The sequence below is a fragment of the Acinetobacter sp. UBA5984 genome (assembly GCF_002429925.1).
In the GTDB taxonomy this organism is placed as follows: Bacteria; Pseudomonadota; Gammaproteobacteria; order Pseudomonadales; family Moraxellaceae; genus Acinetobacter; species Acinetobacter variabilis.
The window spans coordinates 57,361-115,031 of record NZ_DJBE01000083.1 but is presented as its reverse complement, the minus strand read 5'-3'; the positions used below and the strand labels follow the sequence as shown (position 1 = coordinate 115,031).

Genomic DNA, 57,671 nt, shown 5'->3' with positions numbered 1-57,671 from the left:
TTTAATTAATTCAGCGCGTGGGCCAGTTGTTGAAGAAGCAGCATTAATTGCTGATATTCAGACAACTCAACGTCAGGTTGTACTGGATGTCTTTGAGCATGAACCGGAAATTTCTGAACAGCTGCTGAATCTGATTACCTTGGTGACGCCACATATTGCAGGTTATAGTCTGGAAGGTAAGGCACGCGGTACTCAAATGATTTACGAGGCATTTTGCCAGACTTTTGGCTTTGAGATTAATAAGCAGTTTGAAAGCCAATTGCCTGTCTGTGAGCAGCTTTTCCAGAATCAGGATTTAAAACTGGCGCTACAACAGCATTTAACCCAGATCTATGATATCGCCCGTGATGATGCCAATCTGCGTGCTTGTTTAAAAGATGGCAAAGTCGATCAGAAAGCATTTGATCATTTACGCAAGACTTATCCTTTACGCCGTGAATGGGCCGCTCATGGAGGGCCAAAGGCATGAGTCAAACAGTATCTTATCAACCGACCTGCGACTTAAAAGCCATTAAAGCACGTGCCCACATGTATGCCCAGCTCCGTCAATTTTTTGCTGAACGTGACGTGCTGGAAGTGGAAACCCCGATTTTATCTCAGGCTGGTGTGACCGATGTGCATCTGGCTTCGATTCAGGCCCAGCGTCATGTCATGGGTAAGCTCAGCACACATTATCTACAGACCTCACCTGAATTTGCCATGAAACGTTTATTGGCCAGTGGCAGTGGGCCGATTTACCAGATATGTAAAGTATTTCGGGATGATGAACACGGCCGCAAGCACAATAGTGAATTCAGCATGCTGGAATGGTATCGACCAGGCCTTAGTCTGAAAGATCTGATGTTTGAAGTGACGAATCTGTTAAATGTGACACTTAAGGCCCGTTTTGGGGAAATCCGTCCCACTGTGCTCAGCTATAAACATGCCTTTATGGATCGCTTGGATCTCAATCCTTTACAGGCCACTTTGCAGCAACTCAAAGATTGTTGTCGCCGGGTAGGTCTCAATCTGGACTTGGGTGATGACCGTTTAGGATATATCGACCTTTTATTCTCGCATATGGTCGAGCCAAGCCTAGGGTTCGATACGGCTGTATTTCTGACAGATTTTCCACCGGAACTGGCATCATTGGCTAAAACCAGAATCGATGAAGATGGGGAGCTGGTTGCAGCCCGTTTTGAGCTGTATATCGAAGGGCTGGAACTGGCCAATGCTTATGATGAGCTGATTGATGCTGAAGTTTTACGTTCCCGCTTTGAAGCAGATAATGCAGAACGGGCAGCGCTTGGCTTGCATGTCATGCCGATTGATGAGTATTTGCTGGCGGCATTGCCACAAATGCCGGAATGTTCAGGTATTGCCCTAGGTCTTGATCGCTTGCTGATGATTGCAACCAATCAGATGAAATTGGAAAAAGTGATTACTTTCCCTGCTGAAATTTCATAAATTAAATCCACGATTGATCAGCTGGTTACGACTGGCTGATCACTCCAGATGCTTACGAAATCCAATACTGTAATTGTCAAATCTCAGTCCTTGATAAAAGGCATGCGCAGGATGACGTTCTTCGCGTTTTCCGCTGTTGAGCTGAATCATCTTGAAGCCTTGCTCTTTTGCAATCTGTTCAATAGCAGCCATCAGTTGCTTGCCAATACCTTTTCCACGATGGGCCTGATCAATTACAAAAGCCTGAATCCTTAAATATCCACCGTCAAATTCCCAAGTGTATTCCTGAATAAAACCGGCATAGCCGATCACATGTGAATCCTGTTTTATAACCAGTGTCTGATAATGACTGTCTTGATGGAGATACTCCCAACGCTGTTTGATTTTTTCCAGCGTAGAGGGATAGCCAAGCTGAATCGTGAGTTGATGAACATCATGCAGGTCTCTTTCAAGATCCAGTTGACGGATGAGATAAGTCATTAGACATGTTCTTAGCTAAAAATAATATCAATCATAATCAATATTTACTTTCCTTAAGTGTTGAAATTACACGATAGCTTCAAAGAATTATTGCTATTTATATAGAAAATCGAGATGAGTAAGATTTAAGATATTAAAAGGCTCCCGAAGGAGCCTGATGTTTAAAGTATGGCACTATGCTGTTCTTTCAGTTCTGCCAGAGCGGCAATCCGTCGTTCAATTAGCATCTCACCAATATCCGGACCTTGAATTTCTGGTGGCAAATCTTGAGCTTTAATACTGCGAACCACCTGCATGGCATCCAGCACATATTGAGCCTGAGGATAAGCACGATTTTCCAACCCCAAGCGGCCGCGAGAGTCACATTCACAGGCCTGTACAAACGCTTCAACACGTTCAGGACGACGCAATACATCCAGACGCTGTAATAAACGCCATAAAGTGCCAGGTTTTAAGTTAAAAGCCTGATGGCATTTTAAGTGTTCTTTACAGACCGCCAATGCCAGCTGTTTGGTATGAGTCGGAACTCTTAAACGTTCACACAGCTCATTTACCGGTTTGATCCCACGTTCTTCATGCATGATATGGCGTGGCAATTCTTCCACAGGGGTTAATGCCTTACCCAGGTCATGAACCAGAACCGCAAAACGCACATCCAGACTATAATTTTGGCGGCAGGCTTGCTGTAAAGACATCATGGTATGAATACCACAGTCAATTTCCGGATGATATTCAGGACGTTGCGGAATGCCATATAAGGCATCCAGTTCCGGGAACAGTACTTTTAAAGCACCACAACTACGTAATACTTCAAAATACACATCTGCATCCTGTTCCATCAGTGCGCGTGTGGTTTCTTTCCAGACCCGCTCAGGTGTCAATGCATTAAGCTCGCCCGATTCCGCCAGCTGCTTCATCAGTACCAACGTTTCTTCTGCGATGCTAAAACCCTGATGTTGATAACGCGCAGCAAAGCGGGCAATCCTTAAAACACGTAAAGGATCTTCGACAAAAGCTTCTGATACATGACGCAGTACACGATCAGCCAGATCTTTTTGACCGCCATAAGGATCATAAATCTTGCCTGAATCATCCATGGCCATGGCATTGATGGTCAAGTCACGGCGGATCAGATCCTCTTCCAAGGTAACATTAATATCGGTATAAAATTCGAAACCATGATAACCATAGCCAGACTTGCGTTCGGTGCGTGCCAGAGCATATTCGTCTTTGGTTTCAGGGTGAAGAAAAACAGGGAAGTCCTTGCCAACAGGTTGAAAACCTTCAGCAAGCAATTGTTCCGGCGTCGCGCCGACAACCACATAATCTTTTTCGTGATAGGGGTGTCCAAGTAAATGATCCCGAACTGCACCGCCTACTAAATAAACTTGCATGAAAAAACCTCTATTCTTACAAGCATCATGCTACAGAATAGAGGTTTTCTCAAGTCAAGAAGTTACGCTAATGCGTACATTCCTTAGAGCGCGTTTTTTTCTGCTTCCTGAATTTCAGCGACAGTTAACGCAGTCATATTCACTACGCGACGAGTCGTTGCAGTTGGTGTCAAGATATGAACAGGTTTCGCAGCACCAAGCAGGATAGGACCAATGGTCACGTTGTTACCTGAAGTTGCTTTTAACAGGTTAAACGAAATATTGGCTGCATCCAGATTTGGCATGATCAGCAAGTTTGCAGAACCTTTGAAACGAGAGTTCGGGAATGCAAACTGACGGATATTTTCGTCCAGTGCTGCATCACCATGCATTTCACCTTCAACTTCAAGCTCAGGTGCAGTTTCAGAAAGGATTTCATATACACGGCGCATTTTTTGTGCGCTGGCATCGTGCTGGTCTGAACCGAAGCTAGAGTGAGAAAGTAGGGCAACACGCGGTGTAATACCGAAACGACGTACTTCTTCAGCAGCCAGAATCGTCATCTCAGCAAGCTGTTCAGCCGTTGGATTACGGTTGATGTAGGTATCTGCGATGAACAGGTTACGCTCTTCCAGCATTAATGCGTTTAAGGTGAAGAAGGTATTATGGCCATCCTGTTTGCCGATGACATTGCTGACAAAGTCCAGATGGATGTCGTAGCTTGAGTACGTACCACATAACATACCGTCCGCTATGCCATGACGTACCAGCATCGCAGCGATCAGGGTAGAGCGGCGACGCGCTTCACGATGTGCATATTCAGGCGTTACACCTTTACGTTGCATCAGGTTGTAATAGTCGTCTGCAAATTTTTCGTAATCCGGGTTCTTTTCCTGATCCACGATGGTGATGTTGACACCATCTTCAAGACGTAAGCCCAATTTCTTGATATTGGCTTCGATGACTGCTGGACGACCCACCAGAATCGGTTTTGCCAAGCCTTCATCCACTGCAATTTGTGCAGCACGAAGTACGCGCAGGTCTTCACCTTCTGCATAAGCGATACGTTTAGGATCTGTTTTAGCTTGTGCAAAGATTGGTTTCATCATGAAGGCTGAGTTATACACAAACTCAGACAAACGTTGACGATATGCCGAGAAATCCTGAATCGGACGAGTCGCCACGCCAGAATCCATTGCAGCTTGTGCAACTGCAGGCGCAATTTCCAGAATCAGGCGTTGATCCAGTGGACCAGGAATCAGGTAATCACGGCCGAAAGAAGCTGATTTTTCACCATAAGATGCAGCATCTGCTTCTACGTGTGCCATACGTGCAATCGCGTGTACGCAGGCAATTTTCATCTCTTCATTAATGGTGGTTGCACCAACGTCTAATGCACCACGGAAGATATAAGGGAAGCACAGTGCATTGTTTACCTGGTTTGGATAGTCAGAACGGCCAGTTGCCATGATCACGTCATCACGAACTTCGTGTGCATGTTCAGGCAGAATTTCTGGATCTGGGTTCGCCAAGGCAAAGATAATTGGATCTTTGGCCATCAGTTTCACCATTTCTTTGGTGAGAATACCGGCTGCAGAAAGACCCAGGAACATATCTGCACCTGCAATCACGTCACCGATCTGAGAGGCATCAATGTCTTGTACATATGCTTTTTTAGATTCGTCCAGACCTTCACGTTTAGTTGTCAATAAACCACGTGAGTCAGCAACGATGATATTTTCTTTTTTCACGCCAAGGGCACAAAGCAAGTTCAAGCAAGACAGGGCAGCAGCACCGGCACCTGAAGCAATGATCTTGATTTCATTAATTTTTTTGCCGTTTAATTGCAAAGCATTAAGAAGAGCAGAACCTACAATGATTGAAGTACCATGTTGGTCATCGTGGAACACAGGAATTTTCATGCGTTCACGAAGTTTCTGCTCAATGTAGAAACATTCTGGAGCCTTGATATCTTCCAGGTTGATCCCGCCAAAAGTGGGTTCTAGAGAAGCGACAATATCAACAATCTTGTCGGGATCATTTTCAGCAATTTCGATATCGAATACATCAACACCCGCAAATTTTTTGAACAGTACGCCTTTACCTTCCATGACCGGTTTAGACGCCAATGGGCCAATATTACCCAAACCAAGAACTGCTGTACCGTTACTGACCACTGCAACCAGGTTACCGCGTGCGGTATACAGTGCAGCTGTTGAAGGATCGCGTTCAATCTCAAGACATGGTGCGGCAACGCCAGGCGAGTAAGCAAGGGCTAAGTCACGTTGGTTGACCAATTGTTTGCTTGGTGTAACGCTGATTTTTCCTGGAGTAGGGAATTCGTGATAGTAAAGAGCCTGCTGCTTTAAAGATTGTTCGTCCATCTGTATCTCTATCGTTGTAAAGATTACCCAGAAAGCGGGTAAAAAATTGCATTTATAGCTCTGAATATAACATTTGTTAAGCACTTAGCCCAGTCAAAGTCGACCATTTTTGCGACAATATTATTCGAGGTAGATATAGACTTAGACTTGATATATATAAGTTTCAGCGACGCGATTCTGTTCTAAATATGCAGTTGCTTCCAGTTCAGACAATGGCTTGGAGAAGAAGTAACCTTGGGCAATATCACAATCTAAATCACGTAGATATTGCAGCTGTTCTTCAGTTTCAATACCTTCAGCGACGACAGTCATGCCCATGGCTTTACCCATCGCGACCATGGCACTGACAATCGCTTCCTGTTTATGTTCGCCAATTTTAGAGACAAAACGGCGGTCAATTTTGAGAATGTCAATAGGAAAATCGGCAAGATAGGATAAAGAAGAATAACCAGTTCCAAAGTCATCTAGCGAGATATTAATCTGGCGCTGCTTGATCTGGTTCAGCAGATTTTTGACAGATTCAGAGTTTTCAATCAGTGAAGATTCAGTAATTTCCAATTCCAGACTGGTGCCAGAAATCTGGTTTTCGGTAATGGCCTGATCCAGATCATCGAGTAACTGACCACGACGCAGTTGCTGCGCCACGATATTCACAGAGACACAGATATTATGAAAGCCAAGATCATTCCATTCACGAATCTGTTTAGCAGTTTGCTGAATCACCAAACGACCGATCTCGGAAATCAGGCTGGTCTGTTCCGCTAAAGGAATAAACAGGTCAGGTGGGATAATACCTTTCTCTGGATGTTTCCAGCGCACTAAAGCTTCAAAGCCATAAATGTGCTGGTCATTGAAATTAATTTTTGGTTGATAGTAGACTACCAGTTCACCATTCTGGATGGCTTTACGCAGATCGCGTTCAATGAAAATTCCTTGCTCTAGCAAAGCTGTATTTTCATTGGAGTAGAAATGGATAGTATTCCCGCCGAGATTTTTGGCTTCACTCAGCGCCTGTTCAGCACAGTTATTCAAATAATCTAGCTGACGGCCATGATCCGGATAGAAAGCCACGCCCATCGATAGGGTAATCACATAATCTTGTCCAAAAATATGGAAAGGAGCTTGGAAGGCTTCAGCAATTCGTTGACAGTGTTCCTGTACAGACGGGCGAATATGCGAGATTTCATACAGAATCGCAAAATCGTCACCATTTAGATGGGCCACAAACAGGGCTTCAGCATTGGTCAGACGTAAGCGTTGTGCCACCTGACGCAACAGCTCATCACCACCATTATTAGACAGGTATTCATTCAATGGACGGAAACGGTCGATATTGAGTCGGATCACCGCCATTTTCTTGATGGAATCTTTTTGTGTCATCAGATACTGATGCAACTGGTAGTTATAGTAAAAACGGTTTGGCAAATCAGTTAGCGTGTCATAATTTTCCAGATAAGACAGGCGCTGTTCCTGTAATTTACGCTCAGTCAGATCGGAAACAATGCCGATGTAGTGGGTGATACGACCTTCCTCATCAGTAATCGCATTGATATGTAACCAGAGTGGCATCTCTTTGCCAGACAGGAATTTTTCACTCAGTTCGCCATCAAAGGAACCGATTTTCACGACTTGCTTGATGATGTTGGAATGAATAGTGTGCTGCTGTGACTTATGACTCGCGGTGATATCAAATAGATATTTACCCAAGATGTCATTACGTTCAAAACCGGACAAATTTTCGAAATAAGGATTTACTTCGATATAACGTAATTCATCATTTAGGATGAAGATTCCTTCAGCCGCCTGCTCGATCACACTGGCTGCCAGTTTCAGGCGTTCTTGAGAGCTACGTTCCTGCTGAATATCACGCAAAATTCCGACCATGCGTAAAGGGCGGTGAGTTTCAGGATCGCGACTGATCACCCGGCCTACATCATGTACCCAGCTCCAGACTCCCGGTGCTTGCTGAATCCGGTAAGTTACTTCATAGCGCTCAGTTTTCCCACGCAAATGCTGTTTCATATTGCTTTTGAACGCAGCCAGATCATCAGGATGAATCATACGCTGTAACTGTAAATGATGTTCGCTGGATTTCCGTTGTACTTTCTCATCTTTATGATTGGTCAGCAAAATACTGCGGTCTTTGATATTCCAGTCCCATGGACGGATACCGGCGATTTCATGAGTCAGTTCAAGGTTTTGCTGCTGGTTTTTCAGATCAATATTAATCTGTTCAATATCATAGGTACGTTCACGAACTTTCTGTTCCAGTAGCTGGTTGCTGAGTTGTAGCTCCAGTTTAATATCTTTGGATTTATTGACTTCAGTTTGTAGCTGTTTGCATAGCTCATCAGTCCAGGCGACCTGCTGTTCGGCATTACTCACCAGCAATTCATTTTCTGCATAAAGGCGGGAAGTACGGGTATGAATACGATAGGTACTATTGGCACAGAGCAGGATCACAATGACTGCAAAATTTAGTGCCAGGCCAAAGACCGGATTGGCACCCGAGATATGAAAAAACTGAAAGAGTAAAAAGGGTACCAATGAAGGTAAAAATACCAGTGAAAAGTAACTGAGCTTCTGGGTTAAATAAGTCAGACCAAAAGCCTGAGTCACGATTAATAGCAAAGCCGAAAGAGTGAGTGCTTCTATTTCATCAAAATTGATATTGGCCTGCGGTAGGTAATAATAAATCAGAGAAATACCAGAAGCGATACAGCAACCTACCGCAAGGCTCTGGATCTGTAACCAGTAATGTGCATTTTTCAGTTGATATTGTTCAGGCTTAAAATACAGGGTATTGATGAGCCAGCACATACTAACGGTAATTTCAGTCAGGATAAACCAGAGATTAAAGTAACTATTCGATGAGCTATATTGAATGTGATAAACACAGAAAATATAGAGGCAAATAATCATGATACTTAACAGAAAATATCGGCTATGTCGAAGCGTGTTCGCAATCTGAGCACGATGCAAGTGCTCTTTGATATAAGCCTCTTGATTATCAATCATATAATTAAGTGCCTTGTATTCGTCCTGAACGGTTTTTATCCTAGATTTTAATTTTTATTCAAGCCTGAATGATTCTTAAATCAATCAATATGTGTTTCATTATTATTGACTCAAGAGTAGAGTGCTTATAAATAAAAATCAATAAAATTAATAACTAAATTTTACAATTTTGACCGCTTAAATAGTGTAATTCAAAATTGAGAGAGCAACGACAGGAGCAGTTTCGGTACGCAGGACACGTTCACCAATACACCAATTGACAAAGCCTTGAGCATTCGCCGCTAGGATTTCTGCTTCACTCAAGCCGCCTTCAGGGCCAATCAGCAAAGCAATATCCGGCGTGGCATTCGCCAGTACATCAATTTCTTCTTTATTTGGCGCTAGCACTAGTTTGGTAGTAGGAAGATCGGTTTCCAGCCATTTTTCAAGTGACATTGGCGCTAAAATTTTAGGAACAATATTCAGACCACACTGTTCACAGGCGGCAATGGCTACACCTTGCCAGTGATCCAGTTTCTTTTGGTCGCGATCATATTTCAGGCGCATTTCACAGCGTTCAGAGGTTAAAAGCTGAATTTCAGATACACCCAGTTCGACCGCCTTCTGGATCGCATAATCCATGCGGTCACCTTTACTCATGACCTGGCCAAGCAAAGCTTTAAATTTTGGTGTGCGATCAGTAGGGTTATAACTATTGACCTGTACAGCAGCCGACTTTTTGGAAACTTCAACCAATTCAACTTCATATTCACCACCTTGTCCATTAAACAGGGTGGCTTTTTCGCTGACTTGAGCACGTAAAACTTTAACCCAATGATGAAACACTGTTTCAGTCAGTTCTACAGTGGTATCTACTGCTAAATCAGCTTCAATAAAAAAACGCGGCATTAAAGTTTTACTCTCAAATCAGGTATTTTACTTATGCAAGACCGAGGTCTTTAACAAGTTGACGGGTTGGATCAGTGGTATTCATGGTATAGAAGTGCAAGCTTGGTGCACCGCCAGCAATCAGGCGTTCGCAGAATTTCACCACGACTTCATGACCAAAGGCTTTAATGCTTGCAGTGTCATCACCATAAGTTGCCAGTTGCTTGCGAATCCAGCGTGGGATTTCTGCGCCTGTACCATCTGCGAAGCGAATCAGGTTGCTGGCATTGGTAATCGGCATAATACCCGGCGCAACCGGACTATCGATTCCAGCTTTCTGGATACGGTCTACAAAGTAGAAGTATGCATCTGGATTAAAGAAGAACTGGGTCAATGCAGCATTAGCGCCAGCATTTACTTTATCCACAAAGTGCTGAATGTCTTTATCAAAGCTGTCTGCTTGTGGATGCATTTCAGGATAAGCCGCAACTTCAATATGAAAATGGTCACCAGAATGTTCACGGATAAAGCGAACCAGATCCTGTGCATAAGGCAATTCACCTAGGCCCACCTGACCAGATGGCAAGTCACCACGCAGCGCGACAATACGATCAATCCCTTGAGATTTATACAAATCAAGCAATTCAGCAATACGCGCTTTATCATCGCCGATACAAGACAGGTGAGGGGCAACAGGTGTGCCTTTACCGTTAAAATCATTGATCGTAGATAAAGTGCGTTCGCGTGTTGAACCACCCGCGCCATACGTCACAGAAAAGAATTCTGGATTCAACAGTTGTAGTTCTTGATGTACGGTTTTAAGTTTTTCTGCACCCGCATCAGTTTTGGTCGGGAAAAACTCAAAAGAAATTGGAATCTGTTTAGACATGTTCAAATCCTTTTTATAAATACCTTTTACTTATCACCCTCTCCCTGACCTCTCCCAAAGGGAGAGGAGAATTCATTACTGAATTATGCAGGGTTTAAGCCCATATTTTTTCACTTGAAGTCATTAAAACTTCATTGAAAATAATTTGGATGGTTACCCTCTCCCTAAGGGAGAGGGATGGGTGAGGGGTATTAATATTTATAAGCATCAGACTTGAATGGACCTTCAACAGGTACGCCTAGGTAGTCTGCTTGTTCTGGAGTCAATTGAGTCAGAACACCACCAAAACCGGCAACCATTGCAGCAGCAACTTCTTCGTCTAATTTCTTAGGAAGTAGTTCTACACGAATCGCTGCTTGTTTTTGGTCTTCTGGAAGATCCGCAAATTTTTCAGCGAACAGGTGCATTTGACCTAGAACCTGGTTTGCAAAAGAACCGTCCATCACACGTGATGGGTGACCAGTTGCGTTACCCAGGTTCACCAGACGACCTTCAGAAAGCAGGATCAGGTAATCGTTTTCATTTTCTGAACGATATACTTGGTGTACTTGAGGTTTCACTTCAACCCATTTGTAACCACGTAAGTAGTTAGTATCGATTTCAGTGTCGAAGTGACCGATGTTACAAACTACTGCACCAGCTTTTAGTGTATCTAGCATCGCAGCGTCACATACGTGGTAGTTACCAGTTGTAGTCACGATCAGGTCGGTATTTTGAAGAAGATCAACGTTCACATCTTCTTTTTTGCCAGTTTGAACGCCGTTTTTGTACGGAGAAACCACTTCATAACCGTCCATGCATGCTTGCATCGCACAGATTGGATCGATTTCAGAAACACGTACGATCATGCCTTCTTGACGAAGAGACTGAGCAGAACCTTTACCTACGTCACCATAGCCGATCACTAATGCACGACGACCAGAAAGCAGCATGTCAGTTGCACGTTTGATCGCATCATTTAGAGAGTGACGGCAACCGTATTTATTGTCGTTTTTAGACTTGGTTACTGAATCGTTGACGTTGATCGCAGGAACTTTCAGAGAGCCGTCTTTCCACATTTCCAGAAGACGTGCTACACCTGTAGTTGTTTCTTCAGTAATACCGTGGATTTTTGCAATCAGTTCAGGATATTTTTCATGAACAACAGCAGTTAAGTCACCACCATCATCCAGAATCATGTTGGCATCCCAAGGTTTGCCGTTCACATTGATCTGTTGCTCAAGACACCACATGTATTCTTCTTCTGTTTCGCCTTTCCATGCAAATACAGGAATACCGCGAGCAGCGATTGCAGCAGCAGCATGGTCTTGAGTAGAGAAGATGTTACAAGAAGTCCAGCGAACTTCAGCGCCTAATTCAACCAGAGTTTCAATTAAAACCGCAGTTTGAATAGTCATGTGGATACAGCCAAGGATTTTGGCACCAGCAAGCGGTTTAGCAGCTGAGTAGCGCTTACGCAGACCCATTAGGGCTGGCATCTCAGCTTCTGCAAGTTTAATTTCTTTACGGCCGTAGTCAGCTAGGGAAATATCAGCAACTTTATAATCTGTAAATGAAGCATTAACCGCGTTCATCACGATCTCCTTATAAAAAACAATAATTGATCATTCAGTTCGCGGATGCCGTTGTTGGTCTGCTTAGAAAAAGACAGACCGATCGTCGAGCCTGGCGCTTTTACATTTCGTACCTGTAAAACGTCGCAGCATCCCTCGACTAGCGAAGTATTGTACTTGGAAATTAATTTGGTTCCAATCCGAAATTGTTTAATATCTGACTAATAAGAAAATTTTGAAAATATTTTGAGAAATAACCTGGTATTTGAAAACTGAAATAAAGTTTTATTCTCGTAAAAAAGCCCATCATCTAATGGGCTTGTTATTTATTCTATGTCCTGCTCAATTTCATCTGCTTTCTTAGTCCAGTAATCTGCCTGTAGGTCATCAACGACCACGCCAAGACCATTGGCATAAATAAAGGCAAGATCACGCATGGCTTGAACTTCGCCCCATTCAGCTGCTTGCTTTACAAGAGCAATGGATTTTTCAACATCTTTTTCGACCACATCACCACGACGGTAAAAGCCAGCCAGTTCTAAAGTCGCTGCAGGGTGTTTCTCGAAATTGGCTTTGCTCAACCAGTAATAGGCTAACTCAAAGTGAGCTTTGGAATCGTCAGGGTCTTCCTCAGCAATCTCTTTGGCATAAACCGTATAACCCTCACCGAGCCAGTACATGGCTTCAACCCAGCCACCATTGGCTGCTTTCAATGCCCACTCTTCGGCCAGCATGATGTCTTCGTCATGCTCGCTCTGCATATATAGTTCGGCAAGCTCAAATTGGGCTTCAGCATTGCCTGCCAGTGCGCGGTTTGCCAGCGTGGCAGGGGGAGAAACATTCTCAGTCATGTCAGTATCTCAAATATCTTTGTATCTAGATTAAAAGGTTCAAAATAAAAAAGCCAATCTGAAAACTGGCTTTTGTATAAAAGTCGACTGATAGCGCTTAAAACACGCAAGCTAAGCTATTTGTTTAAGAGAATAACAATAGACTTCTTGCGTTAGTCAAAATTTAAACAGCCCAAAGCTACATTTTATAAGGTTTTAGCCAATTCAAAAATTAGGTAAAACGATACTTTCGCAACAGGTCTAATAAAACGAATAGAAAGAGAACAAGAATAAATTTAAATAATTTTCAATGATTCAGAAAGCAAAACAGCGGCCCGAAAGCCGCTGTTGATATACGATTAATGAGATAAAAACTTAGTCTTGCTGGATTCCTGCAACCACCCAATCTTGCTGAGAGCCGGCAGGTTTGACAAAGTGCCAGATTTCAGCAAACGGTTGAGGTTGGCTATTCAGGTCTTCACTTACAGTACCAGTGAAGCGTACGCTTACTACATATTGACCATTTTCAGTCGATGAATCCACAACCATTGCATTCAGGTTAGAGAACTCAGCTACGTCCTGATCCTGATTTGCCATAATGTCGTTATACATCGACTGGTAAAGATCAGGGGTCAGGTAACGTTTAATTTCTGAAATGTTGCTCGCCGTATTCATTGACTGAATGTGGTTGAAACGTTGACGTGCCACACGTAAGAAAGTCGCAGGTTCTGTACCATCTGGAAGCTGGTTGCCGCTATTGGTATAGGCTGCACCAAATGGCGCGTTATTTACCGGAGCTGAACCAAACGGAGCATTTGTGCTTGGCGTGCTACCACCTACGTTCTGACCAAAAATATTGGTGTTGTCACCACCGCGAGGAGGTGTCTGACCAAATGGTGCTGAATGACCAGCACCACTATTTGGAGCGTATGGATTAGAAGCTACTTTTTTTTTTGCGCCCATCTTACGGAAAATGAAGAAGGCAACAGCGGCAGCAAGTAAAATCCAGATCCAGCCAGGAATACCACCTTTTTCCTCTTGTTGCTGTTGAGCTGCTTGAGCTTCAGAAGCCGCTTGTACTTCTTTGTCATCAGCCAGCGCATTGGCAGCAACTGCACCCACGGCAGCACCGGCTACACCGGCAGCAACCATACTACCTACGCCTGGGCCAGATCTTTGCTGAGTTGCAGCACCAGCGGCTGGAGCCTGTTGTGCTGGCGCAGCTTGACGAGGTTGTTGATAAGATTGAGTAGGCACAGCAGAACGTTGCATACCATGGCTTTTACCGCCACCGGCACGTTTTGCTTCAGCAGTTAAAGGAGCAACCAGTAATGCTGCTGTTAAAAGACCTGCAATCAAACCACGCTGTCGAACTTCCATTCAATTTTCCTATGTGAAAAAAACTTATTTGAATACTCTATTTATATAGGCTTTATAGGGGATTTCAATCAAAAATGTGTATTTTTTTAGGCTTTTCGCAAGATTTATCGATTAAAACTAATTGAGTTCGTCACTTAGGCTCATAGCTTCACTCAGGGCTTCATGCAATCGGGCTACAGCAATGACCTGCACGCCGGGAATCGGTTTTTGCGGTGCATTGGCACGCGGCAAAATAATATATTTAAAACCGTGTTTGACGGCTTCTTTCAGACGTTCCTGACCATTCGGTACCGGACGAATTTCGCCAGATAGGCCAACTTCACCAAAAACAGCCAGTTGCTGAGGCAAGGCTTTGGTCCGGATACTGGATGCACAGGCTAAAAGTACAGCCAAGTCAGAACCGGTTTCAGTAATCTTTAAACCACCGACGATATTGACATAGACATCCTGACCAGAAGTTTGTACGCCACCATGACGGTGCATTACGGCAAGCAGCATATTCAGACGGTTTTGTTCTAGACCCAAGGCTACACGGCGTGGCTGGCCATGGGCATCATCGACCAAAGCCTGAACTTCAACCAGGAGTGGACGAGTCCCTTCGCGGCTAATCATGACGATGGAACCTGGAATCGCTTCATCATAACGACTGAGGAATATGGCAGATGGATTGGCCACTTCACGCAGACCTTTATCGGTCATGCCAAAGACGCCAAGTTCATTGACTGCACCGAAACGGTTTTTGACTGCGCGGATCATGCGATAACGAGAATCCGACTGGCCTTCAAAATACAGCACACAGTCCACCATATGTTCCAGTACACGTGGACCTGCTAAGGCACCTTCTTTAGTTACATGACCGACAATAAACAGGGCAGTGCCGCTATTTTTGGCGAAACGGGTCAATAGGGCGGCAGACTCACGGATCTGTGAGACTCCACCTGGCGCAGACTGCAAGGTTTCGGTATATAAAGTCTGAATCGAGTCCAGAATCGCAACAGCAGGACGTTCCTGTGCAAGCACCTCGCAAATGCGTTCCACACAGGTTTCTGCCATGACTTTTAACTGGTCGGTTGGTAAATCTAGACGCTGGGCGCGTAATGCCACCTGAGACAGGGATTCTTCACCTGTGACATACAGGGCTGAGCTATTACCCGCTGCCATGTGAGTTGCGGTTTGCAATAAGATAGTTGACTTACCAATCCCCGGGTCACCACCAATCAGCACCACAGAACCTGTGACCAGACCACCGCCTAAGACTCGGTCAAACTCACCAATCCCTGTTTGCAATCGGGTTTCATGTGAAACGGAGACTTTATTTAAAGTGGTAATCGCAGCTGCCTGACCGGCATATCCGCCAATTTTTGGCTGAGCACGATGTGTCGTTGCTGGCACAATACTGACTTCTACCAGACTGTTCCATTCTCCACATTCAGAACACTGACCCGCCCATTTGGGATGGTCTGCTCCACATTGTTCACAACGGTACACACTTTTTGCTTTAGCCATAATTTCCGAAAATAAATATTGGGAATGGGGGCTACAGCATAGCGGTGAATGAGACTGAAAACCAAGACCTTTAGCTGAAAAAGTTAGTGATTTACGTCAGCATATGACGCATATGAATTTACCTTTCTACATGAAAGTGAAATACCTTCTATAATGAGAAAATTCATCGCGGGTACAGGAAACCTGACATGCCACAACTTTTAAAACATATCGATGCGATCGCACGTGAAAAAGACCGTGATGTATTATTTGTACATTTTGAAAATTACGAACATGAAAATGCAGATGCCGAGTCCTATCATTTACGTCAGAACCTGATGGAATGGCTGAAGCAACGCCAAATTAACTTTGCACCCTGTATGGGCATAGAACAGCCTGGTGTGATTGAAAGTTATTCAGGTGATCTTTATATCGATGTGCCATTTGATGAAGCTCATCCGATTTACCAAATGGTCAGTGAGCATCTGGAAGATGCCGAAGGGGAAATGAAAATTCCGGGTGTTCTGTTCTTTGTATTATCTCTAGAAACTGCGCTGGAAATTGAAGCCGATCGTGAAGAGTTCTTAAATCTAAATCAAGCTCATGATGATGACGATGGATTTTCTGGCCGTGTGAACTGATATTTTTAGCAAACTTAACTAATAAAAAAGCCACGATGAACGTGGCTTTTTTATTAAGGGTTTTAAATTTTATTAATACAATTCACCTGATTTACGGCGAGCAATAAAATCTTTGGATTCTTTCACGATCACTCCAGACAGTAGCAACAGGCCGATCAAGTTTGGAATCGCCATCAAACCGTTGAAGGTATCTGCAAACAGCCAGACCAGATCTAGTGTCGCGACACAGCCAATAAATACTGACAGGATATAGATGATGCGATAAGGGAATACAAATTTCTCACCGAGCAGATAGGTTGCACATTTTTCCCCGTAGTAGCTCCAGCCTAAAATGGTGGAATAGGCGAAGAAGATAATGCCGAAGGTCACAATCCAGCCACCAACACCTGGCAGCAGTTTGTTAAATGTAGAAACGGTCAGAACAGCACCGGTTTGTCCACCAAAATCACTGCCGGCCATGATGAAGCCCATCACCAGGACAATACCGGTAATCGAACAGACAATAATCGTGTCAATAAAGGTTCCGGTCATGGAAACCAAGCCTTGACGTGCAGGATGATCGGTTTTTGCAGCAGCAGCGGCAATCGGTGCCGAACCCATACCAGCTTCATTCGAGAAGACACCACGCGCGACACCATAACGAATTGCCGCACCAATTGCACCACCTACAGCAGCTTCACCAGTAAAGGCATAGGTGAAAATCATTTTCAGTGCAGGACCCACTAAATCCAGATGGGTGAAAATAATGATCAGACCGCCCGCTACATAGCCAATCGCCATGATCGGTACGATGAAAGAGGCAGCCCTAGAAATCCACTTAATCCCGCCCAGAATTACTAGTGCAGAAAACGCAGTAATCACGATACCTGTAACCCAGGTTTCTAGACCAAAACCATTTTCTACCGCGAGTGCAACGGTGTTGGACTGAACTGAACTACCAATTCCGAAAGACGCCACAGCACCAAAGAACGCAAAGATTAGTGCCAGCCATTTCCATTTCAGGCCACGCTCAATGTAATACATTGGACCGCCAGACATTTCACCGCGTTCATTTTTAACCCGGTATTTGACGGCCAGTACACCTTCGCCATATTTGGTTGCCATTCCGAACAGGGCAGTCATCCACATCCAGAACACGGCCCCTGGGCCGCCCAGTACACAAGCGGTTGCCACACCGGCAATATTACCGGTACCGATGGTAGCTGACAGTGCGGTCATGAGTGAGCCAAATTGGGAAATATCGCCTTCATGCGAAGGGTGTTTGCCAAAAACCTGTTTAAAGGCCAGTGGTAACATGCGGAACTGCCAGAACAGCAGGCGGAAGGTCAGGAATATACCGGTCCCGACAATGAGGACCAGCATATAAGGGCCCCAGACCCAGCCACTGACGGTTTCCATGATACTTTGTAAATTTTGCATAAATTTCTTCTTATTTATCCGTGTCAGCTTTATTTGAGATGTTGATTGAAAAGCAATTGCTATGCCATGCGCGCTCATCCTAAACGCGAATATTGGCGGATTTGTATTCTATTTTTTACATAGTTTCAGCGCTTTGACAAGAAAAATCCTGTATTCATTGCGCCTTAAAACCAAGACTAAAGATAAATGAATATTGATATAAGAAAAATAAATTAACTTGCAAGATTAGTTGGAAAATACAAATGATGCGAATTTTCTTTTTGTATTCCAGGTTTTTTACGTTAATTTGTCGCGATTAAAACTCAAAGTTGAAATGAAATAATGTCAGAAAAATATAGTCACTCATCATCGGAAGATGGTGAGCTACAGCGTAGTTTGTCCAACCGGCACCTGCAGTTAATTGCCATTGGGGGTGCGATTGGCACCGGCCTGTTTATGGGTTCAGGGAAAACCATTAGCCTGGCAGGACCATCTATTCTGGTGATTTATATGATCATCGGTTTTATGGTGTTTCTGGTCATGCGCGCGTTGGGTGAATTATTATTATCCAATCTGCAATATAAATCTTTTATCGATTTTGCCACCGATCTGATCGGGCCATGGGCAGGTTATTTTGTCGGCTGGACGTACTGGTTATGCTGGATCACGATTGGTATCGCGGATTTGTCTGCCATTATCTATTACTTGCAATTCTTCAATAACGGCCTGCCATTTACTCCGGGCGAAGGCGTACTGATCAGTATTGCCTCTATTGTCTTCATTATGGGCTTGAACCTGGCAACCGTGAAACTGTTTGGTGAAATGGAATTCTGGTTTGCTTTGATCAAGATTATCGCCATTATTGTACTGATCGCTGTAGGTTTATGGATGATCTTTACTGGTTTTACTAGTGATGCAGGTACGGTCGCTTCATTTGCCCATATCTGGGATCATGGCGGTTTGTTCCCGACTGGGACTATGGGCTTCCTGGCCGGTTTCCAGATTGCGATTTTTGCCTTTGTGGGTGTAGAGCTGGTCGGTACTACGGCTGCTGAGACCAAAGATCCAGAGCGTAACTTGCCGAAAGCAGTGAACTCGATTCCGATCCGTATCATTATTTTCTATGTGCTGGCTCTGATCATTGTGATGTCAGTGACACCATGGGATCAGATCAATCCAAATGTTTCTCCGTTCGTGAATCTGTTTAGTCAGGCAGGTATTGCGGCGGCTGCAATCATCATGAACCTGGTAGTACTGTCATCAGTAATGTCATCAATGAACAGTGGGGTGTTCTCGACCAGTCGTATGCTGTTCGGTTTATCTCGTGAAGAACAGGCACCTAAAGCCTTTGGTCGTTTGAATTCGCGCGCCGTTCCAGCGAATGCTTTGTATTTCTCTGCAATTTGTTTATTGCTCGGTGCAGCATTACAGTACTTCGTGCCGAATACGGTTGAAGCATTTACCTTAGCAACGACTCTATCGACCATTCTGTTTATCTGTGTATGGCTGATCATTATCTGGAGCTACATGATCTATTACCGTACTCGTCCAGAATTGCATGCTAAATCCATATTCAAGCTGCCTGGTGGATTAGTGACTTGCTGGATCGTGATTATTTTCTTTGTCGGCATGATTGGTGTGTTATCGTTGGAAGATGATACCCGTCGTGCCTTGATGGTCAGCCCGGTCTGGTTCATTTTACTGATTATTGGATATTTAGGCTTCTATAAACAGAAACATAAATAATCCATATCAATAAAAACGTCAGCGATCTGCTGGCGTTTTTTTATGTCTGAATATACTCTCTAGCGTTTAGCGCTTTGGTCATGCGGATGATCGCGTTATACTTCATCGAAAATACTCATATAGGTGGTCAGATGCGTCAGGTCATTTGCTACATCAGTTTAATTACAGTCGGTTTTGCCTTGGTCGGTTGTGGGCAGTCGGGAGCTTTACATCTTCCAAATGATCCAAACTACGATAAACGTGCCAAGTATTTACTCTATAAAAATACTGAATCTGCACCGCAAGTATCAGATGAACAACAGGATGCGCCGGTCAAACAGCAGTTTGAAGTGCCCGCTGAATCCGATTCAACACCATCTCCTTAAGACTTTCAGAGAAAGGATACATTCATGAGTTTCACCCGCATTAATGGGGTATTGCATGCTGAGCAATGTTCACTGCAACAGCTCGCAGAGCAATTTGGCACACCACTTTATGTTTATTCAAAAGCAACTTTTGAAAAGCATTATCTGGATATGGACCGTGCTTTTAGCTTTATCGATCATCAAATCTGTTTTGCGGTAAAGTCAAACTCTAATCTTGCGGTATTGAATGTATTGGCCAAGCAGGGTGCTGGTTTCGATATCGTGACTGGCGGTGAACTGGCTCGTGTATTGAAAGCCGGTGGTGAACCTTCAAAAATCGTATTCTCAGGTCTGGGTAAATCAGAAGCAGATATTAAAAAGGCATTGGAAGTAGGCATCGCCTGTTTTAATGTCGAGTCATATGCCGAACTGGACCGTATTCAGAAAGTAGCGGCTGAACTTAATGTTAAAGCGCCAATTTCACTACGTGTGAATCCGGATGTCGATGCCAAAACCCATCCATATATTTCAACAGGCTTAAAAGAAAACAAATTTGGTATTCCATCAGATAGCGTATTTGAAACTTATCAATATGCAGCGTCATTGCCAAATCTTGAAGTTGTAGGTATTGACTGCCATATTGGTTCACAGTTGACTGAAACCCAGCCTTTTGTTGATGCGCTGGAGCGTGTCATTGTCATGATCGATAAGCTGAAAGACATGGGAATCAACTTGAAACACATCGATATCGGTGGTGGTCTGGGTGTGACATATAAAGATGAAACACCGCCATCGGTTGAAGAATATGCCAATGCCATGCGTCCTGCTTTAGAAAAACTGGGTCTGAAAGTTTATATGGAGCCGGGTCGTAGTATCTCTGCCAATGCAGGCGTGTTACTGACCAAAGTGGATTTACTGAAACCAACCAATCACCGTAACTTTGCCATCATTGATGCCGCGATGAATGACCTGATTCGTCCAGCTTTATATGAAGCATGGATGGATATTCAGTCTGTGACAACGCGTACAGATGTGGAAATAAAAGAATGGGATGTGGTGGGTGCGATCTGTGAAACTGGCGATTTTCTGGGTAAGGAACGTGAGCTTGCCATTAAAGAAAATGATGTGCTGGCAGTACTGGGTGCTGGTGCATATGGTTTCGTAATGAGTTCGAACTATAACAGTCGTGGCCGTTCTGCTGAAGTGATGGTCAATGGTGATCAGGCGCATCTGATCCGTGAACGAGAAACGATTGAATCACTTTGGGAACGTGAGCGTTTATTGCCTTAAGGAGACTGAGTAATGTTGCTTGAATTTACCAAGATGCATGGCCTGGGCAATGATTTTATGGTGGTAGACCTGATTAGCCAGCGTGCTTATCTGGATACTCTCACTATTCAGCGCTTGGCAAATCGTAACTTTGGTGTGGGTTTTGACCAGCTCTTGATTGTTGAACCGCCTGATATTCCAAGTGCAGATTTTAAATATCGTATTTTTAATGCGGATGGTTCTGAAGTTGAACAGTGCGGCAATGGTGTACGCTGTTTTGCCCGTTTCGTGCATGAACGTCAATTGACCACTAAAACCAAAATCAAGGTACAGACCAAAGCCGGAATCGTGGAACCTGAACTCGGTACCAATGGCTGGGTGCGAGTGAATATGGGTTATCCAAAATTCCTGCCTCAGGAAATTCCATTTGTGGCAGAAGAACCGGAAAATCTGTATGACATCGATCTGGCGGGTGGAGAGAAGCTGACGATTGATGTGGTCAATATGGGGAATCCACATGCAGTGACGATTGTTCCGGATGTATTGACTGCCGATGTGGCTAAGATTGGTCCACAGGTGGAATCTCATGTGCGTTTCCCGGCACGCGTTAATGCTGGATTTATGCAGATCATTGATGAAAAGCATGCTCGTTTACGTGTTTATGAGCGTGGTGTAGGCGAAACACTGGCTTGTGGTACAGGTGCCTGTGCTGCAGCAGTGTCTGGTATGCGCCGTGGTTTGTTATCTAGCAAGGTCGAAATTGAACTTGCGGGTGGTAAATTGCAGATTGAATGGAAAGAAGGTGATGTGGTCTGGATGACAGGTCCAACCGCCAATGTTTATGAAGGTCGACTGGACTTGCGCTACTTCCAGGGTTAATCCCAACATTTATTTCTCTAAAAAGCACCGCACATAGTACGGTGCTTTTTTATGATAGGATGAATTCCATATTTAATTGATATCACAACACTGCTATGAATCAGCTTGTGTTTTTACCGGGTGCATCGGGCAGCCGAGACTTTTGGCAGCCCTTGTTGGCTCATTTAAAAACAGATCAATCTACAAAAATATTGGCATATCCGGGCTTCGATGGGGTAGAACCAGATTCGACTATTCAAAATCTTCATGATCTGCAGGAATTCATCACAGAGCAGATAGAAGATGATTCAATTCTGGTTGCTCAATCTATGGGTGGAGTATTGGCAGTTGCAATTGCACTGCATCATCCACAGAAAGTCAAAGGACTGGTTTTATTGGCAACTTCAGGTGGTCTGGATCTATCCCAGTTCGGTTGTGCTGACTGGCGGATAGATTATCGCGAGCAGTTTAAAGATGTTCCTGACTGGTTTTTACAAGATCAAACCATATTTAGCCTGAAACAGTTAAGCAATCTTGAGATTCCTGTTCTACTGATCTGGGGTGACCAAGACGCTTTAAGTACCGTTCAGGTGGGGCAATGCTTAAAGCAAAATTTGAAACATGCAAATTTGCATATAATTCAAGGCGGGGATCATTTCTTTGCGGCGACTCATCCAGTACAGACCGCAGAACTGATTGAAGCCTGGCTGGAGCCAATTGAATGGAGCAAGTAATAAACCTTTCTGCAAAAGACTTGCTCGAAATCTGGCTCAAAGAACGTGAGATCCAGAACCAGTCTAAACATACCTTACAGGCCTATGAACGTGATGTGGCTGATTTTCTGGAATTCTGCGCAGTACAACAACTTGCACTCAATGATGTGGAAGCCACAGATTTACGTCAATTTCTGGCTGAAAAAGTCGAGCAGCACGGATTAAGTTCGAGTAGCTTGCAGCGGATGCTTTCTTCGATTCGCCAGTTCATGAAATGGGCAGAGCAGGCGCAGTATCTGGCATTTAATCCGGCTGATGATTTTCAGTTGAAACGTCAGTCACGTCCTTTACCGGGTATGGTCGATATTGAAACTGTGAACCAGATTCTGGACCAGCCTGCTCCAGAAACCGAAGCGCAGCAACAAATGTGGTTGAGAGATAAAGCAATTCTGGAATTACTCTATTCCAGTGGTTTACGTTTGGCAGAAATTCAGAGCTTAAGAATCAAGGATGTTGATTTTAATCGTCAGCTCCTCCGTATTACCGGTAAAGGCAATAAAACCCGGGTGGTGCCTTTTGGTTCAAAAGCCAAAGATAGTCTGATGGAATGGCTAAAAATTTATCCGCTCTGGAATGGTGATTTTGTACCTGACGCGAATGTATTTATCACCCAAAAAGGCAATCCGCTCGGTGCACGGCAAATTGAAAACCGGGTCAAGTTTCAGGCACAGCGTGCAGGGGTTAATGTTGACCTGCATCCGCATTTGTTACGGCATTGTTTTGCCAGCCATATGCTGTCGAATAGTGGTGATCTTCGTGCCGTTCAGGAAATGTTGGGGCATAGCAATTTGAGTACTACACAAATTTATACTCATATTGATTTTGATCGACTTGCGCAGATTTATGATCAGGCGCATCCGCGGGCACAGCATAAAGAATAGGAAAAATTTAAAGTTTTCTTCCGCTTGTCGGATGATTAGGATTCATGGCATAAAACTTTCATGTATCATGCTCAAAATATGACCTGAACAGACTGTTGGAAAGATATTTCACTATTGTCTTATTTTTCAAATGGCTGTTTTCGGATATAAGTATAAATAGTAATCAATTTTTAAAAGAAAATCAGCGATCTCGATACTGGAATTTTTATGGACACAGCAATTATCCCGGATATACAACAAAAGTATGCGCAGTTAAGCCCAGCTCAAAAAGACATGTTCGCGGGTTATGGTTTACGCCAGATCAAACATTTTGTTGAGATTAGCTTGCCCACTATTGAAGCCGTTCTCCCTGAAGGGGCAATCGTGCAAGGGATTAATGCAGAAGGGAAGATGCAGGCTTATAATCCTGAGACAGACCAGTATTATCTATGGATTTCTGATCTGCAATGGCAGACCACGCAGCGAGCCAGTAAAGCTGTTGACCTGAAAGAAGACGCGCTCAAAATCTGGAATATTTTCGATCTGAAGTCTTATGAACTGATTGAACTGAGTCATGTGCATCGTGACTTTTTACAAGTTTAATAAATATGAAGGATGACCAAGGTCATCCTTTTTTATTGCTAAAATATTTTATAAGTCATCCAGCGGTAACTGAAAACTTTGCTTGATGATCTGGCTGGGTAAATCTGTTTTGACACTGGTAATGCCATTTTTCTTGGTCAAATGTGTGGACTGGAATTTACGGTAACTTTCCAGATCAGGCACCACAACTTTTAACATCGCATCACATTCACCCAGAATGATATAACACTCCATCACCTGAGGCAGTTCTTTCATTGCCTCGATAAAAGTATCAATGGTTTCTGCATCCTGACCGACCAGCCAGATTCGTGAAAACAGAATCAACTGAAAACCGATTTTCTGTGAATCGACAATGGTGGTGTAATTCTGAATCACACCAGCATCTTCGAGCAACTTTACCCGACGCAGACAGGAAGAAGGGGATAGTCCAATTTCCCGCGCCAGATCATTATTCTGAATACGGCCATTGGCTTGCAAGTGATGAATGATATTTTTATCAATTCGATCAAGTTTTACTCGCACAGATTTGGAAGATATTTTCATAAATTAGAATATAATTCNNAGATACTAATTCCACTTTCCGAAGATTTAAAGGAAAAGGAAATGTCTGTATTTGCACTTTTTGCACTAACCGTGCTTCCCCTGATTTTTACACCTGGACCAGATATGCTGTTTATCCTGTCTCAAGTGATGGGTAAAGATGCAAAAGCAGGCATGATGGCAACCATCGGGATCTGTTCAGGCTATCTGGTACATTCCATTTTGGTAGCAATAGGAATCGCAGCGATTATCGTGTCTTTTCCGGTATTGTTTGAAGCGATTCGCTGGTTGGGTATTGCTTATTTGCTCTATCTGGCTTGTAACCTGTTAAAGTCAGTATTTAGTAAAAACTCAATGAAAATTGAGAAAAAATCTGCTGCTAATCCAGTGAAAAAAGGCTTCTTTACGGCCTTACTCAATCCTAAAGGCATGCTGATCTATTTTGCGATCTTGCCGCAGTTTATTGATAAAAGCGGAAATACAGTGAGCCAAGGCTTAATTCTCTCTTTTATTTTTATCGGCATGATTTTCATTGTTTATTGTGCTCTCAGCATTCTGTTCAGCAGAATTACCCGCAACACACAAATTGATGAACGTAAACAGAAATGGGTTGATGGCACCTCAGGTGGTTTACTTGCTCTTGCCGCAAGCTGGTTAATTATTAATTAAGCAATGGCGTATTTTGAAAAAGCATACTGCTCCTAGTATGCTTTTTTTATATTTATAGATTGATGACAACCCGATTTTTAGACCTGCCCAACAAAATAAAGCGGAGTAAATTGAACAGATATGTAGAATAAATCCTGATTAATTTCGCTTTATGTCCAAACTGACCAAAGCGGTCATTTTTAAATATAAGTCATTTTCCACAAATCTAAGGGCGGATTTGCGCATTTAATAAGCAAAAATCAAAAGTTCTGATGTGTTTCATCAAATAAAAACATAATAAAAATCAAAGGTTAAATTTTATTAAATATTGATAAAATTCATTGTAATAAATCGATACGGATTAATTGTGAACGCATCGTTCAAGGAAAATTACGCATTTTTACAGCTCTTTGTTGAATTGTGACTTGACCGAAATGCCGTGCACATTGCAAGATAGGACACCTAAAAAAATTTAAGTGAAGAGTTATTATAACTTTTCTCAACATTTACATTTGCTAAAACAGCCGAGGATTACATGAAGGCTCTTGTTGCTGTAAAACGTGTGGTTGATGCCAACGTTAAGGTTCGCGTTAAGCCGGACAACAGTGGTGTTGACTTAACAAACGTTAAAATGTCAATTAACCCATTCTGTGAAATCGCGGTGGAAGAAGCGGTTCGTTTAAAAGAAAAAGGAACTGTTTCAGAAATCGTTGTTGTTTCTATTGGTCCTAAAGAAGCGCAAGAACAAATCCGTTCTGCAATGGCGCTTGGTGCTGACCGCGGTATTCTGGTTGAAGCTGATGACAGCCAACTAGGTGCGCTAGAAGTTGCTAAAATTCTAAAAGGTGTTGTTGAAGCTGAACAACCACAATTGATCCTTCTTGGTAAACAAGCAATTGATGACGACTCTAACCAGGTTGGTCAGATGCTTGGTGCACTTCTAGGTGCAGGTCAAGGTACATTCGCTTCAGAAGTTAAAGTTGAAGGCGACAAAGTACAAGTGACTCGTGAAGTCGACGGTGGTCTACAAACTGTTGAATTATCACTTCCAGCGATCGTAACTACTGACTTACGTTTGAACGAGCCACGTTATGCAGCTCTTCCAAACATCATGAAAGCGCGTAAAAAACCGCTTGATACTAAGTCACCTGCAGATTTCGGTGTAACTACTACAACTAAACTGAAAACAGTAAAAGTTGAATCTCCTGCAGAGCGTAAAGCTGGCGTACAAGTGAAGTCTGTAGACGAACTTGTGGAAAAATTGAAAAACGAAGCGAAAGTGATCTAATACAGAAGGATAAAAATCATGAGTATTTTAGTAATCGCTGAGCACGACAACAAAGCACTTAACGCTGCTACTTTAAACGTTGTTGCTGCGGCGCAAAAAATCGGTGGTGATATCACTGTATTGGTTGCTGGTTCTGGCGCTCAAGCAGTTGCTGATCAGGCAGCTAAAGTTGCGGGTGTAAGCAAAGTTTTACTTGCTGACGACGCTGCTTATGCAAACCAACTGGCTGAAAACGTAGCAAAACTGGTTGCAGAATTAGGTAAAGGCTACAACCATATTCTTGCTGCTTCTACTACAACTGGCAAAAACATTCTGCCACGCGCTGCAGCACTTCTTGATGTCAGCATGATCACAGACATCATCGCTGTTGATTCTGCAAATACATTCAAGCGTCCTATCTATGCAGGTAACGCGATTGCAACTGTTGAGTCTTCTGAATCAGTAATCGTTGCAACTGTTCGTGGTACTGCATTTGATGCGGTTGCTGCTGAAGGTGGTTCTGCTGCGGTTGAAGCTGCTGCTTCTACTGGTGATGCTGGTATTTCTAAGTTCATCAATGAAGAAATCGTTAAATCTGAACGTCCTGAATTGACAGCTGCTCGTATCGTCGTTTCTGGTGGTCGTGGTGTAGGTTCTGGTGAGAACTACCACAAAATCCTTGATCCACTAGCTGACAAACTTGGCGCTGCTCAAGGTGCTTCACGTGCTGCAGTTGATGCTGGTTTCGTTCCTAACGATATGCAGGTTGGTCAAACTGGTAAGATCGTTGCACCTGACCTGTACATCGCTGTAGGTATCTCTGGTGCGATCCAGCACTTGGCAGGTATGAAAGAATCTAAAGTGATCGTTGCGATCAACAAAGATGAAGAAGCTCCAATTAATGCAGTAGCAGACTACTGGTTAGTAGGTGACCTGAACACTGTAATTCCTGAATTGGTTTCTAAAATCTAATTTCTGAATCAGTTTCAAAAAAACGCTCCTTTAGGAGCGTTTTTCTTTTTTTTAATCTAGATAATTAATCTAACTAACAAGTTGTCCATTTCTGACTCGAAATTTTGGCTATTGTATATTTTGTGTTAATATTAAGGTTTTATTAAGCTTGCCATTTGGCGGAGTGTTCGTGAAATTTGATTTTCAGTTACCAGTCAGTATTTTGGTAATGATGATCTGCTGTTTGATTTTCCCTTTTCTCCCGAGTCTGCACTTTCCTTTGTTAGGAGGTATGACGGTTACAGCAGTTGAGTCAATTCAAGCATTAATGTTGTTTGGTTTTGCCGTATTTAGTTTTTTCTATATCCGTCCATTTGAATTAAGTAAAGGTCAAAAACAATTTTGGCTCTGGTCAGTTGCATGGTGGATTATGCTGTTTGGTAGAAGTACCAGCTGGGGACGTGACTATTTCCCGGAAGTGCCAAAAATCTATTTCCGTGGTATTTCGGTTCTTGTGATTGCACCCGTGGTGTTTATGCTGTTTTTAGCACCTTTGCGTCAAGAAATTGCTTATAAGTTTAAGTATGTATCACTTCCAATTTGGGCACTCATATTAGCTTTCATTGGTTTGCTGATGTCTGATGTCATTGAACATAATCGGTTTTTTATTCATTTTATTTTTACAGATTTTATCTATAAAGATTTGATGGAAGAACTATACGAATTTCCGCTTATTATCGGCTTATTCCTGGTCGCTTATCCATTAATGAAGCAAGATTGTGCTGTGACAAAATCAACTAGTCAGGTCATAGCTGAAGATGATTTTTCCGATATAGATTCTAAACTTCATATTTAAGTGACTTGCTTTTTTTAAGAAAAAAATGAACCTCTGCAAGCAGAGGTTTTTTAATATCAAAATATTGTGAAGTGATTAAAATTTCTACTAAAAATCCTGTGGATAGTTGGGGCTGAAACAGGTAAATTTAGCCTAGATTATGCTATACTGTACGACTAAATTTTAATATTGGTTCAGCTTTTTTTTGAGCCGATTTATAGCTGGATTTACGACATATAAATGCAAGCCAAATCTGGCTTGTAGAATAAGGAGTATGCATGAGCGTATCGGAAATTAGACCGATTGCCATTGAGGATGAACTCAAGCACTCGTATTTAGACTATGCAATGAGCGTGATTGTTTCACGTGCCTTGCCGGATGTACGAGATGGTCTAAAACCTGTTCATCGTCGTGTGCTTTTCGCAATGCACGAATTGGGCAATGACTACAACAAAGCTTACAAGAAGTCTGCCCGTGTTGTAGGTGATGTCATCGGTAAATATCACCCACATGGTGATTCTGCTGTTTATGAAACCATTGTCCGTATGGCTCAGGACTTTAGTCTGCGCTACCAACTGGTTGATGGTCAAGGGAACTTTGGTTCGATCGATGGCGATAGCGCTGCGGCAATGCGTTATACCGAAGTTCGTATGCGTAAGCTGACCCATGAATTATTGGCTGATCTGGAAAAAGATACAGTTGACTGGGAAGATAACTACGACGGTTCTGAGCGTATTCCGCAAGTCATGCCAACCCGTATTCCAAACCTGTTGGTGAATGGTGCGGCTGGTATTGCAGTTGGTATGGCGACCAATATGGCGCCACACAACATGACTGAAGTGGTGAATGCGTGTCTGGCTTATGCAGATAATCCGAATATCAGCATCGAAGGTTTGATGGAATATATTTCCGGTCCAGATTTCCCGACAGGTGGCATTATTTACGGTAAGTCAGGCATCGTGGATGCTTATCGCACCGGTAAAGGCCGTTTGCATATTCGTGGTAAATATCACTTTGAAGAAGATGCTAAATCTGGCCGTACTACGATTGTCTTCACGGAAATTCCTTATCAGGTTAACAAAGCGAAAACGATTGAACGTATCGCCGAGCTGGTCAAAGAGAAAAAACTTGAAGGCATTTCTGAACTTCGTGATGAATCTGACAAAGAAGGGATGCGTATTGCGATTGACCTGAAGCGTGGTGAAAATGCTGAAGTCATCGTCAATAACCTGTTCCAGAATACACAGTTAGAAAATTCTTTCAGCATCAATATGGTTTGCCTGGACAATGGCCAGCCGAAGTTGATGAACCTGAAAGACATCATTGCGGCATTCATCCGTCACCGTCAAGAAGTCGTGACACGTCGTACCATGTACGAACTGCGAAAAGCACGTGAACGTGGTCATATTTTAGAAGGCTTAACCGTTGCTCTGGCAAATATTGATGCCATCATCGAAACCATCAAAACTTCTGCCAACCCAGCTGAAGCGCGTGAGCGTTTACAAGCAGGTGAGTGGGCAGCAGGCGGTGTGGCAGCCTTGCTCGAAAAAGCAGGTGCTGTTTCTGTACGTCCGGACGAAATTGAAGGCGAAGATCCAGAGCGTCCATTTGGTATTGATGGTGAGGTGTATCGCTTATCTCCTACTCAAGTCAACGCGATTATGGAACTGCGTTTGCACCGTTTGACCGGTCTTGAGCAGGATAAACTTCAAGCTGAATATTCTGAAATCTTAGGTCAAATTGCTGAATATACAGCCATCTTAAATGACTTCAACTTATTGATGAACGTCATTAAAGAAGAGCTGGCATTGATTCTTCAGCAATATGGCGATGCACGTAAAACAGATATTGTTGAATCTCGTATCGACTTCTCTCGTGAAGATTTGATTCCTGAAGAGCAAATGGTTCTGACCGTTTCAAAAACAGGCTATGCGAAAACTCAACCATTATCTGACTATGCTGCTCAGCGTCGTGGTGGTCGTGGTAAGTCTGCAACCAGCATGAAAGAAGATGATTACATCCAGCACATGGTGGTGACGTCGAATCATGCCACTGTGCTTTGCTTCACCAATGTCGGTAAGGTTTATCGTCTGAAAGTTTATGAAGTACCACAAGCTTCGCGTGGTGCCAAAGGTCGCCCAATGGTGAACTTGTTGCCACTGGATGACAATGAAACCATTACTGCTATCTTGCCAGTAATTGATGCACCGAAGAAATTTAAAGAACGTCTGGCTGACTTTAAAGCATTTGTGAAAACCAATGCTGCACAGCTGCAAACCAATGAAGTGATCAATAGTCACTTTGCGGCACTAGAAGCTGCACTTGCTGAATCGGAAGATGGTGCAGATGATATTTCTGATGCACTGCGTGTTCAGTTGAAAGAACTCGGCTTAGCACTTTCTACGACTGATCTTGATGATGACATCATCAATGACTTTGCTCAGCAGGCTGAAGCTGTTCGTAAGAACTTCTATGTGTTTATGGCGACTGAGTACGGCACGATTAAACGTGTAGAACTGGAACAATTCTCGAATGTTCGTTCCAACGGTTTACGTGCGATTGAACTGAATGGCGATGACACCTTAATTGGTGTTGCGATTACCGACGGTGAACAGCAAATTATGTTGTTCTCGAACGAAGGTAAAGCAATTCGTTTCGCAGAGACTGACGTACGTTCAATGGGTCGTTCAGCCAAAGGTGTACGCGGTATGCGCGTGACCATCGGTGCTTCTCAAGTTGAAGATGGAGAAGATGTAGATGTTGAATCTGATGATGAAGATGCAACTGAAGCTAACTTCATTAGCCGTATCGTATCTCTAGTGGTTGTACCTGAAACCGGTGAAGTGCTGTGTGCTTCTGCAAATGGTTATGGTAAACGTACCCCGGTAGATGACTTCCCAACCAAGAAACGTGGCGGTAAGGGTGTAATTGCAATCAAGACCTCAGAACGTAACGGTGAGCTGGTCGGTGCGGTTGCGATTGACGCATCTAAAGAACTGATGTTGATTTCTGATGGCGGTACACTGGTTCGTACCCGTGCTTCTGAAGTGGCACAGACTGGTCGTAATGCACAAGGTGTTCGTCTGATCCGTCTGGCTGAAGATGAAAAACTGGTCGGTGTAGAAGCGATTGAAGCAGTTGAAGATGAGTTGGAAATATTGGAAGATATTGAAAATACTGAATCTGCAGCTGATGATGTAACTGATGCACAAGCAGCTGAAAAAGATGATGACAATACAGTAGAGGAATAAGTTCTGCTACTGATGAAAAAGGGCGCTTCGGCGTCCTTTTTTACACATCGACTAAATGAGAGATAAATAATGAAGACCAGATTGATGCTTTTGACCGCAGCTATTGCACTTAGCGGCTGTAATAATGCAATGGACAGTATGCCCGATCCGAGCCCTGAGCAGGAAAAGGCTGCGCAAGTAGCTTATGAAGACCTGCGTGATGGAAAATATGACGAATTTTTAGCTCAGCTTGAGCCGAAGTTGCAGACAGAATTTCAAAACAATGAAAAAATCATGAAGCGTTTTTCACGCTCAATTCCACAAGGTGAATATAAGTCCAAGACTATCATGAGAAAGAGCTTCGAGGAAAATAACGGCAAACCGAGTGAATACAAGGTCAGCTATGAAATTGCCTATCCAAAAAACCTGGTTCAGTATGATGTGAGTTTTGACCAGCCGAATGGCAGTACTAAAATCCGCAACTTTAATATTCAGGTATTTGGTGAATAATTTTCAATGCGAATAGCCTGAGTAAATCTGGATTTAAGAACGTGGGCGTAGCCGATAATAGCCTAAGCTCATACAGATGATGCCGATCACCAATAGATAAGCAAGCTTTCCTAGAACCATATAAGTAGGCACCCCCATCTGATTGAGTTGAATAAACATCTGCACGATTTGGGTCGAAGGTAAGGCTTGCCCAATGAGTTGGACCCAGACTGGCATGGCAGCATGCGGCCAGGCGACTCCTGAAAGCATAAAGAGCGGAATTGAAGTAAAAACAATGATATGACCGGCGCGTTCTGGCATGTCCAGAAAACTGGCAAACAAGGTAGTAATCCCAATCATGCAGAATACAAAGATGGGTACAGCGAGCAGCATGCCCCAAAAATTTCCGCCACGGGGATAATCAAAATACCAGAAAGTAAAACCAAACAGGTAATAACAGCCCAAACATCCAATGGTCAGAATCGCCAAACTGATTCCGAATAAGGTGGTTAAATTAATCCTCTGTCTACTTTCCCGATACAGCGCAATCAGCATACTGAGGCCAAGAAAGATCGTCTGATGAATAATCAACGGTGCAACAGCGGGAAACACATAGCTACCATAGCCAGAGAGTGTATTAAATAATGGAATCTGGTGAATGGATAGTGCAGGAGAGAAGTGTGAAATCTCGCTAAAGCGTTCTGCATATTCGCTTAAGGTATTTTCTACTGAAGAGACCAAGCCCAAACCAATCTGTTTGGTAATTAAAAAGTTAGCAGTACTTAAGTACAGCCCAATCCCGCCATTTTCACCGTGCCTGATAGATTGTGAAAGATTATCTGGTAATAATAAAATCCCGTCGGCTTTTTGAGTTTCCACCCAGTGTTTAGCTTCAGCAAAATTTCCAGTCACCGCCTTGATTTGTACATTGGGGCTTTGGCTGACATGACTGATAATGGTATTGGTTAAAGCACTTTGCTCTTCGTCAACAATAATAATCGGCAAGGCTTCTGCGTGTTCTGCCTTATATGCGGTCGGATAGAAAAAGCTGTAAAACAGAACTGATAAAATCAGCGTGGTAAAAATACTGGTATTGCTAATAATGTCTTTAAAAGTTTGGCAATAAGCTTTCCAGAGTGATTTCATGCTGACACTCCTTTGGCTGTTTTTTTGAGAAAGACATAGGCCAGTACAGCATAAAGCACGACATAAATGACGAGCACGAACATCGGTTGCAGTGAAATATAGAGCGGACTGCCAATCACCCATTGCTCCGTCTGTAATTTGGCATAGGGTGTATAAGGAATAATATTGGACCAGAACTGGGTGAATAGTGGAGCATTATTAAGAGGTAAAGTTACCCCAGCAAAACTGAGCGATGAACCACCATAAACTGCTAGTAGACCAAAAGATTTGGTTAGGTCCTGAGTAGCCAGAACCACAGCACTACTGATAAAGGCATAGGCACTATAGAACAGTATTTGAGCCAATAGAATCAGCCATAATGACCCGGCAATAAACCAGCCGCGAATTTCGACCAGCCAAAACATCCAAGCCCAAGTCCATAAACAAAAGATTGCTACATAAACCAGATTTTTAGACAGCAGTGCCGACCACAAGTTTTGTTGGGCAATCCAATGACTAACAGTATGCCGTTTAATTTCCTGACCCACAGCAAAAGCCACACAGCAACATAACAACAAGTGCAAAATTGCCGGAACCATATAAGGTTCCAGATAAAATTCATAATTCAGCTGTGGGTTATACAATGGGGAAATTTTAATATTCGGTGTAGGTGCATCCAGATAGGGGAGCGTGTTGCCTAGATACTGCTTACCGGTAAACTCAGCCAGAGCCTGCAAGGTGCTAAGTAGCATAGCCGAAGAAATGGTATTACCGATACTAAAATAACTCTGATTAAAAGCAATACTAATTTCAGCATCCTGAGCTTTGACCAATCGTTGCTCGGCTCCGGTAGGAATATGAATATAGCCCCAGATTTTATTTTCGTTTAATAACTTTTCGATTTCGACCGTTTGATCAGAAACGGTATGCACGTGTAGGGTATGATTCAAAGATAAATGATCATAAATCTTGCTGCTCAGGCTACTTTGATCCTGATCAATAATGGCGATTGGTAGATGATCCGGTTTGCCTTTGGCAAACATGCTACCAAGTAAAATCAGAATACAGGCAGGGGCGAGCAGGACTAGAGCCAGATCCCATTTCTCTCTGCATAAATAGCGTATTTCACGCTGAATACCCGCCCAGAATCCAGAAGCCATTTATTTTGGCTCTTTCAATTTAAACAGCACGCTCATGCCGACTTTTAACTCAGGCATTTCAGTGACTGGCACAAGATGAACTTTAAAACTGCGGACATCATAACCGCCGGTTTGGCGCGTGGTTTTAATGGTGGCAAATTCACCTTCAGCACTAATATTTTTTACTTTAAAAGTGGCTGATTGATTCAGTGCCGGAATAAAACCTTCAAGCTGTTGCTGTTTACCTAAAGCGGCATATTGGTCTTCACGAATATTCAGGCTAATCCAGCGTTCTGCCGAGATCAGGCTGACCACTGGCACTGCGGTTGCCACCAGTTCAGTGGCATTGCCATAGGTTTTGGAGACGGTACCATCAATCGGTGCCAATAATTCAGTTTCTGCTTCTAGTGCATTGGCTTCAGCGACTGCTGCACGGGCTATATCGACCTGAGCATCTGCAGAACTTTTCTGTTCTGGTGTACTGCCACGTTTAGCCCGGGCATATTGTTGATACGCAGCTTCTGTCATTTGCGACGCAGATTGTGAAGCTGCAAACAGTTCATCTCGGCGCTGGCGGGAAATAACGCCTTCCTTAAATAGATTGGTTCCACGTTGATAGGAAGTCTTAGCGAGTTGCTCCTGTGCTTTTAGTGACTGCCAGTTGGCATACAGAGAAGCGATATTTTCTTCCTGAGAACCACGTTCTGCGGTGGACTGAAGTGCTAATGCAGACTGTAAAGTAGCTAAAGCCTGCTGCTTTTTCGCCTCAATTTCAGGACTATGCAATTTCACCAGCGCCTGGCCTTTCTTGACGTCATCGCCTTCCTGCACATAAATCTTTTCAATCCGGCTTGGAACTTTAGTGGCCACTTGAACCGTCTCTGCCTCAACCCGGCCTTGTAGCTCGATTTCTTTGGGTTGATAGGTTTTCCATAGGCCAAACCCAATCAAAGCAAGAATGACTGGAATCAGCCCTAAAAGCAGATATTTTTTGCGCGATTTTTTTTCTTTGCTTTCAGGATTATCTGGCTCTGATTCACTGTAATTGATTTCTGAAGCCGGTTCATCAACAGGATATTCTGGCTTTTGCTCATCTGTCATGTCTGGCTCCATTAACGAATATAGTGGGTGTTGGCATGTTGCATATAGTTTGGAAATTCTGCAATCGAGCCATGGCTTTGTAATAGTGTGGCCAGTGACATCACATATTTGTAAGCATTCAAGGCAGTTTCGGCTCGTAGTCCGCTCAGCATATTTTGTGCATCGATGACCTGTATGGCGGTGCCCGTATCTTCTTTAAAAGACAATTCTTGGATGCGTAAATTTTCCTGTGCGGCTTTCAAGTTTTGTGCCAGAAGCGCATCACTTTGCTGTGCACTAAGTGCTTCGCTATAAGATTTATAAATCAGATTTTCAATTTCCTGCTGGGTGCGTGCAGTGAGCAGTTCTGTGGCAGAGCGTTTGAGTTCAGCAGCCTGAATATTCTTGTTTTTATCAATACCTGAGAACAGGTTATAACGTGCTGCAACCCCTACAATCCAGTTTTGATGTTGATCCAGACTATATTCACCAAACGCAAAAACATTTGGCCTTTTAGCGGCTTGCTGGGCTTTGACATTGGCTTTGGCCAGCTCGGTATCCATCTGCATTTTTTTGATCAGTGGGGAGTTCTGGCTAAAACTGCTGAGCAGAATATTCACATTTTGTGGTTCAGCACGATTCACAAACAAAGGTGTGCTTAGCTCGGTGATATTGCTATCCAGCAACAGGTTATTTAGCTGAAATAGGGCAGCATTCAGATTGGCTTGGGCATTTTGTTGTGCGCGTTCAGCATTATTGCGTGCTACTTCAAACTGCATGCGCTGGCCTTTGCTAATAAAACCCTGCTGTTCCAGTTTTAGGGCATTACGATAATGTTGTTGCATGGCATTTGAATTAAAAAGTGCCGAATCCAGTAACTGTTTTTGTAGTTGAACATTGAAGTAGGACTGAATCAGTTCAAAACGCTGCGTGTCCTGTTGCTGCTGATTGCTAAGTTTACTACGTCCTGACTGAATATTGGCAATTTCTTTGGCACTACGGGTGAGGCCTCCGGTATATAGTGGCATCATCACGGAAACAGTGGGACGAATTACCTGATCTTCAAGGACGACATTAGACGTATCCGGAATCAGACCTACTCCGCTATGAATAGTATTGTTGAGTCCCTCCCGCAGTGGATCGGTAATACCTGCGGTTAGATCCACACCATTACTGGCTTCCCACTCATTAAGCCGGCCATTTACACCTTGAGAGAGTGAATTTTCCAGATTATTTTTAAACTGCTTTAATGGAATATCGACTTCACTATGAAAGGCATAGGCACGAACATTCAGGTCAACACGAGGTAGGCCAATACCTTTAACCGCTTCTGCTTCAAGTTTTGACGCTTGCTCCAGACTTTGAAAAGCCTGGCTACTATAGGAACGTTGCAACAATTGTTGTTCTGCATCCTGAAAGCTGATGCTTTGTGCATAAGCAAAACTGCCATACATCATGGATGCAAGCACAGTCAGACCCCAGCAGACACATTGTTTATTTTTCTTCATATTCATAAAGTGGTAATGTAAAAGTCACATTAATTCAGTCTAAGCTGCATTATAAATCAAGTGCTTGCAGTGCAGGGATGGGTTAAGTTGTAGTATTGTTGTAATTCGAAGCGATTTACTTCTCCAGTTTCAAGTTGATAGTTCTAAGCATTGAATGAGACTGAATATTTTTACCTACGCAATTTCTCATAAATGAAATCACAAGGTTAGGGTAAAAAATCAAAGGTATTCAAATTATCCTCCGAATCTAGATTGGTTTTTTGACTCTATCTTCATTCTTGGATAGAAATAATTTTGTGCAAGCGGCGTCCAGATATGGTTAAATGCCATCATTTTATTGTGTTTCACTCTGAAAGGAAAAATCATGCGCGCGTACAACTTCTGTGCTGGTCCTGCTGCATTACCTACTGCCGTACTTAAAAAGGCTCAAGCTGAAATGCTTGACTGGCAGGGCAAAGGTCTTTCGATCATGGAAATGAGCCACCGTAGTGCAGACTATGTTGCAGTTGCGGAAAAGGCAGAAGCAGACCTTCGCAAGCTCATGAATATTCCTGAGAACTATAAAGTACTGTTCTTGCAGGGTGGCGCATCTTTGCAATTCTCGGCAATTCCATTGAACCTGCTGGGTAAAAACAACAAAGCTGACTATATCCGTACCGGTATCTGGTCTGAAAAAGCATTGAAAGAAGCTAAACGCTATGGCGACATCAATGTGGTTGAAGCAGGCATTAAAACTGAAGATGGTAAATTGGCGATTGCTGATCAAAGCACCTGGAATCTTTCTGATGATGCCGCTTATGTGCATTATGCAGATAATGAAACCATTGGCGGTCTGCAATTTGCCCATGTGCCAGAAACTGATAAGCCACTCGTATGTGATTTCTCTTCAAGCATTTTGTCTGCACCGATTGATGTTTCTAAATTCGGTCTGATCTATGCCGGTGCACAAAAGAATATTGGCCCTGCAGGTTTGACACTGGTTATTATCCGTGAAGATCTGCTTGATCAGGCAAAACCTGAAATTCCAAGCATCCTGAAATATGCAGATCAAGCGAAAAACGGTTCGATGGTCAACACACCATCAACTTACGCGTGGTATTTATCTGGTTTGGTATTCGAATGGTTACTGGAACAGGGCGGTGTAGAAGCGATTCACAAAGTGAACCTGCAAAAAGCTGAATTGCTCTATGGCTATATCGATTCTAGCGACTTCTATGCAAATCCGATTGCCAAAGAAAACCGTTCAATCATGAATGTTCCATTTACTCTGGCAAATCCTGAACTTGAAAAACAGTTCCTGCAAGAAGCAAAAGAAAACCATTTACTTAACCTTGCCGGCCACCGTTCAGTAGGTGGTATGCGTGCCAGCATTTACAATGCCGTACCGTTAGAAGGTGTACAGGCATTGGTAAACTTCATGGATGACTTTGCTAAACGCAATGCTTAATCCTTGAGAATTAAAAAACCCGGCAATTGGCCGGGTTTTTTTATCATTTAATTCGGGTTAAAAAACAAAGTTATGTAAGATATAGCCGCAAATGAGCATACCCAATACGAAAAATAGGCATGACATCATATCAAGCTGATAACGCGAGCCAAGATGATGCTCAACCTGCTGTAAATTTTCTTCTTGAACGATTTTCATAGATATTTATTATCCGATCTATTTATCGTAAATGATTATTTGTTGATCGTATTTTTACCATAAAAAATTGATTAAATAAAGTACATTCTTAACTAAACTTCATAAAGTATTAATTTTATTTAAATAACTGGCCTCAATATATTCAGAAAAATAGGACTATTATATTAAGTCATTATTTTTATGATGTTTTTAATATGATTATTCAGTTTAAGATAACATTGAAAATGAATTTGTTTGAATTTAAATCTGTGGATAAATCTATTTTTAATGAATTCGAAATCCATTAATTCTGATTTTAATTATGGATAAAAAATAATCAGAATTGAGAGAATATCGCAGTAAAATAAATAAAAAACAGGAGGCTCATATAAAAATATGAGCCTCCGATCTGGATATTCAGCTTAAGCTGCTTTTCGATAGATATTGGCCTGAATCCACAGATTGCCCCGAATATATTGACCAATCTGGAAATCTTTATGCTTGTCATTGCGGGTGGCTACACGGATCAAGGTAGCCGGCTGGCCTTCATCATGAATCAGGGTGACATCATACAGCGTGTAGTCCTGATCCATAAACTGCATTGAAGTTTTACCGACAATATTGCCCTGAAACCAAGCTTCATCTTCCTGACCCATGGTCTCACCATACAGATAAGCGACCATTTTGGAGAAATCAACTGTTACCGGTTCTTTGTCTTCTTCAGACTTTGGCTCCCAGGCATCAATCTGTTCCTGTAAGTTATCTGGTACAACACCATTATTTTCCGCAAGAATTGCATTCAGGGCACGGTGATGTTTGATAGAGGCAGGATCATCCACGACTAAATGTTCATGATCAGTCACCACTTCCAGTTCATAAGCCCAGGCATTTAAGTTGACGATATAAGACTGGTCTTTTTCATAATGCGACCGGTTGACGCTGTACAGCGTATCAAAGGCATAGATGATATTGTTGGCACCCAGATTGAGACGCAACACAGCTTGGGTATCGGATTTACAAGAAATAATCCGGTCAATCGTGGCTTTTACCTGGTAAGGACTGTCAAAGCCTGGAAATGCGGTTTTCACAGCCTGTGGCTTGTTATTTTCTACGGCAATCACTTGGCTTAATTGTACCGCAGCTTTGCTCGGTCCCTGAATCAGCCAGGTGGTTTCATCCATATCGCATTCTTGTGTACACAAGCCCATCGGCATTACAGGTGCATCAAGGGCTTTGCCTAACCATTGGGGAACATCTGTGCCTGGGTTTTCAGTAAGTAAGGTCCAATGTTCGACATGACTACCGAAATTCTGATCATCAATAGTGATGATCTCTGGGCTATTCTGTTTTTTCATATGCACAATTGATCTTGGATGACTTATTTATAGTTAATCGAGGGTCATTGCGATTTTTCAAGTCAATCGAATGAATTTAAAAATTAAAATGCAAATCATGTGAAGTCAAATATTTTTCTAGTTGTGAGTGGCTGACTCATTTAATACGGCTGAGTTGAGTATTTAAAAACCAGGATATTCAGAGAAAGAGCAGTTTTAAGCATCAACCTGCATCCTCTGATTTGCTACACTAGTCCAAATTTCTCCCTTATGGAAAGCTGTGTGTTGCCATTCAAACTTTGGGTCGATGCAGATGCATTACCTCGTATTCTGAAAGATGTGATTATTCGTGCCTCCGATCGTTATCAGCTTGAAGTCACTTTTGTGGCTAATCAACCGGTAGGAATTACCCCGTCGATTCGCATCAATTCTATTCAGGTCATGAGCGGGGCAGATGCGGCAGATCAGGAAATTATCGATCGTATGAAAGAGCATGACATTGTGGTGACGCAGGATATTCCTTTGGCTGCTCAAGTCATCGAGAAAGGCGGTATAGCGATTCACCCGCGTGGTGAAATCTATACAGTGGCCAATGTCAAAGCACGTCTGCATTTACGTGATTTTATGGATACCTTGCGTGGTGCTGGTGTACAAACCGGGGGTCCACCGCCGATTTCTGAACGTGATAAGCGTGAGTTTTCCAGCTCTCTAGATCAAACCATTCAAAAACAGAAACGTAAAACTGCGATTAAATAAAAAACGAGATCAAGTATGCCCCCAAAAAGTAACCTGATGTTGACCTATGCCTTGCTGGTTTTCATCTGGTCCACCACACCGCTCGCGATTGTCTGGAGTGTGGAAGATTTGCATCCGATGTGGGCATTGGCGATCCGGTTTTTTCTAGCACTTCCTTTAGCCTTAGTATTACTGTGGTTATTTAAAACCAGATTACCGCTTGATCGTGTTTCCCTACATAGTTACTTGGCGGGTGCATGCAGTTTTATCGGCTCGCAAATTTTTACTTACTGGTCTACGGATTATTTAAGTTCTGGCATCATTGCCTTAATGTTCGGCTTGGCACCCCTCATTTCAGGCCTGATTGGGCGTTTTGTTTTTCAGATGCAGCTTTCGCTGAATCAATGGCTGGGGATGGGAATTGCTTTAACCGGACTTTCGGTGATCTGTCTAGGCGATGCAGATCAGCATATACAGCCAATTGGAATCGTGATCGCTCTGGTTGGGGTATTAGTTTATTGCGTATCCATGTTCTGGGTGAAGAAAATCAATGCACCTATTGATCCTATGGCACAGGCGGCCGGTTCGATTGGTTTGTCAGTCGTTTTCTCTATCGGTATGTTGCCATTTATCTGGCAATACGCACCCACTGCTATGCCACATGCCAAGTCCTTATTTGGTCTGGTGTATGCGGTAATTATGGCTTCGCTGATTGCGATGTTTTGTTATTTCAAGCTGGTACAGAAAATTAAGCCAACCACCTTATCTTTAACTACAGTCCTGACACCGATGCTGGCCTTGCTGGTAGGCGTATTATTGAATAATGAGAAATTGCCGCTCATTGCTTTGGTGGGTGTAGTAATTTTATTGTTCGGCTTAGTGGTATATTTCGCTAAAGAAATTAAGGCGAGCTATAAAGCCCGCCTTTAATAAAAAGATAGATGCCAGTCTTAAGCAAAGCTGGCTTTCACACATTCGCCCAGTTTGACGCGATCCTGAGGGTGCAGGGTAATGAAATAAGCACCCGTACGATATTTTCCGTTTTCTTCTGCACGACTGTAGGCCACCTGAGCGGTTGCCGCGATGTGGAAGAAGTTTTCCGGGTGACTTAAAGTCACATGCAGATAGGTTCCTTCACTAATCGGCTGATCGCTAAAGAAGCTAAAACCAGTCTCTGAAAAGTTCACATGTTCCGGTACAGGTAACATGCTTTGTACAATTGCGTCATACAAAGAACCGGTAATAAGGTTTAATTTTTGGTTGAATAAGGATAAGATTCGAGTAATTTGTTGATCTTTTTCAGATAATTGTTCTAATTCGTAGTTAACTGCATGATCAAATTGATCTAGCTCTGCAAGTAGTAGAAAATAGCGGGGCAATACGAAATTAGCATCGTAAGGGTCATTCAAGGCAACATCATCGGAAATAATCTGATAATTGATTCGTAAAGCAGCATCGATTCGAGACATGACTCGTCTTTCAGTGGATCCGTTTGGATGCTGTACATTTTCCATAATTTATTACCTCGGACTAGATGGTTATGTTCAAACCAATCTCGCTGTATATAGGGTTGAAATATACTCGCGCACGGCGTAGTAACCACTTCATTTCTTTTATCGCATTGGTCTCAATGATCGGTCTCACGCTCGGTGTAGCAGTCCTCATTACAGTTTTGTCTGTCATGAATGGTTTTGACCGAGAGTTGAAAAATCGCGTTTTGGGGATGGTTCCTCAAGCCACTGTTTCTTCGACGCAAATTCTAACAAATTGGCCTGAACTTGCAAAGCAGATTGAGCGGCATGAACACGTTCAAGGTGTGGCTCCGTTTACCCAGTTACAAGGGATGCTCACGGCTCAAGGGCAAGTTGCCGGAATTATGGTCAGCGGGATTGAACCAAAGTATGAGAAGAAAGTTTCGATCATCCAGAACCATATGGTCGAGGGTAGTATTGATAACCTGAAAAAAGGTGAATTTGGGATTGTTTTAGGCAAGCAAATGGCAGATGCCATGGGCGTAGGCTTGAATGATAACATTACCTTGGTTCTGCCTGAAGCGACGCCTTCACCAGCGGGTGTCGTACCCCGTTTTAAACGCTTTAAAGTGGTCGGGATCTTCAGCATTGGTGCAGAAGTTGATTCGATGATGGGCTATATTGCTCTGAATGATGCTTCAACCTTGTTACGTCTGCCAGATGGTGCACAAGGCGTACGTATGAAGCTGGATGACATTTTTGCTGCTCCTCAGGTTTCTCAGGAAATTGTGCGTGATTTACCGGGTAACTTCTATGCCTCTGACTGGACTTATACTCACGGTAATTTGTTCAGTGCAATCCAGATGGAAAAAGCGATGGTGAGCTTATTATTATTCCTGATTGTTCTGGTCGCAGCATTTAATATCGTGTCTTCACTGGTGATGGTGGTCACAGATAAAAAATCGGATATCGCAATTTTACGTACTTTGGGTGCTTCACCTGCCACGATTACCCGAATCTTTATGGTTCAAGGTACTGTGATTGGCGTGATCGGTACCTGTGCGGGCGCCATCCTCGGGATTATTGCCGCCACTAGCATCAGTAGTTTTATTGGCTGGTTAAACAATTCACTTGGCCTGAATATGTTTGATGCTTACTTCATCAACTATCTACCTTCTTATCTGCGCTGGCAGGATGTGGTCGTGATTGTAGGTCTGTCACTTGCTTTAAGTTTCTTAGCCACTATTTATCCAGCATTCCGTGCTGCTAAAATTCAACCGGCGGAGGCATTGCGTTATGAGTAATCTGGTTCTAGATGCCCAAAATATCGAGAAATCTTTTACAGATGGAAAATCTACGGTTGATGTGATCAAAGGGATTTCATTACAGGTAAAGGCCGGGGAATTTGTTTCTATTGTCGGTTCAAGTGGTTCCGGTAAAAGTACCTTATTGCATATTCTCGGAGGATTGGATCGTCCTTCTGCCGGACAGGTGATGGTCAATGGTCGCCGTTTTGACAATTTATCTGAAGCAGACCGTGGCTATGTCCGTAATGAAAATTTGGGCTTTGTATATCAATTCCACCATTTATTGCCAGAGTTTACTGCGCTAGAAAATGTCGCGATGCCATTGATGCTGCGTAAAAACGTCAAGTTTAAAGAAGCGAAACAGCAGGCAGAATACTTGCTGGAACGTGTTGGGTTAACCCATCGTTTAACCCATCAACCCGGTGAACTCTCCGGTGGTGAGCGTCAGCGTGTAGCGCTTGCACGTGCTGTAGTCACCAAGCCGAAGTTAATGATGGCAGATGAGCCAACAGGTAACTTGGACCGTAAAACAGCCGATAAAATCTTTGAGTTGCTGACGGAATTACGTAGCGAATTCAATATGGCCATGTTAATTGTGACCCATGATGAACAATTGGCACATTCGGCAGACCGGATTCTACATATGCGTGATGGTCTATGGATGAATGACTAATTGCAGGAATAATCCTCTTTAATTGAAGCTCACCTCGGTGGGCTTTATTATTGCCTGTACATAATAATAAAAAAGAAAATTTTCATGTTGCAATGGCTGTGTCTGGGCTGGATTTTAGGCCTGGCTTGTATGGGAAAATCTTTTCTGAGTATTGAGTTGAATTCAATCTCAGTGATATTTCTTGCTGTGCTCTGTTATTTCTGTAGTTCTAAGTTTAATGCGCTTCTAAAAAATTCCTTACATAAAGGAGTGCTGGTTGGCACTTGGATTCTAATCGGGATATTTCTGGGACATGGTTATGCCAATCAACAGCTCAGCCAACGGCTATTAAATGTCGAGCATGAAGTACAGCAAAAAGACATTATCGTTTATGTCAAACGCTTGAATAAACTCGGTGATCAATCTATACAGCAGCCTTTGGAAGTATTAAACCATGATGGACGCACGGTAACCTGGATGGGTTTTCTATCTGTAAAACCTCCGAATACTTCACAACTATCAGCGAATCATGAAAATTTAAATACGCTTGAACTGGGTCAGTATTACCGGCTGCAAGGTCAGGTACGTCCTAATCACAGTTATGCAACGCCCGGTGCTTTTGATGCTGAAAAATGGGCACTGCAACAGAATGTGATGGCCGGTTTCCGGATCAAGCAGATAGAGCAACTTGATTCAGCTACTGTTTCTACACTGGGGCATAGTCAGTATATTCGAGAGCAAAGAGCTTTAACTCAGCAATTTCTACTTTGGGTAGAACAAAAACGGCTGCAATTAAGAGAGTTCATAGCAAAGCAACCTGTACAAAATAAAGGTCTGCTTCTGGCTTTGCTCACCGGAGATGAAAGCCTTTTAAATCCTGCAACTGAGCAGCAATTTCGACGTATGGGGATGAGTCACTTGCTCGCGATTTCTGGCCCACATGTGCTGATCTTTGCCCTGATGGTCTGCTCCGTACTTCGATTATTCATTGCTCGAAGTATGCCTCAGCTTTATCTAAGATGGCCACGCCAGTATTTTCTGGCTTTGCCGTTTCTGTTTTGTGTGGTGCTGTACTGTGCCTTTGTGGGTTTTGAAATCCCGGCAATCCGCACTCTGCTGATCTGTATGATTGGCGTTCTTCTCATGCTGCTCCGACAAAATCTGCAGGCTTTAAAACTTCTGATTCTGAGCGCTGCCTTACTGTTATTCATTGATCCCTTTAGTATCTTGTCCGCGGCTTTCTGGCTGTCCTATGGGGCCTGTTTTGTATTGCTCAGAATTTATCAGACCATTCAACAGCGACCATCCGAGCAAAATCAGACAGCAATACAAAAACTGTATTTTGCAGCTAAAGTGCTGGTGGAATCACAGTGGAAAATCTTTCTCGCTTTATTTCCTTTAATGATGCTGTTTTTTAAGCAGATTGCTTGGATCACGCCGTTCAGCAATCTGGTCGCAATCCCTTGGATCGGTCTGCTGATTGTACCGATCGATATTCTGGCAGCGATGATATTTTTTATCGCTGAACCGGTGTCAAGCATGCTATTTCAGCTTAATGATCTGTTGCTGAATATCCTGTTGGGATTCTTAAACCTGCTAGATCACTGGTTTAAACCGCAGTTAATTCCAGTTGCGATGAATCTCTGGATGATTGGACTATCTATCCTGTCTTTGCTGATTTTATTCTTACCACATGGAGTATTGCCAAAATCCTGGATGGCTGTGGCGGTAGTACCAATTTGTATTCCTCAATTCTATCATCCACCATTTCAGCTTTCGGTGCTGGACGTTGGGCAAGGGCAGGCGATATTCCTCCGTCATGGAGCCTATAACATGATGATCGATATGGGCGGTTATTATGATGAGGAAAAATTTAGTATTGGAAAGCAGGTAATCATGCCATTTCTGTCGGTACAGGGTGTTTCTCAACTGGATCAACTGATTTTAACGCATCTGGATCAGGACCATAGTGATGCTTATCACAGCATTAAAGACCAGCTCAAGATTCAGAATATCTATGCCAATGAAGTGACCGAAACTGCAGCCTCTTCAAACTTTCAATTATGTTATCAGGGACAGCAGTGGCAATGGCAGAATGATCTGCAGATTAAGGTCATTGCACCAAAACTAGAACAATTAAATGCCACTAATTTCAATAAAAATGACCTGTCTTGCGTGGTGTATTTGCAGCTCAAAAATGTCTGGCCGTATCAGAATTTTCTGCTGATGGGAGATGCAGGTTGGCAGACTGAATATCAGTTACTCAAAGATTATCCTGATTTAAAAGTGGATGTCTTGGTCTTAGGCCATCATGGCAGTCAGCACAGTTCAGCTTATCAATTCTTGCAGCATTATCGTCCTAAACTGGCGATTGCGTCTGCAGGAAGATTTAACCGTTACGGGCATCCAAGTCAGTTGACCCAGCAGCGGCTCAAAGAATTGGAAATTCCTTTATTGACTACAGCAGAGCATGGCAGCCTGCATTTCTCTCAGCAAGGAACTCAAATCATTCTAGAAACTGAAAGAAGTCGCTGGAAGTGGTTACAAAAAAAATCTAAATGACTGATTCTAAAGATGGTTCAATAGGAGCCGGGTTAGAAGTTCTTAACTGGTTCACTTTGGACAAAGCTTGGTCATGATCAAGTTTATAAATATTTCCCAAATCTTCGTGAGCTCTAAAGCGTTTATAGCTCCAGTGATAATGTTCAGGATGATGCTGAATCAGGTTTTCAATCGTGTTGATGATGATACCTGTACCCTGATTGACATCTCCCTGATAAATTTTTTCATCTATGGCCTCGATATGAATATCAAAGCCAGCATCCTCATTACGCAGGGCATAAAGGAACAGGGCACGAGCTTTAGTTTTCTGGATTAGCTTGGCGCTCAGATTACTGGTAGCTAGAGGAACACCAAAGTAAGGAATATATTCACCGCCAACGTTGGGTGTATGATCCGGCAGAATGACAGTAGTGCCACCTTGCTTCAATGCCCTGAAAATCTGTCGTACACCAGACTCATCTGTCGGCACCAGATTGGCCTGTTCGCGGCTACGAGCTGCACGTACAAACTGATCCGCTGCCTGATTTTTTACAGGCTTATACATGATGGTCATTGAAGTGAATTGTGCAATATAGGCATTCATGATTTCCCAAGTGCCAAAGTGCGGCACAATCAATACCAGACCTTTATTTTGTGCCAAGGCATCATGCAGTAAATCTTCGCCTATAACTTTATGCACTCTCTCAATATTTTTCTGATTAGTAGAGCCCCAAATACTAAAAAATTCAAAATAAGACATCAGTTCATTGCGAATCGCAGCACGGGTAATCCGTTCTCTTTCCTGTGTCGACAGTTCAGACAAACTGATCTCAAGGTTCAGGCGAATTACATCAGAAGTTTTAGAAACTTTAAAAATATTAATGATTAAGGCAAGAATACGCGCAATCCATCGGGAAACTGAAAGCGGTTGGCGGCTAATATATTTGAGTAAACCGTAAGCTGAATTCTTTGAGCTGCGTTCAGTCATTGAGTTGTAATATTGATAAAATAAAAAAGAATAGCATTTATTATAGGCGAAAACGGTTTCTTTAGACAGAATTACCCTTTTCGGTGTATATAATGGGTTCAATATAAATTAATTTATTGGATTATTTATGTCCGATTGGCCACCAAAACCTGAAAATCAAATACAAAATACGCAACAACCAGTTCAACCGACTGGCCCAGAATGGAAACTGCTGGAAAAAGCAGTTTTAGCTTCAGTAGAAGAGCAACGACGGGCACGTCGCTGGGGGATCTTCTTTAAATTTCTAACCTTTGCTTATCTGCTGGTTATCATTCTTGCGCTGGGTAAAGGCTGTAGCATGAGTGCTTCTGATCCGAGTGCAGGCGCAGGTGCACACATTGCTGTGGTTGATATTATTGGTACGATTGCCGCAGACAAGCAAAGCGTAAACAGTAGCAATACCATCAAATCACTCAAAAAAGCCTTTGAAAACAAGCAAAGTAAGGCTGTTGTTTTAAATATTAATTCACCGGGTGGTTCACCAGTCCAGTCAGATGAAATCTGGCAGGAAATCCAGTATCTGAAAAAACAGCATCCTGAGAAAAAACTCTATGCCGTGATTGGTGATACCGGGGCTTCTGGTGCTTACTATATTGCATCTGCTGCAGATGAAATCATTGTCAATCCATCGAGTCTGGTCGGTTCAATCGGTGTGATCATGCCGAACTATGGTGTGAATAACCTGCTGCAAAAACTTGGAGTTGAAGACCGCACCATGACTTCAGGTGAAAATAAAGCTTTGCTGTCAATGACACAGCCAGTTGATCCTGTGCAAAAAGCGCATGTACAAGGTGTGCTGGATAATGTGCATGATCACTTTATTAATGCTGTAAAGCAGGGGCGTGGAGCAAAATTGAAATCGACTGATCCTGCTATTTTCTCAGGTCTGTTCTGGACTGGTGAACAGGCGGTAAAATTGGGTATTGCAGACCGTATTGGCAGTTTAAATACTTTGAAACGTGAACTAAAAACTGAAAAAGCACTTAATTACACCATTGAATATAGTCCATTTGAGTCAGTACTAGGTCGTATGGGTTCATCGATTGGTGAAGGAATTGCAACTTCAGTGGCACAGAAACTTCAGTCAGAAAATAAAACGACATTACAATGAAACCATTGATTCATTTTGCGCACGCCAATGGCGTGCCATCTAAAGTCTATCAAAAGCTGTTTGAAGGACTGCAAGATGATTACGATATTATCTATGTGCCGCTATTAGGGCCTGATAAGCGTTATCCAATTGATAATCATTGGAAAAGTCTGACTCAGCAGGTGATTGACAGTATCGTGCGCCAGTCTCATGGACGTCCAGTGATTGGTTTGGGGCATTCATTAGGTTCAGTCCTGAGCTTTCAGGCCTCCTTACAGCGTCCGGAACTTTTTTCGCAAATGATTATGCTTGATCCACCGATGATCATGGGCAAAGAAGCCTTGGCGTTGTATATTGCAAAAACTTTCCGCTTAAAAGCACTGGACCAGATGTCACCTGCAGGTTTGTCGAAACGCCGTCGTGATCATTGGGAGTCTCGGGAACAGGCAGCTGAACTGTTACGTCCAAAAGGCTTTTATCAGGATTTTGATGCAGATTGCTTCCAGGCTTATATTGACTATGCCTTAAAGGATGATCCGGTTCGAGGTGGAGTTGAACTCACCATTCCTAAAATGGATGAAGTAAATATCTTTAGAACTAATCCATCGCTATGGTGGTTACCTCAGGCAAAACCAAAAGTACCAGTGCATCTGGTGGTTGCCAAGAAAGGTCCATTTTTGGCGCGCAGATTTCCGCAGCAAGTGCAAAAGAAATTTGGCATTCCATTTACAGTGGTAGATGGTGGGCATATGTTCCCATTAGAGCAGCCTGAGCAAGTCGCAAGTCTGGTCAAACAACTGATTCAGCAACAGTCTGCTTAAAGTTCATCTCATCTAAAGAAATAAAAAAACGCATCCGAGGATGCGTTTTTTATATTTGGACTTTTAGAATTTGCAGAATTGAACGGGTTCCTGCATTTTTGCATTACGGTACAACACACCTTGTTCAGTATGCTGAATTGTCCCATTACAGATCCATTCTACCACTTGTGGGTAAATCAGATGTTCCAGTACATGTACACGCTGAGCTAAAGTGTAAGTCGTATCTTGATGCGATATTTTTAACACACCCTGTGCTAAGGCTTGCCCAGCATCCAGTTCGGGAGTGACATAATGCACTGTACAACCATGCAGAACATCACCGGTATTCAGGACGCGCTGATGGGTATGCATGCCTTTGTAATATGGCAAAAGGGAAGGGTGAATATTCAGCATTTTTCCTTCCCAGGCTTTCACAAATTTTTCACTTAAAATTCGCATAAAGCCCGCAAGTACCACTAGATCAACATCCCAGTCCAGAAGCTGCTGATGCATGACATCATCAAAAGCTTCCCGGCTTGGATACTGCTTATGTTCAATGACTGCAGTCGGAATTCCTGCTTTATGAGCGCGCTCTAAAGCAAATGCTTCAGGCTTGTTGGAAAGCACCCCGACAATTTCTCCTGACAGATTGGCATCAATGAGGGCTTGCAGGTTCGATCCACTGCCTGAAACAAGTACAGCAATTTTAATCATGCGAAATTACGCGAAGATCACACGGATTTTTTCGTCAGCGCCTTCTACAGACTCGGCATTATCTGCAATGTGACCCATTGCCCATGCTTTCTCGCCCAAACCGTTGAGTAACTCTACAGTTTTGTCTGCTTCTGCTGCATCAACAACAAGAACCATACCTACGCCACAGTTAAAGGTACGATACATTTCGAACTGCTCTACACCGCCTTCACGTTGAAGAAGTTTGAACAGCTCAGGCCACTCCCAAGAAGATTCATTTACGACTGCTTGAGCACCGTTTGGTAATACGCGAGGCAGGTTGCCTGGTAAACCGCCACCAGTGATGTGTGCCATTGCATGTACGTCAACCTGTTTTAGCAGTTCAAGAATCGATTTCACATAAATGCGTGTTGGCTCCATTGCAACGTCAGCAAGTGGACGACCATCAACGATTTGATTCAGGTCAACATTTTTAACTTCAAGAATTTTACGAAGCAAAGAATAACCGTTTGAATGTGCACCCGAAGATGCAACACCAATAAGTACATCACCCGCTTTTACTTTAGAGCCATCAATAATTTTGCTTTGCTCAACTACACCGACACAGAAGCCTGCAAGATCGTAATCTTCACCTTCATACATGCCTGGCATTTCAGCAGTTTCACCACCAACCAGTGCACAGCCTGCAAGTTCACAGCCAGCACCGATTCCTGTTACGACATTTGCAGCCACGTCCACATTTAGGTGACCAGTCGCATAATAGTCCAGGAAGAAGAGTGGTTCAGCACCACAAACGAGAAGGTCGTTCACACACATTGCAACCAGATCTTGACCAATGGTGTCATGACGGTTCAAATTCAGTGCCAGACGTAATTTTGTACCAACACCATCTGTGCCTGATACGAGAACAGGTTCTTCATAACCTTTAGGGATTTTACAAAGGGCGCCGAAACCGCCTAATCCGCCCATTACTTCAGGACGTTTAGTACGCTTAGCGACGGACTTGATTCGGTCGACTAACGCGTCTCCCGCTTCAATATCGACACCTGCATCTTTGTAGCTTAAAGCAGTGTTTGGGGTAGAAGTTGAGTTGCTCATAATGAAGTCTCCGCATTCGCGCGGGGGATTATAACCTGAATATGCAAAACTCTTATGGTATTTATGCCCTAAAATGCTATCTTTATTAAAATATTTTACTTTTTATAAAGATTAATAGAGAGAAGGCGAAACTTTATGGTAGATCGCACATTGCGTCGCGTGTTTATCCTAGCTGGGATAGCTTTGTTGTTGTGGATTCTATATTTACTAAAACCCGTTGTAATTCCATTTGTTGCAGCGTTTTTAATGGCTTATCTGTTCAGCCCGCTGGTAGATAAACTGCACGATATCGGTCTGCCACGTTGGCTCTCTATTAGTATCGTTTTTACTGGAATCGGGATCGTTATGATTCTGGCGATCTGGTATCTGGTGCCGCTGATCTGGCAGCAGCTGATTTATGCGCGTGACAATATACCTGCGGTCATTAGCTGGATTAATTCAACCTTTTTGCCGTGGCTGTCGAATACTTTCAATGTCGTTGAAATGGAAATTGATACCACACAGATTTCTGATGTGGTCATGGACTATGTGCAAACCAATTATAGTGCCGACAGCATTCAGGCCTTCCTGCTACGCCTTGCACAATCTGGAATTAACTTTCTGCAGATTGGCGGTACGATTGTCCTGATTCCAATTATTGCATTCTATTTCCTGCTGGATTGGGATCGTATGCTGGAAAGCTTACGTCGCCTGATTCCACGTCCTTATGAACAAAGTACATTAAGAATCGTCGGTGAATGTCACAGTGTACTTGGGGCCTTTGTGAAAGGACAATTTCTGGTGATGATTCTGCTGGGGATCGTTTATGCGATTGGTTTGCAATTGATTGGTCTTGAAGTTGGTCTGATTATTGGCATGGTGGCAGGTCTGGCCAGTATTATTCCTTATCTGGGATTTGCGGTCGGGATTATTGCAGCTGTCATTGCGACCTTTCTGCAATTCGGGATTGACTGGTGGCAACTGGTTCTGGTGGGTGTCGTATTTATGGTCGGCCAGGCAGTAGAAGGCTATGTATTACAGCCATTCCTGCTCGGCGATAAAATAGGTTTATCTCCAGTTGCTGTGGTTTTTGCGGTATTGGCGGGCGCACAATTGGCTGGCTTCCTGGGAATGCTGATTGCTCTACCAGTTGCAGCGGTAATTGTGGTTCTGCTGAGACATGCACGTGAATATTATGAATGCACATCATTTTATGGAAATCAGGCAGTCGTCATGAATGATCCGGCTACAGGTTCCATAAGCGTAGAAACTTCAGACTTAGATGTTGATATTGAAATGAAAAAGTCAGAAGCAAAACCACTGCAAGAGGAAGAGAAATCAAGTAAGATGGATGTACCTCTTCATAAAGACTCATAAGGCCATCAGAATCATATGCGTCAATTGCAGCTAGATATAGAACCTCAACTCGATGCTCGAATTAGTGATTTTTCGGGCCCGGGATGGGGTCATGTAATTGACGCAGTCCGACAGCTGCATGCAGGCCTAATCAGCCGCTTTTATGTGTACGGCGGAGCTGGAACAGGGAAAAGTCACTTACTCTCTGCCATTTGTGATTCTTATCTGGAAATCGGCAAGACCGCTATACAGGTGTCTTTGCTGGAACTTCTGGATGCACCNNGCGCCCATTGAATTAAAACTTGAATTGCCTGATTTGCAGTCCCGACTCACGCAGGCAGTCAGTGTTCGTGTCCCAAATGGCAGTCTTTATGCTGACCGATTTGCCTTGGTATCCTCGGTATTGGACCGACGTGGTATTCATCTTGATCCACAGATTTTTGATTATTTGCTGCATCACGGACCACATCAAACTTCCGTACTTTTGCAAACATTAGAACAGATTATTCAATTACTTAAAGGCGAAAAGCTGAAAGTCAGCAATGCTAACCTGCGGCAGATTTATGCATTAATTGATGAATATCGTTAAATTATAAAACATCTTGAGTAATTACTCAGTCTATGCGAAAGTAAGGCAAAATAATTCGCTGTTGCAAGGAAGATGCAACTTTAGAAGAAAAAGAAAGAAATAAAAAATTAAGGAGAAGGGTATGCTCAAGAAGAGCATAGGCATGGCTTTGCTATGTATGGCGGGGCAGGCATATAGTGCAGAAATTATTGTAACTACCACAGAAGATATTGAAAAAGATGACAAGGAATGTTCACTTCGAGAAGCTGTTGAATATGTGAATCGTGGCCTGGCTAAAGAAGGTTATATGGGCTGTGGTGGCGAAAATGCTATTGGCACCATTATCTTAAAAGAAAAAACGACCTATGTACTGAATAAGCATATCCCGATCAAGAAATCAGTAACGATTAAATCTATCGCAGAAGTAGATGGTGAATTTAGTAGTACCGATAAGGTAATGGGGTTATATAACGCTCATATTCAAATGAAAGGGACAGATAATCTCTTCCGTATTAGCAATGATGAAGAGTTGATTCAAGTCAATTTAAAAGAACTCGACCTTGAAGGTTGTGGTAAAAGTAGCTGTGCCGAACAAGGTGGCCTAATTCATAATAAAGGAAAATTGATAATTGATTACAGCCGCTTATATAAGGGGGCTGCGAGTCAAGGTGGTGCCATTTATAATGTGGGGAAATTTGGCCAGAATCTGATTGCTTTTGTCGAAATAAAAACCAGCCTGATTGAAAATAATCAGGCGCAACAGGGTGGCATACTCTATAGCCAGCTTCCATACTTTCTGGTTTATCAAAGCGTTTTAAAGAATAACCAGACGCTGAATAATAATGCTACCAATATTTATACAGTGGGCCAAGTCGATAATCCTGCCGATATTCAATCCATTAATGCTGAAGTCCTAAGCAGTACCCTGTTAAAAAATAAGGGAGCGCTGATCAATGTGATTGATGGGGTGGGAATCAATAACCTGACAATAGTGGATAATACGGGTACGGCACTACGTATGAATGCCCCAAATGGTAAAGCCTATGTGGCGAACAGTATTATTTTAAGAAATGGTGCGCAGGATTGTCAGATTGAAACTACGGATAAAAGTACGATTCACAATAATCTAGTGACAGCATCTTGTGGTACAGGTGATGCTGCGTATCCAAACCAGATCTGGACAGGTACTCGCTTGTTTGCAGAGGCTTCAGATCAAAGTGAAGGTGTCTGTCTAAATTTAAAACAAAATAATGATGCTATTCTATGTCCTTATAGCGTTCCTAAAGATCAGTTCTTGGGCTATCTACGTCCTCGTATCCTGTTGAATTATAATCAGGTCAGTGATTCACCGATTGTAAATAGAGGGACTAGCTACAATAGCAGCAATCCTTCAGTAAGCTGTGAGGCGGCAGACCAACGCGGTGTAGACCGTTTACTGGATAACTTATTTTGTGATCGTGGTGCGATTGAAATTACAGTTCCAACATCTACCAGTCTGGTTGGGCAGGATCTTCTAAAAGGAGAGACTGCAAAGTTTTCAATTGAATCTGCTTTAGGAGATAGTGATTTAATCCCTAAAGAACAATGCAATAATATTATTGGAGAGAATCCAAAGGGTGAGCCTTGGCAAGATGGCTGCTTACAGGTTATCCAAACCAAAACTGTTTCCAAGGGCAAAACAGTCATTGATATTGATGGGAATGTGGTTTATACCCCAGATTCACAATGGCATGGTGCTGACATTTTTGAAATTCAGGTAGTTACTTCATCTACACGATTTAATAAGTCCAAACCGTATCTGGTTTTAAGTACCCAGATTGTACAGGAACCTAAAAATGAAATGAAAGACAAGTCTGTGAAGACCTCTGGTGGGGCATGGGGGATCGCTGGCTTAATGGGCTTGATAGGGTTGATCGGCCTACGTCGCAGATTAAAAGATTAAGGAAAAATCATGAAAAATTATAAAAAAGGACTGCTTGCAGCCATGATTTTATCTGCCATGAGTTTAATGGCAGCCGAAGATAAAACCATATATGTCACTACATTTGCTGACGAGGATGGGGAAAATACCAGTGCCTGTTCCCTGCGTGAAGCCATTAAGACAGCCAAGCTGGATAAATCCTATGGAGGGTGTAATGTTGGCCGTACATTGCGTAATGACGGTTCCGCTCCAGATGTCATCCAACTCGAAGCTGGGGAATACAAAGTCAATAGTGAAATTATTGTTGAATCCCATGTCAATATTTTGGGAAAATCACCCTTCAATTATACTCAAAGAAGTCCTATTACCTTTTTATATCCAATACGTGAGGCTTTAACAACCACCATTTCAGGCCAAGGGAAAACCCGCTTATTTAATACGGTCGCTAGCCAAGCCAGCATGGTGGTAAATGGTATCATCCTCAAAGATGGTTATGCTGCAAAAACTAGTCTGGATAAAGGTAATGGTGGAACATTTTATGTCGCCGGTCCTCTAAGCCTCGTGAATAGTGAAATTGTAAATTCACGAGCGGCTGCAGAAGGGGGAGCAATTTATGCAGTGGCAATGAATAATGAAAAAATTATCAGGATTCAGGATTCCTTAATTCATCAGAATAAAGCAGCTACATATGGCAGTGTTTTGGCCATGGATTGTGTGGGGAATTTGGGCAGTACAGAGACCAAGCTAGAAATTAGTGCAAGCAGCATTGTCAAAAATGGTTCTACTGATACGGCCAGTATTCTGGACTTTTGTGGTTATGCTAAAGCTGATATTAGTAACTCTACAATTGCAAAAAATACGACCAGTGTCACAGGTCATATTTTCCGAATGGCCAATGAAATCAGCCGTCCATTAAGTTCTTTCTTCACTTTTAGTGCCATTAATAACACGATTGTCGAAAATACTGCTCGCTCTATCATCTTTTATGACAATACTGGTAATTCGAGTCTGGCTTATAACGTGTTGGCCTTTAACCAGGGCTTGTCTTGTGAATATGCCTTGAATGGTGGAAACCCAAGTAAAGAACAGGATGCAGATTTATTTACTGCTTATAATGCGATCCATACAAGTGGTTCCTCGCGCTGTGTGTTGCCTGAACTGGCTGAAAACAGTGTTTCAACGAATATTGATGTATCTACTAATAAGATCACAGATCTATTAACTGCTTATATCGAACCTTCTGTAAATAACCGTTATTTAGGCATGTATTATCCAATTGATCGACAATCGAATACGGATCTGGTCAATATTGGTACAGAAAGTTGTGAAGAAACTGATCAGCGTGGAATTGAGCGGTTGACTAAGGCAACATTGTTATTTAATCCGGACGCAAAAAATTCCTGTGAAATTGGGTCGGTCGAAATCCGGCGCTTAACTGCAGCGGATATTTCTGGTCTAAAAAATAGTTCTTTAACTGAGTTGCTGGATTATTATCAGGATAATATTGATGATATTAATTCTATTCTGGCAGATAAGAATACAAAACCTGAAGAAATACAGGGCTTAAAGGAAGAGCTAAAAGAATATGAGGATCTTTTAAAATATACCAAGCAATACCAGAAATATCGTGCCATATACGTTAATCCATTTAGTTTGGTCATGCCTCAAGAAACTTTAAATACTACTCAAGTACAAGCTAAAGCATTAAATTCACAAAATTATGAAATTACAGTGCAATCTTTAGGTGTAGGGTCTTTATCTGGATTAGGCAGTTCATTAATTGTTCAAGGTGCGCCTAATGACCCAAATTTAAAATGTGAATGGAAGCCTGATTTAAACCGTATCATGATGTATCGTACTGATGGCAAAGTAACCAGTCTCTCGGATACGGAGTATTGCCGTTATACAATTAAAGACAAGCAGACAGGTGCCAGCAGTACAGGTATTTTGCAGGGCGCATTTGTAAATATTAAACCGATTGTAAAAAATGACGAATATAGAATTAGCGCAGAAAACAATCTGACCGTAACTGTGAATCCCTTAGAGAATGACAGTGATGATGGCGATGGTCCACGGATGAATGGCAAGGCTGCTTTCTATCGTGATAAAGATGGTCGTGAGATTCCAATTCGTATTGTCAAGCTTCCTGCTGGAGTAAGCCTTTCTGCAGAGCGAGAAGGACCATGCCCAGGGAATTTTGCAGGTGAAACCTGTTATGGTGGAAAATTGACCTTTAGTGTGAAAAATACTTTTAGTCAGTCAGATTATGAAATGCAGTATCATGTTTTTGATGCAGATGAATTGATGTCAGATACAGCTAGAATTAACTTAAAAAATACGGCTAAAAATACCAATACATCATCAAGTGGTGGTGGTTCATTTGGAATTTGGGGAATGTTCGGATTATTAGGTCTGGCAGGATATCGCCGAGTTAGAAAATAATTGCAGTATGAAAAAAAGCCTCC

The 57,671-nt window shown here is 42.8% G+C and carries 49 protein-coding genes and 1 pseudogene (1 of these 50 running past the window's edge); 28 read left to right on the top strand and 22 right to left on the bottom strand.

Features of this window, described 5'->3' with window-relative positions:
* Together B3J29_RS14955 and epmA are read left to right on the top strand one after the other, a co-directional pair.
* Nucleotides 1–469, top strand: the 3' end of a protein-coding gene (locus B3J29_RS14955) for a 4-phosphoerythronate dehydrogenase (RefSeq protein ID WP_034701341.1). 599 nt of this gene lie to the left of the window's left edge; the window shows 469 of its 1,068 coding nt (coding positions 600–1,068); its start codon lies off the left edge, out of view; the stop codon is at nt 467–469.
* Nucleotides 466–1,446, top strand: a complete 981-nt coding sequence (epmA, locus tag B3J29_RS14950) for an EF-P lysine aminoacylase EpmA (protein ID WP_034701339.1) — start codon at nt 466–468, stop codon at nt 1,444–1,446. The genes B3J29_RS14955 and epmA overlap by 4 nt, the downstream gene beginning before the upstream one ends.
* Nucleotides 1,447–1,485: 39 nt before the next feature.
* On the opposite strand, the gene B3J29_RS14945 is transcribed toward epmA, so the two are convergent.
* The 10 genes from B3J29_RS14945 to radA form a co-directional block, all read right to left on the bottom strand.
* A complete protein-coding gene (locus B3J29_RS14945) occupies nt 1,486–1,926 on the bottom strand; it encodes a GNAT family N-acetyltransferase (RefSeq protein WP_034701336.1) in 441 nt (146 codons plus the stop codon).
* A gap of 161 nt (nt 1,927–2,087) precedes the next feature.
* On the bottom strand, nt 2,088–3,320 hold the full coding sequence (locus B3J29_RS14940) for a multifunctional CCA addition/repair protein (RefSeq protein WP_004784716.1): 1,233 nt from the start codon (nt 3,318–3,320) through the stop codon (nt 2,088–2,090).
* A gap of 83 nt (nt 3,321–3,403) precedes the next feature.
* Nucleotides 3,404–5,683, bottom strand: a complete 2,280-nt coding sequence (locus B3J29_RS14935; RefSeq protein ID WP_034701334.1) for an NADP-dependent malic enzyme — start codon at nt 5,681–5,683, stop codon at nt 3,404–3,406.
* A gap of 141 nt (nt 5,684–5,824) precedes the next feature.
* Nucleotides 5,825–8,701, bottom strand: coding sequence for a sensor domain-containing protein (locus tag B3J29_RS14930; RefSeq protein ID WP_034701331.1), 2,877 nt, complete (start codon nt 8,699–8,701; stop codon nt 5,825–5,827).
* Nucleotides 8,702–8,878: 177 nt separating this feature from the next.
* Nucleotides 8,879–9,589 (bottom strand): 16S rRNA (uracil(1498)-N(3))-methyltransferase, encoded by a 711-nt coding sequence (locus tag B3J29_RS14925; protein WP_034170967.1) that lies wholly within the window; start codon nt 9,587–9,589, stop codon nt 8,879–8,881.
* A 31-nt stretch (nt 9,590–9,620) separates the two neighbouring features.
* Nucleotides 9,621–10,457 carry a methylenetetrahydrofolate reductase [NAD(P)H] gene (gene metF, locus B3J29_RS14920; protein WP_034170966.1) on the bottom strand — a complete coding sequence of 279 codons (837 nt, stop codon included), beginning with the start codon at nt 10,455–10,457 and terminating at the stop codon, nt 9,621–9,623.
* Between the two features lie 191 nt (nt 10,458–10,648).
* Nucleotides 10,649–12,031, bottom strand: a complete 1,383-nt coding sequence (gene ahcY / locus B3J29_RS14915; RefSeq protein ID WP_005236746.1) for an adenosylhomocysteinase — start codon at nt 12,029–12,031, stop codon at nt 10,649–10,651.
* Between the two features lie 305 nt (nt 12,032–12,336).
* Nucleotides 12,337–12,861 (bottom strand): tetratricopeptide repeat protein, encoded by a 525-nt coding sequence (locus B3J29_RS14910; RefSeq protein WP_034701328.1) that lies wholly within the window; start codon nt 12,859–12,861, stop codon nt 12,337–12,339.
* A 354-nt stretch (nt 12,862–13,215) separates the two neighbouring features.
* Nucleotides 13,216–14,220 (bottom strand): Tim44 domain-containing protein, encoded by a 1,005-nt coding sequence (locus B3J29_RS14905; protein WP_034701326.1) that lies wholly within the window; start codon nt 14,218–14,220, stop codon nt 13,216–13,218.
* Between the two features lie 117 nt (nt 14,221–14,337).
* The gene (gene radA / locus B3J29_RS14900) at nt 14,338–15,726 is read right to left on the bottom strand and encodes a DNA repair protein RadA (protein WP_004784697.1); all 1,389 of its coding nucleotides are present in this window, start codon (nt 15,724–15,726) and stop codon (nt 14,338–14,340) included.
* 188 nt (nt 15,727–15,914) lie between these two features.
* Here radA and B3J29_RS14895 point away from each other — a divergent pair, with 188 nt between their 5' ends.
* Nucleotides 15,915–16,346: a hypothetical protein gene (locus tag B3J29_RS14895; protein WP_034170963.1), complete on the top strand. Its 432-nt coding sequence runs from the start codon at nt 15,915–15,917 to the stop codon at nt 16,344–16,346.
* Between the two features lie 72 nt (nt 16,347–16,418).
* Here B3J29_RS14895 and B3J29_RS14890 read toward each other — a convergent pair whose 3' ends face one another.
* Nucleotides 16,419–17,765, bottom strand: a complete 1,347-nt coding sequence (locus tag B3J29_RS14890; protein WP_034701324.1) for an alanine/glycine:cation symporter family protein — start codon at nt 17,763–17,765, stop codon at nt 16,419–16,421.
* Between the two features lie 321 nt (nt 17,766–18,086).
* Here B3J29_RS14890 and B3J29_RS14885 point away from each other — a divergent pair, with 321 nt between their 5' ends.
* From B3J29_RS14885 to B3J29_RS14855, 7 genes are all read left to right on the top strand, one after another.
* Complete coding sequence (locus B3J29_RS14885; RefSeq protein ID WP_034170961.1) at nt 18,087–19,490, top strand: amino acid permease; 1,404 nt, start codon at nt 18,087–18,089, stop codon at nt 19,488–19,490.
* Between the two features lie 131 nt (nt 19,491–19,621).
* Nucleotides 19,622–19,855, top strand: coding sequence for an LPS translocon maturation chaperone LptM (lptM, locus tag B3J29_RS14880; protein ID WP_034701380.1), 234 nt, complete (start codon nt 19,622–19,624; stop codon nt 19,853–19,855).
* 24 nt (nt 19,856–19,879) lie between these two features.
* The gene (gene lysA, locus B3J29_RS14875) at nt 19,880–21,124 is read left to right on the top strand and encodes a diaminopimelate decarboxylase (RefSeq protein ID WP_034701319.1); all 1,245 of its coding nucleotides are present in this window, start codon (nt 19,880–19,882) and stop codon (nt 21,122–21,124) included.
* Between the two features lie 12 nt (nt 21,125–21,136).
* Nucleotides 21,137–21,982 carry a diaminopimelate epimerase gene (gene dapF, locus B3J29_RS14870; protein WP_034701317.1) on the top strand — a complete coding sequence of 282 codons (846 nt, stop codon included), beginning with the start codon at nt 21,137–21,139 and terminating at the stop codon, nt 21,980–21,982.
* A gap of 95 nt (nt 21,983–22,077) precedes the next feature.
* Nucleotides 22,078–22,695: an alpha/beta fold hydrolase gene (locus B3J29_RS14865; protein WP_034701315.1), complete on the top strand. Its 618-nt coding sequence runs from the start codon at nt 22,078–22,080 to the stop codon at nt 22,693–22,695.
* A 29-nt stretch (nt 22,696–22,724) separates the two neighbouring features.
* Nucleotides 22,725–23,615, top strand: coding sequence for a site-specific tyrosine recombinase/integron integrase (gene xerA / locus B3J29_RS14860; RefSeq protein WP_171069894.1), 891 nt, complete (start codon nt 22,725–22,727; stop codon nt 23,613–23,615).
* 207 nt (nt 23,616–23,822) lie between these two features.
* Nucleotides 23,823–24,197 carry a hypothetical protein gene (locus tag B3J29_RS14855; RefSeq protein ID WP_034701310.1) on the top strand — a complete coding sequence of 125 codons (375 nt, stop codon included), beginning with the start codon at nt 23,823–23,825 and terminating at the stop codon, nt 24,195–24,197.
* 48 nt (nt 24,198–24,245) lie between these two features.
* Here the strand turns inward: B3J29_RS14855 and B3J29_RS14850 are convergent, their stop codons facing one another.
* Nucleotides 24,246–24,740, bottom strand: a complete 495-nt coding sequence (locus B3J29_RS14850) for an Lrp/AsnC family transcriptional regulator (protein ID WP_005236726.1) — start codon at nt 24,738–24,740, stop codon at nt 24,246–24,248.
* A 60-nt stretch (nt 24,741–24,800) separates the two neighbouring features.
* On the opposite strand from B3J29_RS14850, the gene B3J29_RS14845 reads away from it, so the two are divergent.
* From B3J29_RS14845 to B3J29_RS14820, 6 genes are all read left to right on the top strand, one after another.
* The gene (locus tag B3J29_RS14845; RefSeq protein ID WP_034701307.1) at nt 24,801–25,406 is read left to right on the top strand and encodes a LysE family translocator; all 606 of its coding nucleotides are present in this window, start codon (nt 24,801–24,803) and stop codon (nt 25,404–25,406) included.
* Nucleotides 25,407–25,920: 514 nt separating this feature from the next.
* Nucleotides 25,921–26,673, top strand: a complete 753-nt coding sequence (locus B3J29_RS14840; RefSeq protein ID WP_004784673.1) for an electron transfer flavoprotein subunit beta/FixA family protein — start codon at nt 25,921–25,923, stop codon at nt 26,671–26,673.
* Between the two features lie 18 nt (nt 26,674–26,691).
* Nucleotides 26,692–27,624, top strand: coding sequence for an electron transfer flavoprotein subunit alpha/FixB family protein (locus B3J29_RS14835; RefSeq protein WP_004784671.1), 933 nt, complete (start codon nt 26,692–26,694; stop codon nt 27,622–27,624).
* A gap of 169 nt (nt 27,625–27,793) precedes the next feature.
* Entirely contained in the window at nt 27,794–28,459 is a 666-nt protein-coding gene (locus B3J29_RS14830; protein WP_034701379.1) for a hypothetical protein, read from the top strand.
* Nucleotides 28,460–28,716: 257 nt separating this feature from the next.
* Entirely contained in the window at nt 28,717–31,689 is a 2,973-nt protein-coding gene (gene gyrA, locus B3J29_RS14825; protein ID WP_034701299.1) for a DNA gyrase subunit A, read from the top strand.
* A gap of 69 nt (nt 31,690–31,758) precedes the next feature.
* Nucleotides 31,759–32,178 carry a hypothetical protein gene (locus B3J29_RS14820; RefSeq protein WP_034701297.1) on the top strand — a complete coding sequence of 140 codons (420 nt, stop codon included), beginning with the start codon at nt 31,759–31,761 and terminating at the stop codon, nt 32,176–32,178.
* Between the two features lie 33 nt (nt 32,179–32,211).
* Here the strand turns inward: B3J29_RS14820 and B3J29_RS14815 are convergent, their stop codons facing one another.
* From B3J29_RS14815 to B3J29_RS14800, 4 genes are read right to left on the bottom strand one after another with little or no spacing between them, the layout of a single operon-like run.
* Nucleotides 32,212–33,303 carry an ABC transporter permease gene (locus B3J29_RS14815; RefSeq protein ID WP_286966015.1) on the bottom strand — a complete coding sequence of 364 codons (1,092 nt, stop codon included), beginning with the start codon at nt 33,301–33,303 and terminating at the stop codon, nt 32,212–32,214.
* On the bottom strand, nt 33,300–34,442 hold the full coding sequence (locus B3J29_RS14810) for an ABC transporter permease (protein ID WP_034701292.1): 1,143 nt from the start codon (nt 34,440–34,442) through the stop codon (nt 33,300–33,302). The genes B3J29_RS14815 and B3J29_RS14810 overlap by 4 nt, the downstream gene beginning before the upstream one ends.
* Nucleotides 34,443–35,522, bottom strand: coding sequence for an HlyD family secretion protein (locus tag B3J29_RS14805; protein ID WP_034701377.1), 1,080 nt, complete (start codon nt 35,520–35,522; stop codon nt 34,443–34,445).
* An 11-nt stretch (nt 35,523–35,533) separates the two neighbouring features.
* On the bottom strand, nt 35,534–37,015 hold the full coding sequence (locus tag B3J29_RS14800; protein WP_286966013.1) for a TolC family protein: 1,482 nt from the start codon (nt 37,013–37,015) through the stop codon (nt 35,534–35,536).
* Between the two features lie 358 nt (nt 37,016–37,373).
* Between B3J29_RS14800 and serC the strand changes: the two genes are divergently transcribed.
* Nucleotides 37,374–38,456: a 3-phosphoserine/phosphohydroxythreonine transaminase gene (gene serC / locus B3J29_RS14795; protein WP_175967955.1), complete on the top strand. Its 1,083-nt coding sequence runs from the start codon at nt 37,374–37,376 to the stop codon at nt 38,454–38,456.
* 57 nt (nt 38,457–38,513) lie between these two features.
* On the opposite strand, the gene B3J29_RS14790 is transcribed toward serC, so the two are convergent.
* Both B3J29_RS14790 and B3J29_RS14785 read right to left on the bottom strand, forming a co-directional pair.
* Complete coding sequence (locus B3J29_RS14790) at nt 38,514–38,654, bottom strand: hypothetical protein (protein ID WP_004784652.1); 141 nt, start codon at nt 38,652–38,654, stop codon at nt 38,514–38,516.
* 401 nt (nt 38,655–39,055) lie between these two features.
* Nucleotides 39,056–39,988, bottom strand: coding sequence for a hypothetical protein (locus B3J29_RS14785; RefSeq protein WP_286966011.1), 933 nt, complete (start codon nt 39,986–39,988; stop codon nt 39,056–39,058).
* A 249-nt stretch (nt 39,989–40,237) separates the two neighbouring features.
* Here B3J29_RS14785 and B3J29_RS14780 point away from each other — a divergent pair, with 249 nt between their 5' ends.
* Together B3J29_RS14780 and B3J29_RS14775 are read left to right on the top strand one after the other, a co-directional pair.
* Nucleotides 40,238–40,723, top strand: a complete 486-nt coding sequence (locus B3J29_RS14780; RefSeq protein ID WP_005236716.1) for a YaiI/YqxD family protein — start codon at nt 40,238–40,240, stop codon at nt 40,721–40,723.
* A 15-nt stretch (nt 40,724–40,738) separates the two neighbouring features.
* On the top strand, nt 40,739–41,632 hold the full coding sequence (locus tag B3J29_RS14775) for a DMT family transporter (protein ID WP_004784646.1): 894 nt from the start codon (nt 40,739–40,741) through the stop codon (nt 41,630–41,632).
* Between the two features lie 20 nt (nt 41,633–41,652).
* Here the strand turns inward: B3J29_RS14775 and B3J29_RS14770 are convergent, their stop codons facing one another.
* Entirely contained in the window at nt 41,653–42,216 is a 564-nt protein-coding gene (locus B3J29_RS14770; protein WP_034170944.1) for a PilZ domain-containing protein, read from the bottom strand.
* A 26-nt stretch (nt 42,217–42,242) separates the two neighbouring features.
* Here B3J29_RS14770 and B3J29_RS14765 point away from each other — a divergent pair, with 26 nt between their 5' ends.
* The 3 genes from B3J29_RS14765 (at nt 42,243) to B3J29_RS14755 (ending at nt 46,695) form a co-directional block, all read left to right on the top strand.
* On the top strand, nt 42,243–43,478 hold the full coding sequence (locus B3J29_RS14765; protein ID WP_034170943.1) for a lipoprotein-releasing ABC transporter permease subunit: 1,236 nt from the start codon (nt 42,243–42,245) through the stop codon (nt 43,476–43,478).
* Nucleotides 43,471–44,154 carry a lipoprotein-releasing ABC transporter ATP-binding protein LolD gene (lolD, locus tag B3J29_RS14760; protein WP_034170942.1) on the top strand — a complete coding sequence of 228 codons (684 nt, stop codon included), beginning with the start codon at nt 43,471–43,473 and terminating at the stop codon, nt 44,152–44,154. The genes B3J29_RS14765 and lolD overlap by 8 nt, the downstream gene beginning before the upstream one ends.
* 84 nt (nt 44,155–44,238) lie before the next feature.
* Nucleotides 44,239–46,695 carry a DNA internalization-related competence protein ComEC/Rec2 gene (locus B3J29_RS14755; protein ID WP_286966010.1) on the top strand — a complete coding sequence of 819 codons (2,457 nt, stop codon included), beginning with the start codon at nt 44,239–44,241 and terminating at the stop codon, nt 46,693–46,695.
* Here B3J29_RS14755 and B3J29_RS14750 read toward each other — a convergent pair.
* On the bottom strand, nt 46,688–47,662 hold the full coding sequence (locus tag B3J29_RS14750; protein WP_034702827.1) for a lysophospholipid acyltransferase family protein: 975 nt from the start codon (nt 47,660–47,662) through the stop codon (nt 46,688–46,690). The two genes, B3J29_RS14755 and B3J29_RS14750, sit on opposite strands and share 8 nt — an antisense overlap.
* Nucleotides 47,663–47,789: 127 nt before the next feature.
* Here B3J29_RS14750 and sppA point away from each other — a divergent pair, with 127 nt between their 5' ends.
* Nucleotides 47,790–48,812 carry a signal peptide peptidase SppA gene (sppA, locus tag B3J29_RS14745; RefSeq protein ID WP_034702824.1) on the top strand — a complete coding sequence of 341 codons (1,023 nt, stop codon included), beginning with the start codon at nt 47,790–47,792 and terminating at the stop codon, nt 48,810–48,812.
* On the top strand, nt 48,809–49,612 hold the full coding sequence (locus B3J29_RS14740; RefSeq protein WP_034702822.1) for an alpha/beta fold hydrolase: 804 nt from the start codon (nt 48,809–48,811) through the stop codon (nt 49,610–49,612). Before sppA ends, B3J29_RS14740 begins: the two co-directional genes overlap by 4 nt.
* A 63-nt stretch (nt 49,613–49,675) precedes the next feature.
* On the opposite strand, the gene purN is transcribed toward B3J29_RS14740, so the two are convergent.
* Nucleotides 49,676–50,305, bottom strand: coding sequence for a phosphoribosylglycinamide formyltransferase (gene purN / locus B3J29_RS14735; RefSeq protein WP_034702820.1), 630 nt, complete (start codon nt 50,303–50,305; stop codon nt 49,676–49,678).
* Between the two features lie 6 nt (nt 50,306–50,311).
* Nucleotides 50,312–51,382, bottom strand: coding sequence for a phosphoribosylformylglycinamidine cyclo-ligase (gene purM, locus B3J29_RS14730; RefSeq protein WP_034702818.1), 1,071 nt, complete (start codon nt 51,380–51,382; stop codon nt 50,312–50,314).
* A 135-nt stretch (nt 51,383–51,517) separates the two neighbouring features.
* Here purM and cxpE point away from each other — a divergent pair, with 135 nt between their 5' ends.
* From cxpE to B3J29_RS14710, 4 genes and pseudogenes are all read left to right on the top strand, one after another.
* Nucleotides 51,518–52,738 (top strand): chloramphenicol efflux transporter CxpE, encoded by a 1,221-nt coding sequence (cxpE, locus tag B3J29_RS14725; protein ID WP_034702815.1) that lies wholly within the window; start codon nt 51,518–51,520, stop codon nt 52,736–52,738.
* A 15-nt stretch (nt 52,739–52,753) separates the two neighbouring features.
* A pseudogene (locus tag B3J29_RS14720) lies at nt 52,754–53,306 on the top strand (DnaA regulatory inactivator Hda).
* A gap of 121 nt (nt 53,307–53,427) precedes the next feature.
* Nucleotides 53,428–55,227: a rhombotarget A gene (gene rbtA / locus B3J29_RS14715; protein WP_034702809.1), complete on the top strand. Its 1,800-nt coding sequence runs from the start codon at nt 53,428–53,430 to the stop codon at nt 55,225–55,227.
* A gap of 9 nt (nt 55,228–55,236) precedes the next feature.
* Nucleotides 55,237–57,648 carry a CSLREA domain-containing protein gene (locus B3J29_RS14710; protein WP_034702807.1) on the top strand — a complete coding sequence of 804 codons (2,412 nt, stop codon included), beginning with the start codon at nt 55,237–55,239 and terminating at the stop codon, nt 57,646–57,648.
* The last annotated feature ends 23 nt before the right edge of the window (nt 57,649–57,671 follow it).

What these genes read in the sequence shown, in the direction of transcription:
- epmA (WP_034701339.1), top strand. Translation starts at nt 466, where the DNA reads ATGAGTCAAACAGTATCTTATCAACCGACCTGCGACTTAAAAGCCATT.
- B3J29_RS14945 (WP_034701336.1), bottom strand. Translation starts at nt 1,926, where the DNA reads ATGACTTATCTCATCCGTCAACTGGATCTTGAAAGAGACCTGCATGAT.
- B3J29_RS14940 (WP_004784716.1), bottom strand. Translation starts at nt 3,320, where the DNA reads ATGCAAGTTTATTTAGTAGGCGGTGCAGTTCGGGATCATTTACTTGGA.
- B3J29_RS14935 (WP_034701334.1), bottom strand. Translation starts at nt 5,683, where the DNA reads ATGGACGAACAATCTTTAAAGCAGCAGGCTCTTTACTATCACGAATTC.
- B3J29_RS14930 (WP_034701331.1), bottom strand. Translation starts at nt 8,701, where the DNA reads ATGATTGATAATCAAGAGGCTTATATCAAAGAGCACTTGCATCGTGCT.
- B3J29_RS14925 (WP_034170967.1), bottom strand. Translation starts at nt 9,589, where the DNA reads ATGCCGCGTTTTTTTATTGAAGCTGATTTAGCAGTAGATACCACTGTA.
- metF (WP_034170966.1), bottom strand. Translation starts at nt 10,457, where the DNA reads ATGTCTAAACAGATTCCAATTTCTTTTGAGTTTTTCCCGACCAAAACT.
- ahcY (WP_005236746.1), bottom strand. Translation starts at nt 12,031, where the DNA reads ATGAACGCGGTTAATGCTTCATTTACAGATTATAAAGTTGCTGATATT.
- B3J29_RS14910 (WP_034701328.1), bottom strand. Translation starts at nt 12,861, where the DNA reads ATGACTGAGAATGTTTCTCCCCCTGCCACGCTGGCAAACCGCGCACTG.
- B3J29_RS14905 (WP_034701326.1), bottom strand. Translation starts at nt 14,220, where the DNA reads ATGGAAGTTCGACAGCGTGGTTTGATTGCAGGTCTTTTAACAGCAGCA.
- radA (WP_004784697.1), bottom strand. Translation starts at nt 15,726, where the DNA reads ATGGCTAAAGCAAAAAGTGTGTACCGTTGTGAACAATGTGGAGCAGAC.
- B3J29_RS14895 (WP_034170963.1), top strand. Translation starts at nt 15,915, where the DNA reads ATGCCACAACTTTTAAAACATATCGATGCGATCGCACGTGAAAAAGAC.
- B3J29_RS14890 (WP_034701324.1), bottom strand. Translation starts at nt 17,765, where the DNA reads ATGCAAAATTTACAAAGTATCATGGAAACCGTCAGTGGCTGGGTCTGG.
- B3J29_RS14885 (WP_034170961.1), top strand. Translation starts at nt 18,087, where the DNA reads ATGTCAGAAAAATATAGTCACTCATCATCGGAAGATGGTGAGCTACAG.
- lptM (WP_034701380.1), top strand. Translation starts at nt 19,622, where the DNA reads ATGCGTCAGGTCATTTGCTACATCAGTTTAATTACAGTCGGTTTTGCC.
- lysA (WP_034701319.1), top strand. Translation starts at nt 19,880, where the DNA reads ATGAGTTTCACCCGCATTAATGGGGTATTGCATGCTGAGCAATGTTCA.
- dapF (WP_034701317.1), top strand. Translation starts at nt 21,137, where the DNA reads ATGTTGCTTGAATTTACCAAGATGCATGGCCTGGGCAATGATTTTATG.
- B3J29_RS14865 (WP_034701315.1), top strand. Translation starts at nt 22,078, where the DNA reads ATGAATCAGCTTGTGTTTTTACCGGGTGCATCGGGCAGCCGAGACTTT.
- B3J29_RS14855 (WP_034701310.1), top strand. Translation starts at nt 23,823, where the DNA reads ATGGACACAGCAATTATCCCGGATATACAACAAAAGTATGCGCAGTTA.
- B3J29_RS14850 (WP_005236726.1), bottom strand. Translation starts at nt 24,740, where the DNA reads ATGAAAATATCTTCCAAATCTGTGCGAGTAAAACTTGATCGAATTGAT.
- B3J29_RS14845 (WP_034701307.1), top strand. Translation starts at nt 24,801, where the DNA reads ATGTCTGTATTTGCACTTTTTGCACTAACCGTGCTTCCCCTGATTTTT.
- B3J29_RS14840 (WP_004784673.1), top strand. Translation starts at nt 25,921, where the DNA reads ATGAAGGCTCTTGTTGCTGTAAAACGTGTGGTTGATGCCAACGTTAAG.
- B3J29_RS14835 (WP_004784671.1), top strand. Translation starts at nt 26,692, where the DNA reads ATGAGTATTTTAGTAATCGCTGAGCACGACAACAAAGCACTTAACGCT.
- gyrA (WP_034701299.1), top strand. Translation starts at nt 28,717, where the DNA reads ATGAGCGTATCGGAAATTAGACCGATTGCCATTGAGGATGAACTCAAG.
- B3J29_RS14820 (WP_034701297.1), top strand. Translation starts at nt 31,759, where the DNA reads ATGAAGACCAGATTGATGCTTTTGACCGCAGCTATTGCACTTAGCGGC.
- B3J29_RS14815 (WP_286966015.1), bottom strand. Translation starts at nt 33,303, where the DNA reads ATGAAATCACTCTGGAAAGCTTATTGCCAAACTTTTAAAGACATTATT.
- B3J29_RS14810 (WP_034701292.1), bottom strand. Translation starts at nt 34,442, where the DNA reads ATGGCTTCTGGATTCTGGGCGGGTATTCAGCGTGAAATACGCTATTTA.
- B3J29_RS14805 (WP_034701377.1), bottom strand. Translation starts at nt 35,522, where the DNA reads ATGACAGATGAGCAAAAGCCAGAATATCCTGTTGATGAACCGGCTTCA.
- B3J29_RS14800 (WP_286966013.1), bottom strand. Translation starts at nt 37,015, where the DNA reads ATGAATATGAAGAAAAATAAACAATGTGTCTGCTGGGGTCTGACTGTG.
- serC (WP_175967955.1), top strand. Translation starts at nt 37,374, where the DNA reads ATGCGCGCGTACAACTTCTGTGCTGGTCCTGCTGCATTACCTACTGCC.
- B3J29_RS14790 (WP_004784652.1), bottom strand. Translation starts at nt 38,654, where the DNA reads ATGAAAATCGTTCAAGAAGAAAATTTACAGCAGGTTGAGCATCATCTT.
- B3J29_RS14785 (WP_286966011.1), bottom strand. Translation starts at nt 39,988, where the DNA reads ATGAAAAAACAGAATAGCCCAGAGATCATCACTATTGATGATCAGAAT.
- B3J29_RS14780 (WP_005236716.1), top strand. Translation starts at nt 40,238, where the DNA reads ATGGAAAGCTGTGTGTTGCCATTCAAACTTTGGGTCGATGCAGATGCA.
- B3J29_RS14775 (WP_004784646.1), top strand. Translation starts at nt 40,739, where the DNA reads ATGCCCCCAAAAAGTAACCTGATGTTGACCTATGCCTTGCTGGTTTTC.
- B3J29_RS14770 (WP_034170944.1), bottom strand. Translation starts at nt 42,216, where the DNA reads ATGGAAAATGTACAGCATCCAAACGGATCCACTGAAAGACGAGTCATG.
- B3J29_RS14765 (WP_034170943.1), top strand. Translation starts at nt 42,243, where the DNA reads ATGTTCAAACCAATCTCGCTGTATATAGGGTTGAAATATACTCGCGCA.
- lolD (WP_034170942.1), top strand. Translation starts at nt 43,471, where the DNA reads ATGAGTAATCTGGTTCTAGATGCCCAAAATATCGAGAAATCTTTTACA.
- B3J29_RS14755 (WP_286966010.1), top strand. Translation starts at nt 44,239, where the DNA reads ATGTTGCAATGGCTGTGTCTGGGCTGGATTTTAGGCCTGGCTTGTATG.
- B3J29_RS14750 (WP_034702827.1), bottom strand. Translation starts at nt 47,662, where the DNA reads ATGACTGAACGCAGCTCAAAGAATTCAGCTTACGGTTTACTCAAATAT.
- sppA (WP_034702824.1), top strand. Translation starts at nt 47,790, where the DNA reads ATGTCCGATTGGCCACCAAAACCTGAAAATCAAATACAAAATACGCAA.
- B3J29_RS14740 (WP_034702822.1), top strand. Translation starts at nt 48,809, where the DNA reads ATGAAACCATTGATTCATTTTGCGCACGCCAATGGCGTGCCATCTAAA.
- purN (WP_034702820.1), bottom strand. Translation starts at nt 50,305, where the DNA reads ATGATTAAAATTGCTGTACTTGTTTCAGGCAGTGGATCGAACCTGCAA.
- purM (WP_034702818.1), bottom strand. Translation starts at nt 51,382, where the DNA reads ATGAGCAACTCAACTTCTACCCCAAACACTGCTTTAAGCTACAAAGAT.
- cxpE (WP_034702815.1), top strand. Translation starts at nt 51,518, where the DNA reads ATGGTAGATCGCACATTGCGTCGCGTGTTTATCCTAGCTGGGATAGCT.
- rbtA (WP_034702809.1), top strand. Translation starts at nt 53,428, where the DNA reads ATGCTCAAGAAGAGCATAGGCATGGCTTTGCTATGTATGGCGGGGCAG.
- B3J29_RS14710 (WP_034702807.1), top strand. Translation starts at nt 55,237, where the DNA reads ATGAAAAATTATAAAAAAGGACTGCTTGCAGCCATGATTTTATCTGCC.